Source organism: Mucilaginibacter ginsenosidivorax, assembly GCF_007971525.1.
Lineage (GTDB): Bacteria > Bacteroidota > Bacteroidia > Sphingobacteriales > Sphingobacteriaceae > Mucilaginibacter > Mucilaginibacter ginsenosidivorax.
In genome coordinates this window covers 5,584,848-5,642,518 of sequence record NZ_CP042437.1, presented here as the reverse complement: position 1 = coordinate 5,642,518, position 57,671 = coordinate 5,584,848, and the positions used below count along the sequence as shown (strand labels likewise).

General features: G+C 39.7%; 54 protein-coding genes (2 of these 54 cut by a window edge). 16 read left to right on the top strand and 38 right to left on the bottom strand.

The genetic code is table 11. The features are described 5' to 3' along the window. From FSB76_RS23515 to FSB76_RS23490, 6 genes are all read right to left on the bottom strand, one after another. Positions 1-1,967, bottom strand: partial view of a phage portal family protein gene (locus FSB76_RS23515; RefSeq protein WP_147057734.1) — the 5' portion only. 28 nt of this gene lie to the left of the window's left edge; 1,967 of the gene's 1,995 nt are visible here — the first part of the coding sequence; it begins with the start codon at positions 1,965-1,967; its stop codon lies beyond the left edge, outside the window. Then, entirely contained in the window at positions 1,960-2,352 is a 393-nt protein-coding gene (locus FSB76_RS23510) for a hypothetical protein (RefSeq protein WP_147057732.1), read from the bottom strand. Before FSB76_RS23510 ends, FSB76_RS23515 begins: the two co-directional genes overlap by 8 nt. Before the next feature lie 423 nt (positions 2,353-2,775). Beyond that, positions 2,776-3,330: a hypothetical protein gene (locus tag FSB76_RS23505; RefSeq protein WP_147057730.1), complete on the bottom strand. Its 555-nt coding sequence runs from the start codon at positions 3,328-3,330 to the stop codon at positions 2,776-2,778. 86 nt (positions 3,331-3,416) lie between these two features. Then, on the bottom strand, positions 3,417-4,328 hold the full coding sequence (locus FSB76_RS23500) for a hypothetical protein (RefSeq protein WP_147057728.1): 912 nt from the start codon (positions 4,326-4,328) through the stop codon (positions 3,417-3,419). Positions 4,329-4,408: 80 nt separating this feature from the next. Then, the gene (locus FSB76_RS23495) at positions 4,409-5,080 is read right to left on the bottom strand and encodes a hypothetical protein (protein ID WP_147057725.1); all 672 of its coding nucleotides are present in this window, start codon (positions 5,078-5,080) and stop codon (positions 4,409-4,411) included. Between the two features lie 69 nt (positions 5,081-5,149). Next, positions 5,150-5,758 (bottom strand): XkdF-like putative serine protease domain-containing protein, encoded by a 609-nt coding sequence (locus FSB76_RS23490; protein ID WP_147057723.1) that lies wholly within the window; start codon positions 5,756-5,758, stop codon positions 5,150-5,152. Between the two features lie 45 nt (positions 5,759-5,803). Here FSB76_RS23490 and FSB76_RS23485 point away from each other — a divergent pair, with 45 nt between their 5' ends. After that, the gene (locus tag FSB76_RS23485; protein ID WP_147057721.1) at positions 5,804-6,442 is read left to right on the top strand and encodes an SLATT domain-containing protein; all 639 of its coding nucleotides are present in this window, start codon (positions 5,804-5,806) and stop codon (positions 6,440-6,442) included. Here FSB76_RS23485 and FSB76_RS23480 read toward each other — a convergent pair. Both FSB76_RS23480 and FSB76_RS23475 read right to left on the bottom strand, forming a co-directional pair. After that, on the bottom strand, positions 6,439-9,159 hold the full coding sequence (locus FSB76_RS23480; RefSeq protein WP_147057719.1) for a hypothetical protein: 2,721 nt from the start codon (positions 9,157-9,159) through the stop codon (positions 6,439-6,441). The genes FSB76_RS23485 and FSB76_RS23480 overlap by 4 nt on opposite strands. Before the next feature lie 137 nt (positions 9,160-9,296). Then, on the bottom strand, positions 9,297-12,347 hold the full coding sequence (locus tag FSB76_RS23475) for a DUF5977 domain-containing protein (protein WP_147057717.1): 3,051 nt from the start codon (positions 12,345-12,347) through the stop codon (positions 9,297-9,299). 44 nt (positions 12,348-12,391) lie between these two features. On the opposite strand from FSB76_RS23475, the gene FSB76_RS23470 reads away from it, so the two are divergent. Next, positions 12,392-12,592: a hypothetical protein gene (locus FSB76_RS23470; RefSeq protein WP_147057715.1), complete on the top strand. Its 201-nt coding sequence runs from the start codon at positions 12,392-12,394 to the stop codon at positions 12,590-12,592. Positions 12,593-12,616: 24 nt separating this feature from the next. Here the strand turns inward: FSB76_RS23470 and FSB76_RS23465 are convergent, their stop codons facing one another. From FSB76_RS23465 to FSB76_RS23455, 3 genes are all read right to left on the bottom strand, one after another. After that, positions 12,617-13,237: a hypothetical protein gene (locus FSB76_RS23465; protein ID WP_225976290.1), complete on the bottom strand. Its 621-nt coding sequence runs from the start codon at positions 13,235-13,237 to the stop codon at positions 12,617-12,619. Positions 13,238-13,430: 193 nt separating this feature from the next. Beyond that, positions 13,431-16,154, bottom strand: coding sequence for a hypothetical protein (locus FSB76_RS23460; RefSeq protein WP_147057712.1), 2,724 nt, complete (start codon positions 16,152-16,154; stop codon positions 13,431-13,433). 73 nt (positions 16,155-16,227) lie between these two features. Then, positions 16,228-17,235, bottom strand: coding sequence for a hypothetical protein (locus FSB76_RS23455; RefSeq protein WP_147057710.1), 1,008 nt, complete (start codon positions 17,233-17,235; stop codon positions 16,228-16,230). Between the two features lie 293 nt (positions 17,236-17,528). Here FSB76_RS23455 and FSB76_RS23450 point away from each other — a divergent pair, with 293 nt between their 5' ends. Next, positions 17,529-18,359, top strand: a complete 831-nt coding sequence (locus FSB76_RS23450) for a hypothetical protein (RefSeq protein WP_147057707.1) — start codon at positions 17,529-17,531, stop codon at positions 18,357-18,359. On the opposite strand, the gene FSB76_RS23445 is transcribed toward FSB76_RS23450, so the two are convergent. From FSB76_RS23445 to FSB76_RS23430, 4 genes are all read right to left on the bottom strand, one after another. Beyond that, positions 18,337-18,972, bottom strand: coding sequence for a hypothetical protein (locus tag FSB76_RS23445; RefSeq protein WP_147057706.1), 636 nt, complete (start codon positions 18,970-18,972; stop codon positions 18,337-18,339). The two genes, FSB76_RS23450 and FSB76_RS23445, sit on opposite strands and share 23 nt — an antisense overlap. A gap of 220 nt (positions 18,973-19,192) precedes the next feature. Beyond that, positions 19,193-19,855, bottom strand: a complete 663-nt coding sequence (locus tag FSB76_RS23440; protein ID WP_147057704.1) for a hypothetical protein — start codon at positions 19,853-19,855, stop codon at positions 19,193-19,195. A gap of 396 nt (positions 19,856-20,251) precedes the next feature. Continuing rightward, a complete protein-coding gene (locus FSB76_RS23435) occupies positions 20,252-21,454 on the bottom strand; it encodes a terminase large subunit domain-containing protein (RefSeq protein WP_147057702.1) in 1,203 nt (400 codons plus the stop codon). A gap of 95 nt (positions 21,455-21,549) precedes the next feature. After that, complete coding sequence (locus tag FSB76_RS23430) at positions 21,550-21,873, bottom strand: hypothetical protein (RefSeq protein WP_147057700.1); 324 nt, start codon at positions 21,871-21,873, stop codon at positions 21,550-21,552. A gap of 572 nt (positions 21,874-22,445) precedes the next feature. Here FSB76_RS23430 and FSB76_RS23425 point away from each other — a divergent pair. From FSB76_RS23425 to FSB76_RS23410, 4 genes are all read left to right on the top strand, one after another. After that, a complete protein-coding gene (locus FSB76_RS23425) occupies positions 22,446-22,688 on the top strand; it encodes a hypothetical protein (protein ID WP_147057698.1) in 243 nt (80 codons plus the stop codon). 60 nt (positions 22,689-22,748) lie between these two features. Further along, the gene (locus tag FSB76_RS23420) at positions 22,749-23,525 is read left to right on the top strand and encodes a methyltransferase (RefSeq protein ID WP_147057696.1); all 777 of its coding nucleotides are present in this window, start codon (positions 22,749-22,751) and stop codon (positions 23,523-23,525) included. 74 nt (positions 23,526-23,599) lie between these two features. Continuing rightward, entirely contained in the window at positions 23,600-23,917 is a 318-nt protein-coding gene (locus FSB76_RS23415; RefSeq protein WP_147057693.1) for a hypothetical protein, read from the top strand. A 4-nt stretch (positions 23,918-23,921) separates the two neighbouring features. After that, the gene (locus FSB76_RS23410) at positions 23,922-24,119 is read left to right on the top strand and encodes a hypothetical protein (RefSeq protein WP_147057691.1); all 198 of its coding nucleotides are present in this window, start codon (positions 23,922-23,924) and stop codon (positions 24,117-24,119) included. 83 nt (positions 24,120-24,202) lie between these two features. Here FSB76_RS23410 and FSB76_RS23405 read toward each other — a convergent pair whose 3' ends face one another. The 5 genes from FSB76_RS23405 to FSB76_RS32250 all read right to left on the bottom strand — a co-directional run bounded on the left by FSB76_RS23405 (position 24,203) and on the right by FSB76_RS32250 (position 26,920). Beyond that, positions 24,203-24,427, bottom strand: coding sequence for a hypothetical protein (locus FSB76_RS23405; protein WP_147057689.1), 225 nt, complete (start codon positions 24,425-24,427; stop codon positions 24,203-24,205). After that, entirely contained in the window at positions 24,420-24,695 is a 276-nt protein-coding gene (locus tag FSB76_RS23400; RefSeq protein ID WP_147057687.1) for a hypothetical protein, read from the bottom strand. The genes FSB76_RS23405 and FSB76_RS23400 overlap by 8 nt, the downstream gene beginning before the upstream one ends. Continuing rightward, positions 24,692-25,477, bottom strand: coding sequence for a hypothetical protein (locus FSB76_RS23395; protein WP_147057686.1), 786 nt, complete (start codon positions 25,475-25,477; stop codon positions 24,692-24,694). Before FSB76_RS23395 ends, FSB76_RS23400 begins: the two co-directional genes overlap by 4 nt. 275 nt (positions 25,478-25,752) lie before the next feature. Further along, entirely contained in the window at positions 25,753-26,217 is a 465-nt protein-coding gene (locus tag FSB76_RS23390; RefSeq protein ID WP_147057684.1) for a hypothetical protein, read from the bottom strand. Positions 26,218-26,776: 559 nt separating this feature from the next. Further along, the gene (locus FSB76_RS32250; protein ID WP_158642966.1) at positions 26,777-26,920 is read right to left on the bottom strand and encodes a hypothetical protein; all 144 of its coding nucleotides are present in this window, start codon (positions 26,918-26,920) and stop codon (positions 26,777-26,779) included. Positions 26,921-27,124: 204 nt separating this feature from the next. On the opposite strand from FSB76_RS32250, the gene FSB76_RS32995 reads away from it, so the two are divergent. Beyond that, positions 27,125-27,352: a helix-turn-helix domain-containing protein gene (locus tag FSB76_RS32995; protein WP_147057682.1), complete on the top strand. Its 228-nt coding sequence runs from the start codon at positions 27,125-27,127 to the stop codon at positions 27,350-27,352. 33 nt (positions 27,353-27,385) lie between these two features. Here the strand turns inward: FSB76_RS32995 and FSB76_RS23380 are convergent, their stop codons facing one another. The 3 genes from FSB76_RS23380 to FSB76_RS23370 all read right to left on the bottom strand — a co-directional run bounded on the left by FSB76_RS23380 (position 27,386) and on the right by FSB76_RS23370 (position 29,487). After that, positions 27,386-27,679, bottom strand: coding sequence for a hypothetical protein (locus tag FSB76_RS23380; protein ID WP_147057680.1), 294 nt, complete (start codon positions 27,677-27,679; stop codon positions 27,386-27,388). Between the two features lie 87 nt (positions 27,680-27,766). Further along, positions 27,767-28,036, bottom strand: coding sequence for a hypothetical protein (locus FSB76_RS23375; protein WP_147057678.1), 270 nt, complete (start codon positions 28,034-28,036; stop codon positions 27,767-27,769). A 407-nt stretch (positions 28,037-28,443) separates the two neighbouring features. After that, entirely contained in the window at positions 28,444-29,487 is a 1,044-nt protein-coding gene (locus FSB76_RS23370; RefSeq protein ID WP_147057676.1) for a hypothetical protein, read from the bottom strand. Between the two features lie 1,333 nt (positions 29,488-30,820). Between FSB76_RS23370 and FSB76_RS23365 the strand changes: the two genes are divergently transcribed. The 7 genes from FSB76_RS23365 (at position 30,821) to FSB76_RS23335 (ending at position 37,072) form a co-directional block, all read left to right on the top strand. After that, positions 30,821-31,213 (top strand): hypothetical protein, encoded by a 393-nt coding sequence (locus FSB76_RS23365; RefSeq protein ID WP_147057674.1) that lies wholly within the window; start codon positions 30,821-30,823, stop codon positions 31,211-31,213. Positions 31,214-31,929: 716 nt separating this feature from the next. After that, a complete protein-coding gene (locus FSB76_RS23360) occupies positions 31,930-32,952 on the top strand; it encodes a sensor histidine kinase (protein ID WP_147057672.1) in 1,023 nt (340 codons plus the stop codon). Continuing rightward, positions 32,945-33,724: a LytR/AlgR family response regulator transcription factor gene (locus FSB76_RS23355; protein WP_147057670.1), complete on the top strand. Its 780-nt coding sequence runs from the start codon at positions 32,945-32,947 to the stop codon at positions 33,722-33,724. The genes FSB76_RS23360 and FSB76_RS23355 overlap by 8 nt, the downstream gene beginning before the upstream one ends. 159 nt (positions 33,725-33,883) lie before the next feature. After that, positions 33,884-34,711, top strand: coding sequence for a sterol desaturase family protein (locus FSB76_RS23350; RefSeq protein ID WP_147057668.1), 828 nt, complete (start codon positions 33,884-33,886; stop codon positions 34,709-34,711). A 54-nt stretch (positions 34,712-34,765) separates the two neighbouring features. Continuing rightward, entirely contained in the window at positions 34,766-35,488 is a 723-nt protein-coding gene (locus FSB76_RS23345; protein WP_147057666.1) for a hypothetical protein, read from the top strand. Between the two features lie 75 nt (positions 35,489-35,563). Then, on the top strand, positions 35,564-35,926 hold the full coding sequence (locus FSB76_RS23340) for a hypothetical protein (RefSeq protein ID WP_225976289.1): 363 nt from the start codon (positions 35,564-35,566) through the stop codon (positions 35,924-35,926). A 63-nt stretch (positions 35,927-35,989) separates the two neighbouring features. Further along, a complete protein-coding gene (locus tag FSB76_RS23335) occupies positions 35,990-37,072 on the top strand; it encodes a serine hydrolase domain-containing protein (protein WP_147057662.1) in 1,083 nt (360 codons plus the stop codon). A gap of 141 nt (positions 37,073-37,213) precedes the next feature. Here the strand turns inward: FSB76_RS23335 and FSB76_RS23330 are convergent, their stop codons facing one another. From FSB76_RS23330 to FSB76_RS23275, 12 genes are all read right to left on the bottom strand, one after another. Then, positions 37,214-37,762, bottom strand: a complete 549-nt coding sequence (locus tag FSB76_RS23330; protein WP_147057660.1) for an REP-associated tyrosine transposase — start codon at positions 37,760-37,762, stop codon at positions 37,214-37,216. A 386-nt stretch (positions 37,763-38,148) separates the two neighbouring features. After that, complete coding sequence (locus tag FSB76_RS23325) at positions 38,149-39,393, bottom strand: NAD(P)/FAD-dependent oxidoreductase (protein ID WP_147057658.1); 1,245 nt, start codon at positions 39,391-39,393, stop codon at positions 38,149-38,151. 202 nt (positions 39,394-39,595) lie between these two features. Then, positions 39,596-40,597 (bottom strand): 4-hydroxyproline epimerase, encoded by a 1,002-nt coding sequence (locus tag FSB76_RS23320; protein WP_147057656.1) that lies wholly within the window; start codon positions 40,595-40,597, stop codon positions 39,596-39,598. A 74-nt stretch (positions 40,598-40,671) separates the two neighbouring features. Next, positions 40,672-41,610: a dihydrodipicolinate synthase family protein gene (locus FSB76_RS23315; RefSeq protein WP_147057654.1), complete on the bottom strand. Its 939-nt coding sequence runs from the start codon at positions 41,608-41,610 to the stop codon at positions 40,672-40,674. Between the two features lie 268 nt (positions 41,611-41,878). Then, positions 41,879-44,113 carry a glycoside hydrolase family 2 protein gene (locus FSB76_RS23310; protein ID WP_147057652.1) on the bottom strand — a complete coding sequence of 745 codons (2,235 nt, stop codon included), beginning with the start codon at positions 44,111-44,113 and terminating at the stop codon, positions 41,879-41,881. Between the two features lie 153 nt (positions 44,114-44,266). Further along, entirely contained in the window at positions 44,267-45,610 is a 1,344-nt protein-coding gene (locus FSB76_RS23305) for a deoxyguanosinetriphosphate triphosphohydrolase (RefSeq protein WP_225976552.1), read from the bottom strand. A gap of 180 nt (positions 45,611-45,790) precedes the next feature. Next, positions 45,791-46,393 carry a hypothetical protein gene (locus FSB76_RS23300; protein ID WP_147057648.1) on the bottom strand — a complete coding sequence of 201 codons (603 nt, stop codon included), beginning with the start codon at positions 46,391-46,393 and terminating at the stop codon, positions 45,791-45,793. Positions 46,394-46,534: 141 nt separating this feature from the next. Then, entirely contained in the window at positions 46,535-47,932 is a 1,398-nt protein-coding gene (locus FSB76_RS23295) for an outer membrane beta-barrel protein (protein ID WP_147057646.1), read from the bottom strand. Between the two features lie 619 nt (positions 47,933-48,551). Beyond that, positions 48,552-49,892: a sigma-54-dependent transcriptional regulator gene (locus FSB76_RS23290; protein ID WP_147057644.1), complete on the bottom strand. Its 1,341-nt coding sequence runs from the start codon at positions 49,890-49,892 to the stop codon at positions 48,552-48,554. Further along, positions 49,867-51,039: a M20 family metallo-hydrolase gene (locus tag FSB76_RS23285; RefSeq protein ID WP_147061068.1), complete on the bottom strand. Its 1,173-nt coding sequence runs from the start codon at positions 51,037-51,039 to the stop codon at positions 49,867-49,869. Before FSB76_RS23285 ends, FSB76_RS23290 begins: the two co-directional genes overlap by 26 nt. A gap of 14 nt (positions 51,040-51,053) precedes the next feature. After that, positions 51,054-51,599 carry a GNAT family N-acetyltransferase gene (locus FSB76_RS23280; RefSeq protein ID WP_225976288.1) on the bottom strand — a complete coding sequence of 182 codons (546 nt, stop codon included), beginning with the start codon at positions 51,597-51,599 and terminating at the stop codon, positions 51,054-51,056. 212 nt (positions 51,600-51,811) lie between these two features. Beyond that, on the bottom strand, positions 51,812-51,994 hold the full coding sequence (locus FSB76_RS23275; RefSeq protein WP_147057642.1) for a hypothetical protein: 183 nt from the start codon (positions 51,992-51,994) through the stop codon (positions 51,812-51,814). 611 nt (positions 51,995-52,605) lie between these two features. Here FSB76_RS23275 and FSB76_RS23270 point away from each other — a divergent pair. After that, entirely contained in the window at positions 52,606-54,039 is a 1,434-nt protein-coding gene (locus FSB76_RS23270) for an AAA family ATPase (protein WP_147057639.1), read from the top strand. 154 nt (positions 54,040-54,193) lie between these two features. Here FSB76_RS23270 and FSB76_RS23265 read toward each other — a convergent pair whose 3' ends face one another. The 3 genes in view from FSB76_RS23265 to FSB76_RS23255 are tightly spaced (at most 4 nt apart) and all read right to left on the bottom strand, a layout consistent with a single transcriptional unit that may run on beyond the window. Next, positions 54,194-55,957, bottom strand: coding sequence for an OmpA family protein (locus FSB76_RS23265; RefSeq protein WP_147057638.1), 1,764 nt, complete (start codon positions 55,955-55,957; stop codon positions 54,194-54,196). A 4-nt stretch (positions 55,958-55,961) separates the two neighbouring features. After that, complete coding sequence (locus tag FSB76_RS23260) at positions 55,962-56,948, bottom strand: PorP/SprF family type IX secretion system membrane protein (protein WP_225976287.1); 987 nt, start codon at positions 56,946-56,948, stop codon at positions 55,962-55,964. Further along, positions 56,945-57,671 carry the end of a gliding motility-associated C-terminal domain-containing protein gene (locus tag FSB76_RS23255; protein WP_147057636.1) on the bottom strand. Its footprint extends 1,805 nt past the window's final position, so the window shows 727 of its 2,532 coding nt (coding positions 1,806-2,532); its start codon lies off the right edge, out of view; it ends in the stop codon at positions 56,945-56,947. The genes FSB76_RS23260 and FSB76_RS23255 overlap by 4 nt, the downstream gene beginning before the upstream one ends.

Below are 57,671 nucleotides of genomic sequence, written 5' to 3'. Positions count from 1 at the left end.
GTAATCCTTACTACTGATACAGCATTCCAACGGTGCCTACAGTAAGGGGTAGTTGTATTGGTATTAGGGTTATGATAAAAGCCACCACGGTAAGCAAAAACGTCGTAGCCAAACAATGAACTCATTTGCTGTATGTCTTCTCTGGAATAGTATTTATCGTTAGCTAAAAGTTTGGCACAAAAAGGTCTGTTACGGTCATCCTGTACACCATCATAAGAATATCTAACTTCTACCCTTCTGATATTTTCTAAGGCGGGCTGCATAGCCTTTTCAGTAGGTTTGATGGTAATGCCTTTATCCAAATCTGATTTATTGATAACCCCGGAATCTTCTAAACCCTGAATTACTCTTTTCAAATCTGCTGCTGTTACAGCTATGCCTAAATCTTTGCGGATTGCAGCTTTGATTTGAACAATGGTCATATTCTTGATACCGTTCTTAATTAGGTAATCAGCTATATCTTTTTCATCATCAAACTGTAATTCAATACCTTTCAAATCTGAAAATCTTTCAATATGGTAATCCAGTTTCTTAAATACCCTGAAATCCTGTTTTGCTGAACCTATGTGTTTTACCTTTTCAAAGTCATCATCCGTTAAGTGACCAAATGTTAAAGTTGAATCACTGGTAAACGCAGTCGGTTTAGCCGGGGCTGTTGAACTGGTATTAGCAGGTACAGGTTTAACCGGGGTTGCTTGTACTGGTGAACCTGCAATATCATTATCAGGAATTTGACCTACTGTTGTTGGCTCCTGTGTTGGTACTGGCTTAACTTCATCAATCAACCTATCACCGTTTAACAATGGTGGCAAACCTGCCTCCGCTCTGATTTCGTTTACCGTATAGGTCTTCATTTTCATTACATCAGATAAGGTTGCAGAAAACAATGAACCCTTATCTTTAAATTCTAATTCACCTAAACCTAAATCAGCAAACAGCTTACTTAAACCTGATTCCAATTCATTCCTACGGTTCTTAACAAACAAGTTTTTGAATATCTCATACGCTGTTTCAAGTTCGGTAGCACCGCCTAATTGCCCTTCGGTTTTGATACCAAAAAGCAAAGGTGATACGGCACTGTGAGCGGTCAAAATATCCTGTAAAACGTCCTTTTTAACTTCTATGTAGGCTTTTTCCCACTCAGAAGGCGCAATGTTTTTAACGTCCGGGGCTGTACCGTCTTTGCCTTCAAAACCTATAATCATTTTACCACCGTTGGCACCAGTGTAAGCGTTGGTTATCTTCCTTACTGTTTCACGCTTAACTTCATCATTGGGCATACCGCCAAAAAAGGTTATGATTGATGATACCGAAAACTGGTTTTCAATATTGTTAATCTGGAAATCCCTGATAGCTATATCAGTTTCTAAAGACTTGATAGCACCTGAATAATCCGGGATAGGATAAATGTTATTTACTGATGGTGAATAACTGGTAAAGAAGAAAAGCTTATTGGTACCATCAGCGTTAACGCCCGGTTTCCAATAATCATAGCTTACATTGATGTTTGGCTCCCTAAACCAGTCATTGCTATACCAGAATTTTGAGCGGTCACGGTTACACCTTATTTTGTGGGCGGGTACGTGGTTATACTGAATTGGATTACCCAATTTGTTGTAAACCACTTCAACCGCATAGTAATTGAATATCAGATAGTCATTAACCAATTTACTAACGAACTCCGGGAAGGAATCCTTTGCATTAGGCTTTAAGGTAACAGGGGTATCACCGCCTTTTACGGTCACACCATCGCCTATGATATAATCAATTTTGGAATTGATTATACCTTTGTGAAGTGGCGATTCATTATATAATTTAAGTAAGAAGTTAGGGTACAGGTTATTCAATCCGTAAGGAACGAACCTGTCTGTACTGGTAGAATTGATTACTTCTATGGGTAATTCGGTAACGTGACTATTGAACTTAATTAAATCCCTCTCACTTGCTGCTTCCGTTTTTTTAGTCATTTATTGATTTGTAGGTGTAGAAATCAGAAGTATCTTCTGATTCGTAGATTATTGGCTGTACCAATACGGCAGGGGCTATAATTTTAGCTTTTCCTGTTTCAACCGGGTTGCCTAAAACAGATTCATCAGTAGTTGAAATAGAAGATTGATATACAGCGTAGGTATATAAACCAGTATCCAAATCATTTAAGGTTGAAGTATCTACTTTGAAATGGTCATACCTGTTCAGATTTGAACTAATGTTCAGCGGTAAAATAAACCGGGATTTAGTCCGGTTGAAATCACTGGTAAGCACCAACAAGTAAACCGGGGTAACTATTGTAGTTAATTCGGTTAACGTGAAAATTAAATCTGTCTTTGGGTTGCTCCTATTTATCAATAACATTCCTGCCTGTTTGTACAGGAAATAAGACTTTGAAGGAAATAAAAAAGCCTTTACCCAGTTAAGGATAAAGGCTTCAAAAAGGCGGTTCAACTAACCCTCGTTCGGAAGGCTAAAATGATTTAACACTAAGACCTCCTTTTTTGTGAGAACAATGTCTACCATCCAAGTTTTACCATCGATGATGTATTCTTTTGAATGAGTTCCATCAGTGGTAATCGTCATTAAATGTTTGATTGTTGACACCCCGAATCCTTGATTCAGGAAGTATCTTAATTTTCCGATTTTTCATATATTTTATAAAAATTAGATATCATAATACCCGAAACACCCCTAAAATTTCACTAACTAAAAAATAAATAAAAAAGCCTTTACCCGGTTAAGGATAAAGGCTGCCTAACTAATCAGGTTAATAACTTGTTTAGGTTATACTTTGTCTACAATTGAAGCTATCAAAGTAGGGTCTACAGTTGATGTTAAAGAATCCTGAACACCTGTGAATTTCAAGATGTACCCGTTCATATCCCCGTTTTTTGTACCAGATGATTCTTCGGTATCGGTTAATTCAGTTAATCCGTTTAGCCCGGTTACCACATAAACGCCACTTCTTAGTTTCATCAGGATAGCTACAGGTGCTTGCATTAACGAATCAACGTAAGCTTTTGCAGTTTCAGATATGTTTGATATTGAAATAGTGGTTTCGGTTTGATTCTCAAATGAACCTGTTGCCGAATCTCTTTTTGCTGAACCTTTGAAAGTTACAGATTCTTTAAGTAAGCCTACAGAACTGAATGTTTTACCAGATGCTAAAGCGATATTTGAAATTACTGTTGAACCAGATGCAAAAGCATAAGCTTCTGTTGAACCTGAAATTACACCAAGGTCATTGTACGATACAATCCACATTTTACCAACACCACCTGAAATACCTCTACCGCACTGTTTTGTATAAGCTTGTACGCTTGCGCATAAATTTGCCATATTTATTTTTCTCTTATTTGAGATTAATTAGAGGGCTGCACCATTTTGTGCAACCCCGTTATCAATCATCTTTTATTTTAATCTGCTTATACAGTAGCTACACCAATTTCATTTACATACACTGGTTTTACACCAAGTGCGTAATGGAAGTCCATATAGATGTTTTGGGTCTCGATTGAATATTCCATAGTTGCCTTTTCAGATTCGCCTAAAAGGTCGGTTGCCATTTGGAATGAGCGTAAACGACCTACATAGATTTTACGTGTACCGTTCAAACCATCAACCGGAACCAACTTCATAGAAGTACCAAATAAGTAATGGTCTTCGGTCGGCTTGTAGATGTTTTTGTTAGCCAAGGCTACATTGTATTCGTTGAATACATCAGTACCTAAGAAGATAACCGCATCAGCCTGTTCAGTGATTTTTGAAGGAGTTGCTAAGAATGCAGCTTGCAATTTTTCAATTACAGTTACACCAGAAGCGATAGTACCACCAGTTAAAGGAATGTAAGCACCCGCACCGATTTGTTTAATGAAACCATCGAATTTACCTAAAGTGGTAGAACCTGATTGTGCTACCGTATCACCTTGCCACAAAAGTTTTTCGTTTTCCTGAGCAATCTTAGCTGCTCTGGCTTGCATAATTTCGTTTGCAAACAAAGCTTCGGTATAAGTCTGTCCTTTAGTTAAGTACTGAACCATCCAAGCGTTTTCCAATGGTTTAGGGCAAAGGTTTTGTTCATCCTTTAAAGGATAAACGGTTATGATTGCTTGTGTAAAGTTGGCGTTACCTGATGGTGTACGACCGCAACCTGTAGAATTTTGTAATGCTACATCAGTTGAAAGTAATTGTAATGCGTACTGTCCTTTTACGCCTAATGTTACTGAACCTGCATTTTTAAGGACGGTTGCAGTTTGGTTACCAAATACGGTATCAACCAAAAGTGTTTTTGAAGTTTGGTCTACGTACTGTGGTAATGCTGAAATGTTAAAACCCATTTTTCGTTTTCTCTTATCTCGTTATTTTTATATCCCTGCCGGGATAGCTAAAAGGCTTTGTTGATTACCTTTTATGATTATTATTTTTTAGTCCAAATTGATGCAAGTGCATTCAATTTGTTGGCTTTATCTTCTTTAGCTTCCAATGATTTATCAATCTTAGAAAATTCTGCCGGGGTGTCTGATAGTACTTCAAAAGCACCTTTGATTGCGTTAAACTGTTCGCCTAAAGCTGACATAGCCTGCGCTGATGCTTTACCTTCCAAAGCGGTTTTGATGGTGTTAATCATCGTATCCAGTTCAGTAATTTTCTGTACCAGTGTAGCAATGGCTGCGGTGTTGTCTGGTGGCTGTACTGGTGCCGAGGCATCTTCTTTAGCTTCTTCTGCCGGGGTTTCAGTTGCTTCTTCTTCTGGTGAGCCTTCTTCGGGTTTAGCGTCTTCTGGTTTAGCTTCGGCAACTGGTGCCGCTTCGGCAGGTACTTTGATAACTTTATCGATTTTACCGCCTTTAGTTGAAAATTCAACACCGTTGGCTAAATTGTAAGTATCATCGGCTGCTGCCTGTGAACCCATTGCACTTGATACGCTTACTGCTGTACCCGGTGCTAATTCGCCCTGTACATCAACTAATTCATCAGAATCAACACGTTTTACCGCCTCAAATTCAGCTTCTTCTTCCTTAGTGGAAAAAAGCATAGTGATTGCTTTGGTAGCGTTCTTTATAGCTAATATTGCTTCGTTTTTATTCATTTGTTGGTTATTATATTGGTAATAGGTTTTCCTTAGAAATAATTTGATTACCCTTCGGGAACATTGCTGTTACCCTTTGATTTTATTCACTTTTTCAAGTGCAGCATTAAATTCTTTGATTGCTTTTTGGAGGTCTAAATCTTCGATATCAGATTTACCGTCACTTAACTGATTTGTTGGGAACAAACCGAAAACACCTTCTACCGAGAAACCTTTGATGTTACCTTTCTTGATTTCCTGCCAGATTTCAGGGTTACATACCTTTACGCCTACTATCCAACCACCGTCTAAATTTGGTAATCCTTTGGGGGCGTTGATACCTTTATCTACATCAACTAAGTAAGATTGAAATACAAATGAATCAGCGGGGATTGCTGAATGTTCAATATTGGTTTGGTTGAATAATCCTTTTTGGGCAAATACCTGCGCTATTTTCCTGATGGTATCCTTACTGAAAACAGCGTAATAATTACCGGAAGGGCTTGTACGGAATATGGGTTTATCCGCTTGCATAGCATAGCCCAACAACTCAAATTTTTCATCATTAACAGCAAAGTTCTGAACCTGACTAAAGCTTAGAAAATCGGATTCAGTAGCAGGGGAATTAACTATTGAAATTGCTGATACATAGGAATCTTCAAGTTCATTTATTTTAAGTTCAATTACGGGTAATTTCATATACCCGGTAATAGGAATTAAGCGGGCAAAAAATTATATTTGAATATGCTTAAACCAGTAGATGATTTCGTCACAACTTCGCCTGACCAACTTTCTGATAAAAGTTTAAATTATATGATTGATAGAGCGTTATTCTATCAAAGAAGTACGATTATTGAAAACAAATGTCACTACGAATTAGCACACAAGTATGAAAATTATAACCTGACTATGAACGTCATTGTATCAATTTTATCAACTATAGTTGGCACATCAATTTTCACCACACTTTTAAAAACTAAATCAACGGAAGAAAACTATTCAATTATTATTGTAGTAACTGGTTTCCTCTCAGTAACGGCTGCTGTACTATCAACACTTCAAACTGTTTTAAGATTTGCAGATAAAGCTACCAAACACAAAAAATCAGCAAATGAATTTGAAGTTGTTTTCAATCTAATCCAAACATTTTTAATGAAATATATCTCGCTGCAAAGTACACCAACGGAACAACTCAGAACTAAAGCACTTGAAGAAATGAATAAAATAATGGCGTTATCATCCGCTGCTTCGAAAGATGCGCCAACTATCCCAACTAACATAATTAGAAAGCATTCAATAATGCCAGAACCTTTAGCTAAACCGCAAACTGCTACATCCGGTGTTATACCGCCAGATTTTCCAACACAAAACAACGAAGATTAAATAGTTGATTGTCTATCCAAATAATTAGCCCTATCCTGCTTTGATGTAATATCCTTTTCAACAACAAATGCCCTAACAGGTTCTTGCTTTTTAGGGTCTGGTTGATTAACTACCTGAACCTGCTGAACACCCTTTTGAGCCTGATTCAATACCGTTGAATTAATTTGTGGTGCCGAATAAGAAGGTGCCGAACCTGAACCACCAGTTGAACCCGGTACTTTAACAGCTAAAATACTCTTAACACTTTGGAAACCTGCTGCAACCGCTGTAGCTGCTGCTATAGGTGCCAATATCGGGCCGACATACGGTATACCCACAACCGATTCATAAGCCTTAACGGCTGACAAATATGTACTGATAGTAGCACTGGCTACGGCTAATACCTTACCTGCTACTGTGGCTTTTCCGGCAATATCCGCTGCACCCTGTAAAGCGTCACCAACCACTTGCAAAGTGGCTAATTTGGCATCCTTTTCTTTTTGCGCTAATTCAATCTTAGCATTGGTAGCTTCATCTTCTAAATCGTGGGTTTTGCTTTGATAATCTGCATCTAATTGCGCCAACTTATCATAGTTATACGCTGCTAAATCCCTTTCTTTTTGGTACTGAGCAGTTAAAGTTGCTAATTTGGCGTTGCGGATAGCCTGTTCTTTTTGCGCCTGAACTTCCGGGGAATCCTGTACTTTACCTACTCTTGCCCTGTTTGCATCTGTTACCTTAGTTTCATTTAATTGGGCTGCATCCGCTGCATCTGAGTACTTTTCAGCACTATCTACCCTACCTAATTGAAATGTTTGGGATTGAATGATTTTACCCTTTTCAACCGGGGTAGCATTCTTTAAAGCTGCTTCTGCTGCCTTAGTAATTTCTAACCTTTTTTTATCAAAATCATTTAAAGTTTCAGCATCCGATTTTTCTAAGTAATCCTTAATCTGGTCTGCATATTTTTTATTAATACGTGCTTCTTCAATACCTTGCGCCTCTCTTAGCTGACTGGCATCTTTACCGTATTTAGTAGCTATAGCAATTAAAGCTTTATACTTAAATGAACTGTCTGATAATTCAATTTCCCTTTGGCTTTTAAGACCACCTAAGATTATTTTAGAAGCTGCATCATTCCCGGCTTTAAGCTTATCAAGTTCAGATTTTTTAAGGGCATCCGCTTTTTGTTGTGCTGCTTTTCTAAGCTTTTCTGCTTCATCCTGCCTTTTCTTAATTGCCGTATTTTGGATTACAGTAATCTCAGATAATCCATCTGCCAATTTTTGTTTATAGTCGTCTGCATCCTTATCCAGTACTGAATTTTTAAGCTGCTGATTCTTAATTTCGAGTGCTGTTACGTCTTCGCCAAGGGCTTTACGCACTTTGATAATACGTTCATTAGCTAAGATTTCATTATTAACTCTGGCTATGCGTTCTTCTTCGGCATACTTTGCAGCTTTTTTTGCAGCACCTTCTTTATAGTTATCAACTACATTTAAATCACTGGCAATCTGGCTTACACCGTCTTTGAAATCTTGTACTGCTGCTTTAAAGTCACCAGATAAAGCGTGAATTAATATTTTAACCCCGGCTATAATTTCATCAATTGGAATCTTTAAGAATTTAATAAGGACGTTACCCAAACCAAAAACAACTTCCATAGTTTCCTTAAATAATCCTTTGGTACCGCCTAATGAAGGGAACAGATTATCAATTGATTTTTTTAGAGAATCCCAATTAGATACCAGATAAGCGATTAAACTGATGACTAAGCCAATACCGATAGCTTTTAAAGCTGTACCAAAACCTACCGCTGCAACTGTTGAAGCTTCTTCTGCTACTGTTACTAATTCCTGTGTTGCTGCCTGAGCAACATTAGCTTCACTGGCTGCTACTGATTCTGCCGTACCTGCTGCTAACGTTGCATCATAAGCCGTTTGCGCTGCCGTTAATTCTGCTACCGCTGCTGTTTTTGCAGCCATAGTTTCTAAATAAGCCTGTTCAGCCCCTGTCATTCCGATTGTAGCGTCTAACCCTTCGGCTTTTATAGCTAAAAGGGCTGCTTCTGAATCTAAATTAAGTTGATTAACAGCTTCGTTTGCTGCGGCTAAACGCTCTGATGCTATCTGCTGTTCAGAAATGGCTACTGTTACTGCTTCGGTTGCTGCAACCTGTTCAACCGCACCTTCAACAACTTCTGTAGTTTGTGCTTTGGCTGCTGTTGCGCCTAAACCTAAAACATTGATGAATGACCGCCAACCAGAAGAAATTTCGTGAAGCGAACCTAAAAAATGTGATAAAGCAAGGACTCCCTGAAGCTTTAACATTACTTCTTCGGCTTTTTGACCGTGTAATCCAAATAAAGCCATAGCCCCGGCTGCACCAGTCATACCAACGGCTGCACCTTTAGCAATATTGGCTATACCTGCTAACTTATTAGAAGGGTCATAAGCTTCAATTTGGTCTTTGAAATCCCTTGCAGCTAACTTTAATCGTCCTAATTCTTTAGCACCGTCCCTAAAAGCCTGTGAGTTTCTACCCTGAACCTGTTCAATCTTTTGCAATTCAGCGGTCAAATCACGTATCTGAAACTTATAGGATTTTACACTGGTCGAACCTAAATCCTTTTTACCTACAGCATCAATTTTTTGCCCTAAAGCTGCAATACCCTGATTTGCTTCATCGGTATTTAACCCGACATTTATTAATATTTTTTCTTCTCCGTTATCTGGCATTTTCCTATTTCTTTAAAGGGAAATAGGATGTTTGGGATAGATTCAAACCAGAAAAGGGCTAAAACAGAAAAGGGTCTTCCTTCCAGGAAGATCCTTTTCATGTTTGCCCCTAATTTAAATCAGATTTTAAAGCCGGGTTAAGAAATTGTAGGCGGTAAACCTCTACAGCTTTGAATATCCGCAATCGCACCGCTTACCACGCTATAACCATTTGTACCATCTGAATACCAACCATCGGCAACTAATGAAGTACCTGTTGAATCTTTCACTACAGTACCTATGCGTGGTGTAGGGTCACTGATTTTATAATTTATATAGGTTGTATGACCATCGTTAGCAACCTGACAACTTAAATATTTCGTTGACCCTGATAAATAATAATCATCGTAAGTCATACCAGTTAAAGACGCTGTAGTACCAGAATTGATAATAGTTGATAGCGTATTTGTTTGATACCAATAAGTATCGTTACCATAATAAGCACTGATATTTCTGGTAGCATCGCCCCCAGCATAACTAAAAATGGTTGCACCACTATTTAAAGTACCGGTACTGGTTACAAAATTGGTTTTGCCTGTCATTGAAGTAGCAACTGTTGGATTGTTGGCAAACCCTAAACTAAAGGTGGTAGCCGTATTAACACAGATTCCGTTAGCATTAGCATAGGTTTGCCCGGACGTTGCTGCTTCATTTGCTGCCATTGCGTTTGCATCCGCTACAGATACCAAACTATTGTACTTATGTGCCGAAACTAAATAATATAAAGCTTCACCTGTGTAACCAGATGTAGTACAATCATTCTTTCTGACAAAGGTTGCATAGATATCATTCCAAAAACCATCACTTACTACCGCCGAATCATTGATATAAGCCGTTTGTAATTTAATGGTTGATGGTTGATTTGAATTACTGTATTCAACCGATAAAAGTTTAAAATAGTTGTGACCTAAGACACTGTTGAAATAAACGGGTTTCCTGAAATCAAGATTTTGAATATCAACTTCATTCAGGTAAGCAGTAGTTTCAATAATCCGGGTGTTACTATCCTGCAATTCCGCAAACTGGTCTGCATAATATCTATCGTATAAAGTCTTTTTACCTGAACCAAAGTTATTTAAGATACCACCAGAGGTATAGAAAACTTCCAGAGGCTGACCAAAGGTTAAATCAACAAATTCATTGTTTGAACTTAAAGTATATTCGTTTGCTTCGGCATATTGATTAAAAGTATAGCCTGAAACGTGCGCTGAATCTATTGAACTGAAATAATAGGTTTGGGTTGCTGCACTTAACTGAATTTTACCTATTTCATAAGAGGGGCAATTGACTAAACCGTTATAAAATAAAATACGAGGTACAGTTACCTTTGCTTTTTTGGTGTTATCAGTATTCAATTCCCACAACCAAGGCACATTACGGCCATTGTAAGAAGCTACCGGGGTTGAACCAAATATCAATTCAATTGATTTATCAGAACCGTTTGTGGTACCTGTAATTGTTAAATTACCGTAGGTATCGCCGTACTTATCAATATAATATTTGCTGTAGAAATCGGAATCCTGTTTAAACTTGAAGGTATACAAATTGAAAATATCAGATACCGGGGTTTGGGTAAAGCTTGCGTTATCTATCTTGTTAGTCCAGTCTAAAGCAGTATTTATGATATTGGCTGCTGTAAAATTGCTATAATAGTCGTTGTACGGGGTAAAAATGATATTGTGGGCATCTTCCGGGTCAGGATATACATAAAGATTAAACATCTGTATAACGCTTTTCAGGAAATCAGCCTGTTTAATTTTTTGGCTATTCTGTCCAACCAATACCGCTGTATCACCTAAATTAAGTGTTACCGTTGAAGATGCTACAGCACTACCTATTTTCAAATCCGCATTGATAACATTAACTGTTACGTTACTATCATTATCGTAATTATCAATAAAGATTAGCAAAGCCAGTTGCCCACCTGCATCAAATTGATGGGTAAACGATACGGTAAAAGTATCAGGATGAAATTGATAAGTGAAAAGTGGTTTTGAATAGTCCCAAGTATAGTTTTTATTACTTTCCCCTATCGATTCAAATTGCCCGTTAGGGTCGCTTCTGTATTCAAAAACACACCTTACATTGGCTTTATTACCCGCAACCAATGAGGTAACTACATTCGCAGTTGCCGTAATAGTTGTATTTATCTTATTGTTGATGGTAATTTTGGTATCATCGGCTAAAATCGGGTTGATAATTGTTTGGTCACCTGCACCGCTAACAATGGTATCAAATATCACCAAGTTGTTAAACTCATTTCTGGAATGTACCGAATCATAAGAGGTTTGCCCATTGGCGTTGTACTGCTGCGGGTTGATAGTTTTAGCTAACTCAAAGATAACACCCGGTGTTCTGGAATAACTAAAGTCTGAATCCCCGTTTGGCATAATTGCCTTATTAAATTCATCAACAAATTCTGTACTGCCAGTTACCGTATAACGGTAATTACCTGTAACACCTGACTGGTTGAATATGGCATTAAAATATTCTTTTAAATATAGAGCGGGTCGAAAAGAACCGTAATCTATCTTATTATCAAAAGCAGTATCCGGGGTCACTGATGTACCGTAATCTATCAACGGATAAACATAACCCTGACCAGTTGTACCAGTGACGGTAACACCATTTTTTTGATAGACATTGAACCAACTGTTTTTGATGGTTGCCATATCATAAGTATGGTTAAAAGTAGTAAAATCTAAATCAGATAATAGCTTATCCTGAATCTTATTGAAGAAATCCACTAAGTAGCCTTTAATTGAACACTGGTAGGTTATGTTACCCAACTTATCCCGGTAGGCTGATATAAAGTGAAGCTTTCCTACAAAAATTAATGTATTGCCTTCGTAAACCTGACAATCTATGTCTTTTGTAATGTTGAAATTGAAAAGAAAAGATAGGTTAACAGTATCATCAACTACCCTGTTTAAGTTTGATAAGTTACCAAAAACTAAAGCATTATTCTTAGAATTCTTGAAAGTTATTGTTTTAGAAATTGCATCTTTTCGTTTTGAAATATCTGCTATATCTGCAACCTGAAATGTATTAGTTAAGTCTATACCTTCACAATCAAGAGTAGCATAATTCCCGGTAGAACCAGTTATAGAATCTATTAAAAATATTTGATAATTGTTATTTTGGGTCATTCCTTTTTTAAAGGAAATAGGGAAAGTATCGAAGATTACTAATTTTGGATGACCTTAAAAATAATCCTATGGCAAATATGAATAACGCTAAATACGAAAACACTTTTAATGACCTTCGGCATTGTTTTGAAGGATTATTTAAAGATGAAAGATTAACCCCGGAAGAAACTTATTATAGGGATGAACTAATAAAACTTTGCGCTGAAATTACAGAACAGGAATTTAAATTATCAAAATCTGAATAGCTGTTACTTTTCATAAGCAGATTTTTACCTTAAATTTCTTGCCTCCGGTCGGGGTAACACTTTAGGGTCAAAATGTTTTCTGCCAGTTATTGGGGGTTTTGATTCGGTCTTTGAAGATTTCATTCTTGCTTCCGCTAACTGCATTTTTAACAATTCATCTTGTATTATCTGAGTTTTAGTGTACCACAAGAACAATCCGGGAAGAAATAGCGAGAATCCCAAAGTGATGATTATTTCAAAAATAAAAAAATTGTCGTCTAACTTGTTTTGATAATAATATATTATCTTATCTATTGGACTGGTTCGCAATAAGTTTTTGGCTTGAATAATGACTCCTAAAGTTTCTAATATTGAAGAATCCGACGAGATGGTTTTTCTGGTGGCGTATTTTAGATTATAGTCAAATTGAGATAAATATCTTCCTGTATCTTTTGGTAATATTTGTTTAAATCCATCAGTTGATTTTAATAACGTCAATGCATTGGAAATATCTCCACTCGTCAATGCCGATTTTTGTCCACTTTTTAGGTTAAATTTAATTGCTTTATCAATTGTTTTGTCATCATCTGCACAACTTAATGAGTCTTCAAATTTCCTATTGTTCAAAGAATCTAAAATATAAGTATCCTGTTTTCTATCGTACACGTTTAGGTGATTTTCTCTAAAATAAAATGAAAAAACAATCAATGCCAATCCAAACATAAAGCAGAACTTGTAAAGACTGTCGGTAGGGAAGGGTAAATTAAACATAGCGGTAAGGGATTGGTTGATACCGCAATATAAATAAAAAAGCTACTTATTTCAGTAGCTTTAAGTTATTTTCCTTACAGGTTATTATTTAACTTTTAAAAGCACAATTACCCAACAATTCCATTCTTAGCACATTATAGATATAGATTTGCGCAGGGTACTGTAAATGGTGACCGTCACCCAAATTGAAATAGTTTGACAGGTAGTTCATTTGGAAAGGGGCTGATAAACCCGGATAACTTGACTGGTTGCCGGATGCAGCTAAAACAGATGCATATAATGGGTGTCCGCTATCCATTGTATAAGCAGATGTTGATTGCGATTCACCTAAAGTCGCTGTTAAATCTGCGAACGCTTGAAGTAAATCTACAAAACGCAAATTCTGCTGATAACATACCTTCCTGATTAAATCCCGGTGTTGCTCCATCGTATAAAAACCTAATTGTGAGGTAACGGTCATTGCTGATGTGCTACCAGAATTACCAGATACTTTTGTTAAAGTAAAAGGGAAATTAGGGGCTTGCGGGAAATTTTCAAGAACATTTACATTGATAAGTGTCGAAGTAGCCCCGGCTGTTATTGTTACAGGGTAAGTTGTACCACTAATAGTAACATTATATACGTCACCATATACAGGCGTACTACCGCTTGCTATCGTATTCACATTAAATTTTCTCAACCTATTGAAATACGTATAGAACTGCATACCCGGCACATAAAATGAACTGTTGGTATCGCCTAAAATAGCTGCTGCTGAACCTGTAGTCGCAACACCTGCACCGGGGCAAGATGTTAAACACAATTTTACGCCATAGCTTTTAACATTAGCTATAAACGCATTCATATTAGTTTCGGCGGTAGTTAAATCAGGGTCGTGATACATCGGTGACTGCATAATTACCCAATCTGTATTACTAAGGACAAAATCGCTGTAAAATTGATTTTTTAGCAGTACCCAATTGAACCCCGGCTTAGTCCTGTTATGCACAATAAGCGTTTGTCCTGTAAAATAGTAACATCCCCATAGTCTAACTGGTAAAGCTGCTGCTGCTCTGGTAATTTTAAATGTATAAGTATTACCAGTTGATAAACCATTATAAAATAATTCAATTTCACTTGAATAGGTATTATCAGCTTGTATCGTATTTGGCTGCACAAAAGACGTATCAAAAGTATCAACAGCGGGGTCAAATATCTGAGTAGTGCCAAAACCTCTTTTAGTTAAATTACCTTTTAAAATTGTGGATGGATTTACAAAGCTACCACCGTTAACGGAAACAGTTATATTAACAACGCCAGTTTGTCCGGTGGTACCACTTGCACCACCTTCAAATACAAAAACTGCAGTCTGATAACCTGTAATAGATACAGAAGCTGTATTACCAGACGTACTATCCGCTAACAGCTTCATAGGTTCAATATTTGGCATAATAGCCGAAACGGTGTTTGAAACTGTTCCCGTATAAGTCCACGCTGTGGTTAATAAAGCATTTGCCCAAATTGGTTTATTAAAGTTTAGATAATTGTACATCCTGCGTTCAATACCATCATAAGATAAATAACCATAACCTTGTTGATATTTACCTAAACCGAATTCATCAGGAAATGATATGATTTGATGACCACTGTCTAAAATACTATCACCATTGATACCGATTTTAAAAACCTGTTTTTCCGATGTTAAAGCTTCTTTTAAAAATAGTTGTGCCGTACCGTTGGTGTAATTATAAGTTGGTGTTACGGTAACAGCTGTAGTAGTTGGCAGGTTAACCGATTTTATAGTTTTTATTCCATAAGGTTGGTAACTGGTATTTGATGAACCTACCTCTAACTGGAAAGTAGCCCAACTTGCTAAAGCTACGTTACATTTAACAAATGCAGCACCCGTTGGGACTACCTGTTGTTTATTGGTGTCTGATTGTGGTGAACTTGATATAAAAACCTTACCAGAGGTGTAATAACTCATTGAGTTTTTATAACTCACACTGATAGTACTGTTTGCGGTTACCGGGATATAACCAGTTAAATTGAAGGCTGCATTTACTTGTGATGCGCCGCCGCTTGCCAAAGAATATCCTAATAAAACATCAGGGTCTGCGGGGTTAAATAAGTTCGGGCTAACATCGAAAAAAGTTGTTAATTCTGGTGTTATTGAATTAGGCTGAACTGCCAAACTTGTTGCTAATGCTGCTGATATAGAATCAGCCTGATAGCCTGTAAGTATTTTTACAGGTGCAGTCCACGCCGTATACACCGTACTTGCTGTACCGGATTCAAATTGAAATAAATTCCAGTTTGCTAAAAGCACGTTACACCTTACGTATAATGAACCTGTAGGTGCTGTTTGGGTTTTACCAGTATCAGTTGATAAAGATTCTGCAACAAAACCAAATGCACTATTGTACCATTGAATATTACCCTTATAGGTCATCGTGTACGCTGAACCCGCCACCACAGGTATAAAACCAGTAGTATTATAATTAGCATTTACAACAGGTACAGTATTACCCGGCAACAAGGCGTGTCCCAACGAAACGTTGGAATCATTCAAATTGAATAAATTCTTTGATGTAGTGATTGTTGCGTTAACATTACCGGGAATATAACCAATAGCGGCTGTTACTTGTGAGTTAGTGACCCCTGTTAGGAAAATTGTTGAACCAGTTATATCTAATTTTTGTTCAACTGCTGTTTTTGTTAAATTAGCTAAATTGGTAAATGCATTGCCAACAACGGTAGCCGGGATTGATTTAGGTGCTGTTTCACTTGTTATATTGGCTGTTATGCCAGAAAGATAATTAGTAATATCCATTGATTTCTTTTTGAAGGAAATAGGTTTATCACTAATAAAAAAGCCCGGCTATTGCGACCGGACTTAACCTTTTTTAAAAGCTGATTCCGGTATCGTTAATAGTAAAAGTTAACTCCAACCTGATTAAAGATGTTGAATATCGTTTTTGCTGTACCGGGTAATTCAAGTTGGTAACCGTTATAGGGTAAAACATCCCGTTTCTTAATCTGATAAATACCTTGGGGCTTTTGATTAACTCTTTTAACCAAATAGCTTCATTATCTCTAAGGGCATCTGAAATTACCTTAAAAGTTGAAACAGATTGAACATTTATAACTTCTGATTCATCATTAAAAACATTATTGAAATTATCAGTGTAAACCCCTGAATTTAGGGTTAAAGGGTTCTTTGTTAAACTGGTTTTAGTAACATCAATTGTTTCACGGGGATTAAACATCATTAAAGAATCATACCCCCCTAATTGATTAGCAAACATTATTTGAACAGGAACATTTTTACAGCCAGTATCTTTTAAGATATAAGTTCTTAAAACGCTTTTAGTATTGCCTGATAAATCGGTAACACCTACAGTAAAATAGTTGGAGGTACTTATATTATAATTTGAACCAAAGGGAGTATCAAACATATCGCCAAATTCCCCACCTAAATTTAAACCGTATGCAGTATCAATTACATTAGGGCTTATATCTACTCTGGTTGCGCCTGTGGTATGACCTGAGAGGCTATAGCTAACACTACCTATGGGTGAATTATTAAAACCATAAAAGTTATAGCTTAAATATCCGGGGATACCATCATTTAAAAAATATAGATATTCGGTTGATGTACGGTATACGTTACTGATTTGGGGTTTATTGGTTAAAAAATTGGTAGTTGAACCAGTAGCGGTAACTACGAAATTTTTATAATCGTATTGGCTAAAGCTTATTTTATCAATCAAACCGTTAAAAACATAAAACAAACCAGATGTAAGTGTTGAACCATCAACAATACCTGCATCACCGTACAGCTTTTCAGTTACTTTCAGTTTATAGGCTTGTAGGATAGCCGAGGTTGAATCAACTATGTTAGCAGAAGGCAAAAGTTGATAATTTACAACGTTTGAAAGAATACTTGAAAGGTCTGTAAAGCTACTGGTACGATTCGCCGGGGTTGTATAAAGCCTTAAATTAGCTATGATGCTGTTATCATCAGCCTGAACCTGTACCTGAAAAAACTGTATAGCGGTGTTATCAGATGATACCTGAAATATAATCGGATTATTGGCCGGCGTGTGCTTTTGTGGTGTTTTGGTGAATGTAATCATCTATCCTTTTGGATAGGTAATATGATTTGGTAGGGTAATTAGTTATATTTGGAAAAACCTCTATCACTATGAATAAGTACGAAATATATTTTCCTCGCACTAAATACCCTAAAAAATTTACTGAACCGGAAAAAGACATTGTGTCATCTTTCTTGTTTTATATACCGCTTTTTCTCGTAATGAGTTATCTAATTGGAATAATTAAGATGATAGTCTATTATCAATATTTCAATCTTGATATTTTGTCATTAATAGATATCAGCGAAGCTGTGAATATAGCATTGGGTAATTTACTTCGCTCAATTTTTGTAGTAGTTATACTAATTATATCGATAAACCTATTGAAATATCCTATAAAGGTTTATGCTGAAATATTAGCTGCAATGACTTTTATACTGAACAGATATAAAAAGCCAAACTATAATATAATAGTTGGGTCAAGTATTGTATCGCTCTTTTTAGTTTCAATATTTATGTTTTTTGAGGAGTGGCGAAATCATAAAGTTTTTAACCGATTAGATTCTTTAGAGATGTTAGAACAGTTATCTATATGTGTTAGTCTGTTCGTGGCAATTTTTTTTAACTTTTTGACAATAAATTCCTATTTTTCGATACTTAAATATAAAAATCTTTCAACATTCGTTTTAGCTATAATAATACTATCAGAAACAGCACTTTTCTCTGCGATTAAAAACATACAACAATCCATTGAATCACATAATACCGGCACCTCAATCACAATTTTGAACCCTATCTCTAAAGCAGAAGTTCTAATCAAATCAGATTCTTGCTATTTCTATATTGGAAAAACTAAAAATTATATAATTTTCTACAACGATAAAACTCAAATTACAGAAATATATCCCCAATCAGAAGTTAAAAAAGCATCCCTGCATTAAAATTTTTGTCATCAACCCTATCACCGTATTTATTATAGATTTCTGTTTTCAATTTCTGAATAACAAAACCTTTAGCCTTTTCCTTTAAATCCTTTTTAAGCTGTTCCTTTTCTTCATCCCACTTAATTGCCGGGTGAGGTTTAAGACCTTTGTTGAACACCGTATTAACCATCATCCAAGCTAATTTTTCTTGCTGCTTATCTTCGGTTACCTCTTTAAATGGTGAAGCATCACCATAGTATTTAGGATTATCAACCATTCTGATATTCTTTTCCTGAATCCAAGTTAGAAACACCTGCATAGGTGGTTTTCTATCACCGTATGAATAAGGGGTATCGTATAATTTTTCTTTGGCACCATTAACGCCCCGGTACTGATAAAGCAGGTGTTGAGAGCCTTTTATATGTACTTCGTCACCGGCTGATTCCAGAGTAAGGTTTTCAATTTTGCCAGAGTTTACAAAGTTGGGGATTGATTGAATATTCTCATTTATCGAAAGGGTAAAAGCACCGCATACGGATTCAACCACCGATAATTCAGTAGTAAAATCGCTTTTGCTAACGCCTAAAGCATCGAGGGCTTTAGCGTTCGCCTGTGATAGATTCTGAGCCATATACGGGGTTATTTATTGGTTGATGACAACTTGTATCGTTTGTTATTTGATAGCCTTAAAAGTACTTACAATCGATATTATGAACTGATTTTACCATTACGATTTTCTTCTAATGTCACCTGTTCTTTAAGCAGGGTTGCAACCGTTAAAACATTGCAAACATTGTCTTCTAATACCTGCCAAAAGGGTTGTAACGTAAATTCGGATACACTTTTTCCGATTAGCCAATAGTTCCATCGAGATGAAAATTCAGCTTCGATGCTTTGCGATTCCTGAAATATTGGGTCACTACTAACGGAATCACTTTCCAGAACATCAGGTGTTTCTTTAACAACGAAGAACGCTCCAAACGTTGTAAATACTTTTCGGTGTTCCTCTTGACAGAAAAAAAACCGTTGATGACCTCTGGCATTGATAAGTTAAAAATGAATTCAGGGTTATGATTAGGGTCTTTGGCAAACAATGATAACATTACTGGCAGGTTACCTATAGCTGATGACAAAATACCTTCTTCCGTAAAATCCACACTTAGTTTCTGAAATGTAATGAAGTTATCATAACTCAATTCATCAAAAGGTTTGTAGGCTATTTTAGGTTTACCAGTTTTGGGTACGGTGCCGATAAAGGCTAATTTCTCAATCAGTTGGTTAACCTCTAACATCGATAACGCTTCAATATCTTCAATATCGGTATCAGTTAACAGGCTGATGATTTGAACGCTCATATCCAAATCAGATAAGTGTTTGATGGTGTAGATGTCATCATCAACCAATTCACCTTCGGTATCGGCAGCATTAAGCACCGGGCTTAACTTGATATAGTCCTTCAATTTAAGCTGTTCCCAACTTGAAGGCAGTTTGTTTAATAGTTCTTTATAATTCATTTTGTTGTTGTTAGTGAGTAATAGGTTTTATATTGTATTTTCGGATAAGCTTACGCACAATGAATAAAAAGTTCTATTTATTTCTTATTGGGCTCGCTCTACTTGTATTATTCTTATACTCCGCAAGAAAAGGCAAATATGAAGAGTTTCATAAAGCAAAAATTGACGGTAAAGTAGATACCGTATACCGATACAGAGAGTACGTTATGTTATTTGTCGGAAGCGAGGAATACCGAATTATCCCGTTTCTTTATCTACAAATACACCATTGGACAAATTAGCCGTAAAGGGCGATTCTGTTTACAAGAATGCTAATAGTGATACGCTGTCATTGACCCACGAAGGAGATGAAGTATTTCTTTTCACAGTTAAAAAAGGCACTTTTTTTTAGATAGTTTAAGCTGTGTAAAGCCTCCAATTACTTGTTGCTATGGCATCCTTTTTAAATTTGTTGGCAAGGGCTAAAGCCATTATCTGGTCATCCTTAAAGTTCTTAGCTGCTGCATACTTGATATGCCCGGTGCTGCTATAGGTATATTGAAAGTTGTGCATTTCCCCGGCTACCGATAATGGATATTTAATTGAACCCTGTTCCACGTCCTTAATCAACTCAATCATTAGCTGTGGCTTACTGGTTGCAGTAAATTTAAACCCTTGCAGGTTGCTGACAGTCATTACCAATTCTTCTTCTATCGGGTCGCCAATCCCGGTGCTGTCCAAAATCTTCAAGACGTTGGCGGGTAATCTGGCTATCTTATCTTTAATCTGCCAGTACGGTGCCTGAAACCTGTCTAAGTATGACACGTGGTTATCCTTATCAACCCCTATAATTACTGTCCAGTCTCCGTTTTCACCCTTACCTCTGGCAATATCAATACCGTAACAGATAGCCGGGTTTTTTGATAGTTCAGCTATGTTAGCATTGATGTTATCTGTACCAAATGGATTATCAGCATTAGCCATTTCTTCGGCTAAATACTCTTGTGCAAATACCGCTTTTGGTAGTTCTTTGCGTTTCTGTTCAATGTATTCGGCAGACAAATGCGGGTTATCGTAACACGTAAAATGCCAACTCTGATAATTTGGTTCGCCTTCAACACCTTTGGTATATAAGCTATGGAAATAGCCCCGACCACGTGGCGAACTCAAAAAGATTATATCACCATTGTACCGGGCTAATGTTGGTGAAATATGTTCATTATAACTTTCTTCCAGATTTGGATAAAAGGCTGCTTCATCCACCAGTACCAGATTTAAGGTATTACCACGTATTGTATCTGTAGCTATACCTGAATAGAACTGTATTTTACCACCCGTAATCAACTCAATTGAAAGAGATGAACTGTTTTGCCTCTTAACCAGTGATTGCGGTATATGCGTTAACAGTTCATTATAGAAGGTTTTACTTAAATCAAACTTATGACAGAAGTACGCTACCTTTTTACCTTCAACCATATAGCGCAAAGCAATACACTTAGCCAGATATGATTTACCGCTTTGCCTACCGCAACTAAGTACTTTTATCTTTGCTTTGCTATTCCAAACTGATTGTTGCTTCGGGTGAAGCTTAGGAAGGTTTAAGTCAATATTTACGTTCAAAACAGTGTTTTGTTACCTAAATCGTTCCCTATCCCGTAAAAACCGCCTTTAAACTATGTTAAAGGGGCTTTACAGGTTAGTAACGTAGTAGCTGATTAGGATTCAGCGTCTTCATTATCCCCGGTCGGGTCGTTATGAGCATCAACAAAATTGATGTTAACGTTATATTTTATCTCTCCCGATAACGTAGTATCATTATCGTTTTTAGCCAGTGTCGGCATCACATATTTAGCTACCGCTGAAAGTATAGTCCACTGCTTAAACTCTGGCATCATAGCCAAATCATCAGCCAATTCATCTACCTTATCCGCTAATACCTTTTGTATGGCATCCCTGATTTCCTGTGTAGTCTTATTTTTTACCCCCGGTTTCCTGCCTGAATTAATTGGTTTGGGGTCGCCTATCTTAAATTTTGCCATTCGCTATTCTATCGCTATTAATAGATAGGTAATAAGATATATGTGCGAGAAAAAAGATTGAGGTTATTCAGTTTTGCCGGGTTGAGAACAAAAAACACCGACCACAAACTTGTATTTAAATAGTAGAAAAACAGAAAAATAAAATCAACAATACGACAAAAAAAAGCAGAAAAAGTCAACAATCAGTAAAGCAAAAATGAGCACATTTTGACTTAATTATTTGCAAAAATCAAATATTGTCTGTCGTTAGCCAGTGGTAACGAAGGTGCTATAGCTTTTCGACAAAAAAACTTTTGGTCATAATTATTTTATAGGTGACAGTTATTAAATTTATGACATAAGGAATCAAAAAATGAGACAACAAAACAAACCCCAAAAGGACTGGTTAGATATTATAAAAGACGTTACAGCTATAATATTAACGATACTGACAATTATCCTTCTAATTTATAAGCATTAGTGTTTCATCAGCCTATAGCGATATAATCCGGGCTTCTAAAAGTTTTACTTTGTCGTTTACTGACTTTATCATAATATATAGTGTAGGGCAAATCCCCCCTACTTCAACACCAATGAAAAATTTAACAATAACATTTACCACCAACCTAACCGGAAGTTTGATTTTGACTGATGACGACCAGAAAACTATTAGAACAGCAAACTTTGAAGTAAGCTTAAACACAGTTAATAAAAATCGCATTTGGGTACATTTGCAAAACGAAATTTGCCCGGAGGCGTGGGTTGAAATAAAAATATATCAGCCTAACAAACCCCAAGCTGATATTGAAAGATTTCTAAATCTTCAATACTTATAATTTATTTTCAAGCTTTGGGGCGTTCTTTAAAAGTTTGCACTATTTATCTAAAACAGATAAATGGCAAAACTTTCAAAACAAGAAATTAAAGAACACAACATAGCAGTTGAACTACTACAAAAAGATAAATTAACCTTCGAAGAAAAACTAACAGTCTTTGAAAAATGGAATGAATCCGCAACATCCGTTAACAGCGAAGCCGGGGCTTTCTTTACCCCACACGATTTAGCCAGAGATTTTAGCCTGAATATATACGATAAAGCTAAATCAATAGACCTTTGCGCAGGTATTGGGATTTTAGCTTTCGTAGCGTATCATTACCGGGAATGTACAGATATTACCTGCATAGAACTTAACCCTACCTATATTGAAGTAGGAAAAAAGCTGTTACCGGAGGCTAAATGGATTAATGATTCAATCTTTAACTATAAAGAATTTGGTCACTTTGACCAAGCAATCTCAAATCCGCCGTTTGGAAAGATAAAAACGGGTTTAGATAAAGAAGTTCAAAAAGACTTGAAATACAAGGGTGCAGAATTTGACCTTATCGCTATTGAAATAGCATCCAAAATTGCTGATTACGGTTGCTTCATTTTACCCCAACAATCAACCCCTTTTAGGTACTCCGGGGCGCAATTCTTTATGGATTTAAGAGAGCAGTCAAAAGGATACAACCCGCACGGCTTACAAGTACCTAATAAGGTTCAGAAATTCATTGAGGAAACCGGGTTTGATTACCAGTTCAACATCGGCATAGATACCGGTGTGTACCGTGACCACTGGCGGGGTGTATCTCCTATTTGTGAAATTGTTGATTTTGATTTTAAGCCGAAATAAACCACTTACCAACATTCTTAGCCAAGTGTTGATAAAAATACTTTAGTCACATAAAAACATTAGTAAATTTGAGTATGATTAAAGTAAATATTAGCAACTATCGAAGTGTTTTAGAAATACCTCGAATAGATGATAAGCAAATTGTATACACTTTTAAATTTTGGAATGACAGTTGGGGTAATATTAGCTACCTCGATTTAAAAGATAATAAAACCTACAACGGCAGATTTTTTTTAGTTCAAGATGGCAAAACATCGGAAGTGTTAATAAATTTCAACTGCGATGAATGTGCATTTTACAACCCTCAAAATCCTGATGAAGAAAGCCCGGTTCAAGTTTTGGGATTTAACAGCTTTATGGATTCCTATACTAAGCCTTATATTTCAAACTAAAAAAATGAACCAAGAAAAAATTGATAGATTTTATAAGGCTGTTTCCGATATAGAATCTCTGCACAAAAGTGAACTTGCAAGTTCATTAACAGATTATTTTGAACATAGAATCGGTGAAACTGATTTAATAATTTGGAAAGAAAACCCCGGAACCTTAGTAAGGAATCAGGTAATTGCTGCCGCAAACGATTATCTAAAATAAAAAAAGGCTAACGATTAACGGATAACCTTCTTATGAAATTTATTAAAATCCCGGTTTTACTGCTGACCGGGAAACAGCATAACTTATTTTTGGCTTTCCCGTTGATAGTAGCTGTAAATAATTGTTAGCAGTTCACCCTTCCCTGCCGGGCAAGTCCAACACCAAGTACGCTCTGGTACTATCACTGCTGCCAGTTCTTTTATGGTATCCATATCGGCACCAGATGCTACAACTTCTTTGTATTGCATCCATTGTTGCAGCATCGGTAGTACCGTATCAATTTTGCTTAGAATATCTGCTTTAGTCATTTTCGTTCTCCTTTTGGTATTCTTTAATTTTGTTCTGTAGTTTCAATAACTGAAAACACTTTTCGTAATCTTCTTTTTGTTCTAAGAAGCTAATCAACTGTACTATGTAGTTGATGAATATTTGAGCATCCCCCGTTTCCCCGATTTGCTCTAAATACCCCGCATAAATGTTATTTACGGCGGTTTCGTCGGCATCGTATTTTGTAATGATTAATGCCGTCACCTGATTCATTTTATTGAATAGATAGGTGTAAACTTTATCGGTCATTTTATATTCAGTGCCTTAATTCTTTTAAGTAAAATCCTTCTTTGCGCTATGTACTGCTGCTCAGTGAATTTTAAATTTTTAATCTTATCCTGACGGTTCAGGTCATCATCAAACATTACGTCAAACAGTTTATTTTCCTGCATAGTAAGTTTGGTCTTTATCTGCTCTAAGGGCGTTAAGCCTTTGTTTAAATCCATATTTTTAATCTTGTTGAGGATATAATCCCGGTACTCTTTATAGGCATTTGTGGGCTTGCGCTTGTAAAATTTTTCGCCGTTCCAGAGAGCGGTAACAAACTCGATTTCATCAGGGGTTAACCTTTTTTGAATCTCTTGCCACCTGTCGGGGCTGTAATCCCGGTCGGCGTAAAATTCACCGTCTGAAATTGGTATACCCCGGTAATCGGTATTTTCTCCTGATTCATTGTAAGTATCCGTTGGGCTTACATAGTCATCTGAAAAGTAGTTGCTACCGAAGACCAGTTTCGTACCAAATGAATTATTGGGACTATTGGGGTTTGACTTTTTGTGCATAAACTGATACTTAGCGATAACCACCGCCAACGCTTCGATGCTATTAGGATTGCGATTAAAGCGTTCAACCAGTTTTTCCGGGGGATACTTTGAGAGTTCCAACCAGACCTGTAATTCAACTTCTTCGGCTATCTTCGTGTACCTGCTGATGTGTAGTTTACCCTTGTAGTACCCGTCTATCCTTACTTTTAATCTACCTGTGTTGTAGTAATCTGTTATGATTTTGTTTGCTTGTTGTTTGATATCCACCCCGGTTTATTTAATGCGTACAGGTAGGCTATCAAACCACCTTTTAAGGGCTACAGCTAAGAAAGATGCAGCTAAGGGTACTAAGACCAGTTGAATAGTAAAAACTCCTAAGAAGGCTTGTATTGCTATCCAGATACAACCGCCCCACCATCCAAGGCAGAGCGGGCAATTAAATGGTTTTTTTCCGGATAAATTTAGTTTTAGTAAACACCAGATGTAAGCAGGATTGATTAATAAGCCGTTTACCGCTAATCCTATCAATATTGATATTATTATCATTTTTGCCACCCTTCCAACCTCCTGTAACCTATATTTATTTTTCTTGATACTGCTTCTTTAGGCAGATTTATCATATCCTTAAACGTGTAGCCTCTGGCATCTTCGGACGTTGCGACCGGGCAATACTCTAAGGTTACTTCGTAACTATCAATCGGTAGGTTTGATAGATTATATGTAACAGTGGCATCAGCGTAAACGTTGATGTAGCACATTGTTAAATCCAACTTATCAGCCAACTCTTTTAAAGCCTGATACTTTTTTACTTCTAAAAATGAAGTAGAAAATGAATCTACATTTTGATACCTGATTTTAATTTCGCCTAACCAATCAGTTGTTAGTGTGCTACCTGAACAATCCCAAACCGCTTTATCTTTAACCGGGCTAAAATCGGTATGTACTTTAGGGAATATAGAGATATAATATCCTCTGCCTTTTATTTCTTCTAATTCGTAATCGCTCATTATTTCAATTGTTTAATGTCATTCTTTAGTTCTGCTATTTCAGAAATCAGGGTGTAGCAATCTTCACTGATTGCTTTACCGCTCTTATTATTTGTATCTACCATATAGTACCCTTCCGTGGTGCTGATAAAGATTAGATTGTTTAGTTGTAGTACTTGCATTTGTATTCCTTCTTTAATTATAAATACTACAGTAAAAGTTTAAATGCCCCATTTTACTCGTTTTTTTGAAAATAAATTTTTGACATAAAAAATCCCGTAGCGGGGGCTACAGGTCACGAAGGTTTAAGTAAGGTGTTACCATGCCCGGAGGGCATCTTAAAGATTCAGTTAAGGCTTTTTAGGGGCTATTTCCTGCTGTACCATCAGAGCGTCAATATCTGACTTTAGCCGATACTTAGCCGTGATGGAATAGTAGTTGCCATACGTGATTAAATTGCTTACCACGGGAACGTAATACGCCACGAACAGGGCTTTTAACTTCTTATCCGAAATTTGAAAATTTTTCAAAATCTCAGTTTGTGAATAGTAAGAATCCCGGTCAAACATTTGTTCCTATTTTAAGTTACAATAGTGGTGTCACGCTTTGATAGCGGGCTTGCCGATGGTAACTTTTTAGTTGGTGCGGGCGTACCGCTCTTAGCGCAAGCGGTTAAAGTAATTGACGCAAGTGCTATAAGGCTAAGGTTTACTATAGTTTTCATAATTTAATTTTTTCTTTTTTTCCTGCTTTTGTCAATCAAATAAAACTGGTAAAGCACATATAGCATCACACTTATCAGAGCGACGAACACCGTACTATCCTGCCAATTATCAAACCAAATCTTACCTGACATCCTAATTAAAGTTTATCAAATTTAGGCATATATGCCTAAATAAACAAGTCGGCTAATATCAATTTTTGTTCAATGGCAAATCCACGTGACATTAAGGGTATAAAAACGGTCGGTGCCAACATCAGAAAGTACCGAAAGTTACAGAACCTAAGTCAACAAGATTTAGCCAATCTTCTTGATACCGACTTATCCCAAGTGAACAGGATTGAGTTAGGCAAAATTAACACTACCGTTTCAATGCTGTACGCTATAGCCGAAGTCCTAAAGGTCGAACCCTACAAGTTTTTTATAATTGAATAAAACCCGGCACGTTACACCGGGGTATCAATAGGTTTAGTCAATAATCAACCTATCATCGGTATCATATAACAAGATGCTAAAACTGCAATTATCTTTTTCTTCGCCTTCTTTATACACGTTCGAAAAGGTATTAATTGTTCCGTTTTCTGCGGCTGCTTCAAGATAAGCCCTCTTTTCTGCATACGTTCCCGCTTTGGGGAAGTTATCAACCCATTCGTTTATCACATTCACCTTTGCCATATCAGCAAGTCCATATTTGTCAATAATTGAATCGTTATGAAATTTATTCAATTCATCTTCATTCATTTCAGTTACCTTTTTTTCCATAATGTTTTTGTTTTTAGTGTTTTAAACCCGGGCACTTTACACCGGGGGTTGGGTTGTTGTTTAAATGGCGTACGCCATGCTTAAACCTTATTTTGCGCTCATAAGAAAAAGCCGTCCGGTTGAAAACTCAATTATTTTAAATAGAGCACCGACCGCCAAATCTTTATATAAAGGCAACTCTCGATAAGATGATGAGTATGACCACGCATCCAAAGTTGGAATGACTTTTATATCAATGACCTGATTATCTACTTCAACTTTACCTGATACGTATTTATGCTTCGGATTAGTAAATCCAAATTCAACTATTTTAACAATCGTACCTCTTTCCAATACTTCGCTTTTGGTCTTTTTCATAATCTCTTTATTTATAAATACTCTCCTACTTTTTTAAGTGCCCTAAAAAACTAAATTTATTTTTTTGGGGGCTTAACTAAAAATGGGAAGCTTTCGCCTCCCATTCTATAATTCAACCCGTCGTTGAATTTCCTATATATCACCCTCACTAATCACTCTTTCTACATTCAGTTCTTACACTGATTTCCTATAGCAAATATAGTACATTTATACCAATCTGTCAAGTAATATTTTAACTTAATTACCTGATTAACAGATATATAAAAACTAAATTTAGTTTTTTCGATGATATTCAAAATCTATAGCTAAAACTATTTGGTCGTTGTTGTTTTTCAATAATTTGGCACCGTATAAATTCACTGATTTGGTGCTAAGATTATAAGTATCGGCGGTGCTAAAACTATAATTTACGCTGCCAGTTCGGCATCCAAAACGCCTGAAAGTGTCACCGTCCGGGTTGAAGCATCAATTTCAAAGGTCAATATCCAAGTTTCGGTGGTAAAGGTTTCATTACCCTGATAGCCTTCGGCAACCAATTGTTGTAACCTGCGTTCCATTGCAAAAAGCTTCATAAATGGCATAAGTTGGGTAGCCCGCTTATATTTGGTGCTATTCACCATCAGGAAACCTTCCATTGGTTGTACGTCAGTGTTAAGTGCTGTTAAAGCCTTTGAAGGTTCAGGCTTCACGGGTTCAGCCTTCACTATTTCAGATTTAACAGCGGTTTGCGCTTTAAGTCCCGCCAAGAACTGTTTAGCCTTATCAACTGGTTTAGGCTCTGGTTGCAGTACTTGCGCTGCCGGGGCTGCCTCTGGTTTTAAAGCCTCTGGTGCTGATACCTGAACGATTGCCGGGATTGAATCCATAGCGGGCAAAGCAATGTTGTTGGCAATTAAAGCTGCTTCAAGTAATTTAATGTAAGCATCTTTATCATTGTTTTGTACTTCCAGAGGTTGAACCGCTGTCGGCTGAACTGTTGACGGTTGCCAATCATTGGGGCGTTTTACCCAATTGGTTGTTTCAGCGTTACGGCAAGCTGAATCATCAGCCACATATCGTTGAACCCATAACGGACAATCAACGGTATTTAGGTAAAAAAAGTGCTTGTTGACAGTAGCTTCATTCAGGTAATTGAAAGTCTTAACCATTGAATAGTGTTCAGACTTCGCCCCCCTGATGCTTTTACTTGATAGTTTGATAACAGAAGCTTCAACCAGAGTTTTCTTGATGAAGGATAAATCATTCCGGGTTAATGATAAAAACCACCTGTGATTATTCAGGTCAAGATTGTAGCCTGACTTATTGCTGTAGTAATTGCATTGGTGAATGATGTACCGTACCTTATTTAATTTATCTTCCGAATAAGCAGGGAATAATCCTGACAGGTCTAATGATTTTGGGGTGTTGAAAATTACAGGTTGTGTAATATCATTTTTGAAATTTGATTGCATTGATTTATTATTATACCATCCAAACCTTTAATACCGAGTACCAGTCGGTATAGGCAGATGTACCCCAAGGTTTGGTACGAGATACATCTGCACAATAAACAATGAATTGCTTCTTTATTTTAAATACGACCTTATTTCAAAGAAGTCAAAAAAAGAAGCAAAAAAATTAAAAATAATTACTTTTCAATCTCATATCTTCAAAAATAGTCCATTTTTCTTCGGGAGTGTCACAGTTATGTAAGCATTCAAACAGGGAAATAAAAGCCGTGGGCGTTGAAGATTACAACCATCCCCGCAGTATGTACGCCTAATATGTACGGCAGTATATACGTGTATATGTACGGCGGTATGTACGTGTGTATGTACGAGTATATGTACGTGTGTATGTACGCAATAGAGTATTATAGAGTTATAAAGAGAAATAAAGAGTTATATAGAAATATAAAGAGATTTAAATAATTGAAAGAGATATTTAAGTTGAATAATGAAAGTACATAGGTTGCTATTGGGGATTATTTGTTAAACAGTAACACAGAAATATCTAAAACCCTGCGAGGTGTTGAAAAAATCCTTTTAGGTTTTAGTCTTCAACTTGCAAAGCAATATCCTTTTTGATTAGTAATCCCCCGGAGGGCAGAAAGGAATAAATCTTCAACCTGCGTATGCAGTAGCCCTTCTACCGGGTTAAGCCATGCCCGGAGGGCATTTTAAATAATGAATAAGCTTTGGGGTGAAACTCTGTTACAGGTAATTATCCTTCAAGTTGCGTAAGCAGTAATCCTTCAATCTTCTTTAGCCAAGCCCGGAGGGCATTTCATATAAGTGAATAGCTTCTTTAATTGAAAATAATGAAGGAATAAGCTTTCAACCTGCGAAGCAGTCTCTTTTCAACTGTTTTACCTGTACCCGAAGGGCTATATCTCAACTGGAATAAGGGTTTCAATTTTGAAGACTATGCCGGGACGGCATTTTAATTGGGTTTAAAGGTGAAATCTTCGGTCTAATTTATTACACGTACGCTAAAACCTATTTTAAAGCCTTTTAAGGCATTATTAATTTTCGACGATACGTATATCAAAAAGTGTATAATTATGAGTTAGACAGGAGATATTGAAGCCTAAAAGAGGCTTAGACCTTATAAAACATAAAACTAAATTTAGTTTTACGTTTTTTCATCAATTTGTAAGCAGTAGCCCCTTTACCGGGTTAAGCCATGCCGGGACGGCATTTTAAATAAAGGATATTCAGAAACCATTTTACACCCATTTTCAACCCTGAATATTTGTTTTTTAGCTATAAAATCCCGATATTTATCGTTATAAATTGGCTGATTATGGATGCAGAAAGAAAAGAAAAAATTAAGAAATTATTCACCCGAAATATTGTTGGTATCAATTCTGAAAGGGTTCTTAACATCAATGATAATTTGATGTTAAACCAGTGGTTTGAGCAGGAAAAAAAGCAAAATACTATCCGAGACTTAACAAAGGATTTCAACCCTGACGTTCAGGTTATCGTTACCAAAGAGCAGTTAGACATCACCAACCAAATTAAAGCTTTGGCGGGTATGGCATCAACGGTACAGGATATTAAAGAAGATGTTCAGTTCGTTAAAGGTGTTTACACCCGGAAACCAGAACAAAAAGACAAAAAGGCGTTTACCACAAAAGAAGAACGTAGTATTGAACGCAAACGGATACTTCTAAAACAACCAAAAGTTAAATAGTTTAAAACTTGCCCAAAAACGCATATAAGCCTAAGAAATTAGGCTTTTTTATACCTTTTTAGGGAACAAAACAGGGAACAAAATGCTCTAATTTCAACCTCTAAAACTAATATTTTCCCTTTTTATATCATCTCCCCCGCCCTACTGGTTCAGCAAAAGCTAACCAATAAAAAAAGACCATAAATTTTTAAAAAAAAATAAAAGTAATTTTTTTTCCGCATTGGTTACTATTTTTTGAGAACCAGTAAAAAACGGCGTTTTTATCATAAAAAACAGCGTTTTTTGGGTAAAAAAAGGGAACAAAATAGGGAACAAAACGGGCTAAAAAGCGGCTTTTTTAGCGATTTTTTAAAATTAAAAAGTGCTTTTTTGATATCGTTAGGGCACTTTTCATTTTTTTTACATACCTTTCAGTTCCGATTTTACTAACCAATGCTGCATTTGTACTTAAAATATGTGTACCGTAAAGATGTTAAAAAGCTACGATAAGTTAAGTGGACTTTTGTAAAAAGATGGGCCTCACCCTGCCCTCTCCAAAGGAGAGGGTTCTTGAGTTACATAGTTGCCAATGCTTCTATTATTTAGTCTTGCATTTTAAAGTCCTCTCCTTTGGAGAGGATTTAGGTGAGGCAGTTTAGGTGAGGCCTCGCCCCTCAAATTTTCAGCTTCGCCCTGATTTTTTATTGGCTATAGCTATCTTTAATTAGATTTACCTGATGGAGAAAACCGGGAAACAGTTATGGTTTTACTGTTCGCTGCTGATAGCAGTAATGCTCAATAGCGGCAGGTTGCTTGCCCTGCGCGAAAATGGCATTGTGGCACATTACTGGCGCTTTAACGCTGCCGAATTTGGCTACCAATTATTGGCGCAGCTGGGTTTCTGCTACCTCCTGTTTTCGCTCAATTTAGGTCGTGGTCGCTTGGCCAGGTATCGGGATAACAACAAATACCTGAGCTATTTATCGCTCAATTTTCTAATAGCATTTTTTGGCATGGTGCTGATAGGCGGCGTACAAAAGCGGGTATTTAGCTTCAACCCCAACCAAATCAGGGGGGCTTTTTGGCTAGGATATTTAACCCGGTATGCTTTAGCTGCTTTATTAATTGGTATTATTATAAAAATAGTGCTGCTGCTGCGCCAAAACAAACAACAGGCCATTGAAAACGAACAACTTAAAAATGCCTACACAACAGCCGAACTTGAATTATTAAAAGAGCAGCTTAACCCTCACTTTTTATTTAACTCGCTGAGCAGTTTATCGGGCGTGGTGCGCGAAAACCCGGGCCTGGCGCAGCTATATATCAAACACCTGTCGTCGGTTTTCAGGTATACATTAATTAAGCCTGTAAGCAGCCTGGTTACCGTGAATGAAGAATTGACCATGGTAAAATCATTTGCCCAGTTATTAAAAATGAGATTTGAAAATGCCTTTGAGCTAACAATTGACGTGGGCGATGCCTTCATGCAATATAAACTGCCACATTTATCGTTACAGCCTTTGTTGGAGAATGCGGCTAAGCACAACGCGGCAACCCTGAAAACGCCATTGAAGGTAACCATTAAAATGTGTGGCGATGAATTATCGGTAAGCAACAACCTTAACCAAGTAGATGCAGATGGTACCGGCACCGGCCTGGCCAACCTGAACCAGCGCTACAAAATATTGATGCAACGGGAAATAGACATTGAAAAAACTACCAGCTATTTTACAGTTAAGCTCCCTTTGAAACATGAATAAACTACGTGTTGTTATAGTTGAAGACGAACCCGTTACCGCCCGTAACCTTGCACATGTGCTGCAAAACGTTGATCAAAACATCGATGTTACAGCATCCCTGCCTGATGTAAAAGACGCTGTGGAATGGTTTAATGATAATCCGGGCGCTTACGATCTTGTATTTATGGATATTCGCCTTGCTGATGGTGTATCCTTTGATATTTTTAAGCAGGCCGATGTACTGAAACCGGTTATATTTGTAACGGCTTATAACGATTATGCCATTCAGGCTTTTAAAAACAATGGCATTGATTATATTCTTAAACCCTTTGATGAGGCCGAAATAGAACTGGCGCTAAGCAAGTTTAAACGGCTGGTAGTACAAAGGCCCAAAGGCGATGCAAACCAGCCATTTGAACAACTGCTGCAACACGTAAAAATATTGGCAAAACCGTATAAGAAATCATTCCTGGTTCATTTCCGGGATAAGCTGATCCCCGTTGAAACGGTTAAGATAGCCTGGTTTTATACGGCCCATGAAATAGTATACGCCCAAACCACCGACGGGCAACAATACAACATTGAGTTTACTATGGAACAGTTGGAGCAACAGTTGGAGCCCGACCTGTTCTTTCGCGCCAACCGGCAGTTCATCATCAACCGCAAAGCCTTAACCGAGGTTGATTTTTATTTTAACGGACGCCTATCGCTGAAAATGAAGCCCGAACCGCCGGAGAAGATCCTCATTAGCAAAGCAAGAGTGCCTGAGTTTAAAAAATGGGTAGATAGTTAAGATTTTCGATTTCGGATTTAGCAAGCGGAAATAACGAGTGCAGTCACTTCGCCCCCCGGTTTTTCAGCTTCGCCGGGGTTCCTAAAACTTAAGCAGCATTTTCTGGTCAACTTTATATTGTCAATCAAAAACGACAAAATAATTCAACCGACTAAGAAAATGAAACATCAAATTGGCCCATACCGCATATACATATTATTATTCCTGGCGATACTTGTAACCGCCGAGATTATCTGGAGCTGGAAGAAAGATAAAAACGCTTATGACGTTAAAGAAACCTTTGCAAACCTTTATGTTTTTGTTGGCTTCCAGTTTTCTAAATATCTTTTTGCCGGCTACCAGTTAGCCATACTTGGCTTTTTTGCCAAACTGGCGCCGTTTACATTAGCCAGGAACGGCTGGGTTTTCCTGCTCACTTTTATTACGGCCGATTTTATTTATTACTGGTTTCACCGCATCTCTCACCATTGGAAACCGCTTTGGGCTTTCCATCTCATCCATCACTCGGCCATGCACATGAACCTTACGGCGGCTTACCGCCTTAACTGGTTTTCGGCAATTGTTAGTCCGCTGTTTTTTATACCGGCGGCACTGCTGGGAATGCCAACAGATTTTATTGTGATATCCTATGTGCTTAACCTGGCTTATCAATTCTTTTTACATACCGAAATTATTGGCAACCTGGGCGTAATAGAACATGTAATGGATACGCCATCGTCGCACCGGGTGCACCATGGCAGCAATCCTATTTATATTGATAAAAATTTTGGCGGCGTGTTCATTATCTGGGATAAGTTGTTTGGCACTTACCAGGCCGAAACCGAAAAGGTAAACTATGGCCTAACCACGGGCTTTGTAAGCAACAACCCGTTTGTATTGGTAGCCCGCGGGTTTATTGACTTGTTTAAAAACAAAAAATCTCCCGAAACAAACGAAGAGACCGGCACCATCGCTTTAAAGCAAACCTGCCGGCAGGCAATTTCCTGATCAAACAAAAAATAAAACTGAATAACATATACAGAACATTAAAATTTTAATATTATGAAAAGCGTAAAAACAACAATGGTGATATTGCTGATGGCATCAAGCCTTGGTTTAGGTTTAAATTCCTGTAAAAAAGATGGCGTTGCTGCCACCGACGTAACCGTAACTGAAGCAGACGCGGCAGAACTTACTACGGATGCCGTAACACCAACAACAGGCGGGTTTGCATTACAGGTAAACAGTTCGGTAACTATCCATAAAACGGTTGCGTTAAGCTGCGGCGTAAAAAAGGACTCAACCTTAACCAAAACAAGCGCGGCGGGTGCAACACCATCATACAGCTACAACCTCAGCTGGAATTATATGCTCACCTGCGCCGGTATTGTGCCCAGCCAGCTTACCTTCAATTTTACCGGCTCGCACACTTTTGATGGCGCGCGTATGTCATCAAACGGCAATAGCACGGGTAGCTTTGTCCTCACTAATTTACAGCCATCTGCATCAACTTACAGCTTAAGTACTACTTTTACCCATACCGGCACCGAAACCTCAAAAATTGCCCGTAAATACACCTTCACAAGCAATTTAAGCATTACATCGTCAAACATACTGGTTGATAAAACTACCTTGAAAATAGTATCGGGCAGCGCCGCGGTTAAGCTTACAGGCTCGTCGTCGTCCGGTAAGTCTTTCAGTTTTGCCGGTACCATCACCTTCCTTGGCGACAATAAGGCTACCCTACTTTTAAATAGCGGTGCCAGCTATGCTATTCAATGGTAAAGTGTATTTTTAACCAAATTACGAATGATGAAAAAGCAAGGAATTATAAAAGCACTTTGGCTAATAACCGCAATAATGACTTTAACGATACTAATGAGCAAACCGGCTATTGCCCAAACCTCAATGCCCGATTTTAAAAACTCTACCCCGGAGCAAAGAGCACAGTTTCAGACAGAAATGATGAAGAGCAAGCTAAAACTGGATGCTGCCCAGGAGAGCAAGGTGCAGGCCATTAATTTAACTTACGCCCGTAAAATGCAGGCAGTAATCAAGAGCGATGACGGTCGCTTTAGCAAAATGAAACAGGCCAGGAGTTTGCAGGAAGGAAAAGACCAGGAATTAAAAAGCGTGTTCACCCCGGCGCAGTTTAAACAATACAAGGACTTTGAGGATGAGATGAAAGCGAAACTAATGGAAAAGATTAAAGAAAAACAATAACTTTTTAAGGCACTGTACCAGTCACCTGGTTTATAGTGCCTTTTTTAAATTTATGTTGAGATTATGAAAAAGTTAATAACTGTGCTCCTTTTGCTTTGCACTATAGTTACAGCAAAAGCTCAGCATCATTTTGAAAAAGTTGATCAATGGCTTGCCGATAATACCGAAAAAATGGGTGGCCGTACCGTGCTTATGGTTTATAAAGATGGCAAAATCATTTACACTGGCAGCAAGGATGAAATGACCATAAAACAAAGGTTTGCCACAAAAATGATTGCTCGTAAAATGAGCAAAACACCCAACCTTGATGCTTTCACCACTACTACCAAAATTCCGGTTGCCAGTTGCAGCAAATGGTTTAGCGCGGCTTTGGTGATTACTTTTGTTGACGAGGGCAAACTAAAACTGACCGATACCGTAGGTAAATACCTGTCTGTACTCTCCAAAAGCGGCAAGGGGGCTATTACCATAAGCCAATGCCTGTCGCACCTTACCGGCATCCAGGCGCCGCCCATAAAAGAGGCATTACAGGATATGAAAGATATTCACAGCATGGATCAATCTATCCAAAACATTGCGGATATGCCCATTGAGGGAAAGCCCGGTACGCTGTTCAGGTACAGCAACGTAGGCCTGCAAATGGCGGCAGCTGTTATTGAGAAAATTAGTGGTAAAAGTTTCGAAACCCTTTTTGCCGAACGCATTGCCGGCCCATGCGGTATGGTTAATACCGATTTTGGCAAAGGCCCTGTAGCCTTCCCAGCCGGGGGGGCATGGAGCACTCCCACCGATTATCTTAACTTTTTGGTGATGATATTAAACAAAGGTACCGTTAACGGCAAACGTGCGCTAAGCGAAAAAAGCGTTAACGAAATGCAGGTAGACCGGATAACCAAAGACGTAAAAATAGCCTATGCACCTGAAGAAGCCGGCAATGCCGGCTATGGTTTCGGCGAGTGGGTATTGAAAGCGTCCGGCCCGCAAAATCCAACACCGGCAGTAAGTAGCCCAGGTTTATTTGGCAGTTTCCCCTGGGTAAATAACGATAAGCATTATGCCGCATTTTTAATGTGTTTTTACATTAAAAATGACGGCAGGCACGAACGATATTATGCGTTGAAACAATTGGTTGATGAGGCTTTATAATAGGGAGTTCAGCTGAAGGCAGAAACCAGCATATTCACGGGTTAAGACCCCGCGACTGTTAAAGATTTTAAAAACTCTCCCGCGAGGTTAGCGTAGCGTAACTCGTGGGTAAAACTGGTGTAAGCTTCCAGCTTACAAACACTAACAAATCAATTGAATATCCAACAAGCCCTTAATTCCGGCATAATCACGTGCGCTGCTATATAAATAATGTTCGGGCGTATCTACCCAGCCTGCTGCAACCGGGTTAAAATGAATATATTCCAATTTCTGATCAATAATAAGGTTATCGGTCAATTCTATTGGATGATTACCTTGCTGCCAAAACTGGTTGTTTTTATTGTTAGGATTAAAGTTACCTTCCTTGGCAAACATCCAAAGCAACCAGTCTTTACGGCTTTCCTGCGGGTTGTCCTGAATAGCCTTGATGATCGCTTTTGAAGTATGTGTTTTAAAATCCCGCAAGATGTCTTGCATTGGTTTGCCTTTGGTTCCCATAATAAGATGCACATGGTTACTCATAATAACCCATGCGTAAATTTCCAGGCCCTTCTTTTCCATGCAAAACTTAAAACTATCAACAAGTATTTCTTTGTAAGCAATACGGGTAAAAACATCCACCCATCTTACGGTGGTAAAAGTTGCGAAATAAAGTTTTTCCTGGTTGCGAAATTTATGGCTAAGGCTCATGGTGAAAGCAAATTAGCAACTAAAAATATAATTTCAAATTATTTGATTTGATTAGTTCAGCTGAAAGCTGAAACCATGGTAGTCACGGGTTAAAACCCCGCGACAGTAAACGATTTTAAAAAACTCTCCCGCAAGGTTAGCGTAGCGTAACTCGTGGGTAGAATGGTTGAAGCCTTCGGCTTCAGTTCAGCTGAAAGCTGAAATCATGGTAGTCACGAGTTAAAACCCCGCGACAGTAAACGATTTTAAAAAATCTCCCGCGAGGTTAGCGTAGCGTAACTCGTGGGTAGAATGGTTGAAGCCTTTGGCTTCAGTTCAGCTGAAAGCTGAAACCATGGTAGTCACGAGTTAAGACCTCGCGACAGTTACATACTTATAATTTCTTACTAACTTCTATCCGGTGCAAAAGCCTCAATATCAATACTGTTTTTTGTACCCGAAATTACCTCCTGTACCAATAACCCTGTAGCTGCTCCTAAACTCAGGCCCATCATGCCATGCCCGGTTGCTATAACAAGGTTGCCGAATTTATTGCTCCTGCCGATATAGGGCAAGCCATCAGCAGATGACGGCCGGAAACCAAACCAGATATCTTTTTCGGCAGGCACAGCTGGTTTCAAGCCGGGGAAATACTTAGGTACCGATTCAACAATACCCTTCACGCGGTTCATGTTGATGCGGTTGTTGATTTTATCAAGTTCCATAGTGCCTCCGTAGCGCAGGCCGCCATTCATGGGGGTGATGGCTACACGTGCTTCTGCCAGCAATGCCGGAATCTGCATGGATGGAACTTGTTCTTTCACATTAAAAGAATAGCCTTTACCCGGCATCAGTAATATTTTAACTCCCAACAATTTACCTATCGCCGGCGACCAGGAGCCCCCCGCAACAATATATTCATCGGCTTTAAATTCTTCATTGTACGATAAAACCCTCGTTACTTTACCTGCAACAGTTTCTATTTTAGTAACCTCTTTATTCGTAATAAGATTTACCCCGGCGCCTCTGAGGTATTTTACCATCGCCGCCATCAGCTTATTTGGCGATAGGTGTGCATCGCAACGATAGTGTACCGCGCCTAATACGTCAAGCTCCAGGTTGGGCTGCAGCTTAACACAATCAGCCGGGCTAAGCACGGCCATATCCAAACCCAGTTCGCGGCCCTTTTCGGCCAGGTGAGCTTCTTCTTCGCCTGCCTTTTCGGTTTTGTAAAACATCAGGATCCCCTTTTCAACCAGGTCGAAATCAAATTCCGGTTCTTTACTCAAATCTTCATAGAGCTTTTTGCTTAGTAAAGAAAGTTCGGTTAACGGTGTTGCAGACCGCTCTACGTGCCCTGCATTTGCTTTTTGAAGAAACTTTAGTCCCCAGGAAATAAGTTGCGGATTAAACGATGGCTTTACATAAAACGGGCTCTTACTATTAAACATCCATTTTATGCCCTGCGAAACCATACCAGGAGTCGCCAACGGAATAAAGTGACTGGGCACTATCATACCCGCATTGCCGAACGAGCAGCTATCAGTCAGATCGCCTTTATCCAACACGGTAACCTGGTGCCCGGCCTTTTGTAAATAATATGCGGAACTTAAACCTACAATTCCGCCACCTATGATCAGCACTTTTGCCATTTTTTGAAAGCTTAAAGCTAAAGGCCTAAGACCGAAAGCTTACTTTTTAATTAAAACTTGTCATTTCGAAACGAGGTACGAGTGAGAAATCTTATACGAGCGATGGGCCGTGAAGCTTGTCGTATAAGATTTCTCCTCACTCAACGCTCAGGCCTGCCCTTCGTTCGTTCGAAATGACAAGTGGATTATTATTGTTATTTCTTTATATCACCTGGAAACCATGTGCATACGGATCGTCATCATCTATTTTGATGGTATTGTAACCATAAACTTTTGCCCAGCCTTCAACACTCGGAATAATGGCATCCAGTTCGCCAATTTTCACTACATCTTCAACCTTGCCTGTGAATTTACTACCGATAATACTTTCGTGGATAAAAGGCTCGCCAACTTTCAGCTTGCCTTTGGCATACCATTGTGCCATACGTGCAGATGTACCGGTGCCGCATGGCGACCTGTCAATGGCCTTATCGCCATAAAATACGGCGTTACGGGCGGTAGATGTACTATCTAACGTTGCGCCCGCCCAAAGGATATGGGTACATGTATTTATGGTAGGATCCTGCGGGTGAACGAATTTATATTTTTCGTTAATGCGCTTGCGTAATACCTGGCTCCAGGCTATCAGCTGCCCGGCGGTATAATTTTCAAGCCCGGCAAAATTTGGCTGCGGATCAACAATGGCATAGTAATTACCGCCATAAGATACATCGATGGTTAGCATACCCAGATCGGGGCACTCAACTTCCAGGTTGGTAGCGGCAAGATAGGCGGCCACGTTCCTGAGTTTAACCGAAGTGACTTTTTTACCTTCCTGCTTATATTCTATTAAAACAAGGCCGGCCGGCGCTTCCATACGTACTATGCCGGGTATTTTAGGCTGAATAAGCCCCTCTTCAATAGCAATGGTGATGGTACCAATAGTACCATGTCCGCACATGGGCAGGCAGCCACTGGTTTCAATAAATAAAACGGCCACATCATTTGCCGGATCATGAGGCGGAAACAAGATACTTCCCGACATCATATCATGCCCTCTTGGCTCAAACATCAGCCCGGTGCGTATCCAGTCGTACTCTTTTAAAAAGTGCTGGCGCTTCTGGCTCATGTTATCGCCCTTAAGCGTTGGGCCGCCACCTGCCACTACCCTAACGGGGTTACCGCAGGTGTGCGCATCTATACAAAAAAATGTTTTACTACTCATTTGAAAGCATAAAGCTTAAGGCCGAAGGCATAAAGCCGGCCTTAAGCTTTGGTTATAGTTTTATTAAATGATGATTAAGCTTCAACTTCGGTTAGTTTACCCCAGCTGCCAACAGGTAGTTCCGGGCGAACGGCTAATGCATCATTAATGATCTTTAACACTTTGGTGCGTTCTTCGCCAATTAACGGTAAACGTGGCGCGCGCACATTTTCGGTACCAATACCTGTTGCAACTTCGGCCAGTTTAATATACTGAACCAGTTTTGGATGAATATCTAATTCCAATACCGGCAAAAACCAACGGTAAATGGTTAAAGCTTCGGCAATTCTGCCGGCTTTTACCAAACGATAGATAGCTACCGTTTCTTTAGGGAAGGCATCAACCAAACCTGCTACCCAGCCATCGGCACCCATTACAAGGCTTTCCATAGCCAGTGGATCAACACCGGTAAATATGGCGTAGCGGTTGCCAAAACGGTTAAACATTTTGGTAACGTTTGATACATTACGGGTTGATTCTTTTACCGCCTGGATGTTTTTATAAACCGCCAGTTTTTCAAACATATCCAGTGTAACTTCAATTTTATAATCAACAGGATTGTTGTATATCATGATAGGCAGTTCGGTACTTTCGGCAACTGCGCCTATGTAAGCCAAAGTTTCGCGTTCTTCGCTGTTATAGCGCATTGGCGGCAATAGCATTAAACCATCGGCACCTGTATCAAAAGCTCTTTTAGCACAGGCTACAGCTGCTTTAGTGGTTTGCTCAGCAATATTTAATATTACCGGCACCTTACCATCAACATATTCAATAGTGTGTTTTAATAACGCAAACTTTTCATCATCGGTAAGCACACTGGCCTCGCCTAATGAACCGCCTAAAATAAACCCGTCGACACCAGCTTCAAGCTGTGCGGCAAGGTTAACATCAAAAGCATCAAAATCTAATTCGTCGTTATCGGTGAACTTGGTGGTTACCGCAGGGAATACGCCTTTCCAGTCAAAAGTTATCATTGTTTCTTATTTTTATCAAAAGTACGGTGGATTACTAAATTATTGAACTAACAATTTAGCAATCATTAGCCGGATTTTAGCCTCATTCCTCTGTTTTTGTTAAAAAAAGAGGAACAGGCTTGTTATTTGGGTTAAGATACGGTTAGCGGTTGCTGAAACAATAGTATTTTTAATACCTAAATAATTACAGCATATGTGTTTATTTCCCCACAAAAAAGCCCCTGCAATCAGCAAGGGCCTGTTACTAAACCAAGGAGATAAAAATTAATCAGGGCTTTGTTTTACTCAAAAGCGAAATACCGGCATCAATATACTGCCCGCCCACTGTTTGGTGGCAATGTATGGCTATCGTATTTTTGCCTTTCAGGTTTAGCGCTGCTTTACCTTCTTTACTTATTGGCGCTACGGTATAGCCGGATGTGCCACCATCAATTGTTGCAGCTTTAACGCCGTTTATGTATACCTCGCAGGTTTCATCGTGATGAATGTACAGCACCAGATTGTCTTTGTTGATGGCCCTGGTTTCATTAAGGGTAAAATCCTGGCGTATCCATATATCGCTGCTGTTCCAAACCGTTTTAACATTTACACCTGGCGTAAAGCTTGTACCAAACCCGCCGGGGCCCAATTTCCATGCGGCATCATTGTACTGTGTGTTAAACCAGCCGTCTTCCGGTTTGGAGAAGGTATACTTCCAATCGCGGCTGTTGGTTTGCGATGATGGCAGCACATCGCTGATGTACATATGATCGTTAATGATTTTTTTGTTGGATGCGCTGATGTTTGCTACGCCTCCTTTATCTACCTCGCGGTCATAGGTGAGTAAACCATTTAACTCCACTTCAACATCGGTAATTTCGGTGTATACCGCGGCGCTTAATCCTTTATTGGTTTTGTATAGCACGAGGTCGTTGGCGTAGGTATCGTACAAATTGGTATAATCTTTTTTGTTATCAATCATGATATATGTAGGGCCCGATTTCCAGATATGACCCGGAATTATGTACCCGATACCGCCATACTCGCCACAGGCCAAAACCTGGGTTTTACTTTCGGGCACCGCTGGCGGCGGGTAGCTGTGAATATCCATAAAATCGCCAACGCCAAAATGGTTGCCCCCACTGGCCTGGTTAATAAGCCGCGAATCGTCGAGCTTACGTACCATGTTAACTAAACCGGCCGTGTTATGCTGCCCTTGTGCTTCGTTAAAAACTACCCAGGTTACAATGCTCGGCGTGTTCCAATGCGTTTTAATCATCCGGGTTAATTCAGATGCGTAGGCAACTGAATCAATAGGTGGCGTATGTTCTGTATACGAATTTTCAGACGGCATATCCTGCCAAACCATTAAGCCCAGTTTATCGGCCCAGTAGTACCACCGGTACGGCTCAACCTTAATGTGCTTGCGCACCATGTTAAAGCCATAGTTTTTAATCATCTGCAAGTCGTTTTTGATGGCAGCATCAGTAGGCGCGGTATAAATACCATCGGGCCAGAAACCCTGGTCAAGCGGGCCTATCTGGAAAAGGAATTTATTGTTCAGGAACAGTTTTTTGTAACCATCCTCATCGCCTACCGATATCTTCCGCATCCCGAAGTAGCTGGAAACCATATCTACGCTTTTGCCGTCTTTTTGCAGGCTGATATCTAAATTATAAAGGAAAGGCGAATCCGGGGACCATAATTTAGCATTCTTAACCGGCACACTTAATTCCTGGCCGGCTTTGCCGCTGTAAGTTTGTACTACTTTTACACCATCCTTCACTTTAATGGCTACCGTGTATCTTGCTGCTTTTGCTGCTGTGCTTACGGTAAGTTTTACCACTGATTTATCAATATCCGGGGTTATCCTGATATCGTTAATATTTGTTACCGGCACAGGCTCCAGCCACACCGTTTGCCAGATACCGGTAGTAGGCGTATACATAATGCCCTGCGGGTGCAGGCTTTGCTTACCACGTGGTTCGCCGGCATCATCTGTAGCATCAAAAACCCTTACGGTAATTTCCTGCGGACCAGCACCTGTTATTGCAGATGTGATATCGTAGCTAAATGGGTCGTATCCGCCCTTATGCACACCAAAACTTTTGCCGTTTACAAACACTTCCGACTCATAGTCAACCGCGCCAAAGTGCAACAGGACATGCTGACCTTTCCAGGCCGCGGGGACCGTGAATTTGCGACGATACCAAAGCCTGTCGTGGTGTTCCATTACACCCGATAGCGCCGATTCCACCGGGAATGGCACCAGGATAGTTTTGCTGAGCTTGCCTTTTGGTAAAGCATCGCCGGCAGCACCGGGCTGGTACTGCCAAACACCGTTAAGGTTAAGCCATTTTACACGGGCAAACTGCGGGCGCGGGTACTCGGGCAAAACACAGTTCGGGTTTACATCTTTAGCAAACCGGGTCATGAGTACCGCTTTTTTTGGTTGCCATTGTTGGGCAATCAGCAGCGAGGGCATAATCATTGCTGCTAAGCAAAGGATTTTTTTTAAGTTCATAATATTGGCGGAAAGCACACAGGCCTTTAATACCCTGCATGATTAATACTGACGCTAAAATTATACTAAAATGCCAAGTCCGTTTAACCCCTAATTACAATTGATTGTTTTTGGCGAAAAGTTGATACGATTTGTGGGATTTTGTTTATTTCATCAACTCAATGTCGGGAACGAGATTCCCTTGATTTTCCTGAACAGCTCCACCGCGTACAAATCCGTCATCCCCGAAACAAAATCAAGTACAGTTTGAATTTTAGAGTAATCATCCTGGTTTTGGGTTAAAAACTGCCTGGGGATAAGCTCTACCAGTTTTTTATGATACTTGGATGAGTTTTGCAGGTAAGCCGGGATAAATTCTTCCAGTATGCCACCCATAACTTTATAACCGGCAACTTCTATCTGCACAACCGACGAGTAATTGTATATCTTTTTTACCGACAAGGTTTCGATGTTTTTCATGATGGTACGATAGGGTTCGTCTATCATATCTATCAGCGATGTATTGAAATCGCCGGCAAGGATGTTTTGCTGCTGATTGTAAAACAATTTGGAGCATTGCTGTATCAATGTGTTTATTGACCGGGCACGCAAATAGCCAACTTTTGCGTCGTCGTCGTCAATGTCATCAAGGCGCGCCTTCATTTTCGGGTCGTTACATAAAGGCAGCAACAGGGCTTCAATTTCATCATAGGATAATATCTTGAGGCGATGAGCATCTTCTATATCAATAATATTATAGCAGATATCATCGGCAGCCTCTACCAGGTAAACCAGTGGATGGCGCTTATAAATCGGCGGATTGTCCTGTACTTTGTTTAGTCCCAGTTCGTCGGCTATTTTCCTAAAACCGGCCTGTTCCGACTGGAAGAACCCATATTTTTTAGTGTGGATATTCGCTTTATTCCCGCCAACGATAGAAGCGCAGGGATATTTGGCAATAGCGGCTATGGTAGCATAAGTAAGCGCGAAACTTCCGTTCCCTTTGCCCGAGTAAGCATGTGTAAGTATGCGTAAAGCATTGGCGTTACCTTCAAAATTAATCAAATCGGCCCATTGCTCATCGGGCATATTTTTTCGATAGCCTGCACCATCGCCCTCAATAAAATAATGTGATATTGCGGCTTCGCCCGAGTGGCCGAATGCCGGGTTGCCCAGGTCATGCGCAAGGCATGCCGCCGAAATGATGGTGTCGATATCACTCATCAGCGGCAGGCGGGCATCAATCCCCGGATCTTCTTCCTTAAGCCTGTTATAAAAAATGCGGCCTAATGATTTGCCAACACTGGCTACCTCTAAACTATGGGTAAGCCTGTTATGCACAAAAATACTTCCCGGTAAAGGAAATACCTGGGTTTTATTTTGCAGCCTCCTGAAAGGCGACGAAAATATAATACGGTCATAATCCCGCTGAAACTCCGACCGGGCATCAACCTGGCTTGCAACATATTTATCCTCGTATCCCCAGCGCTTGGCCGATAGTAAAGTTTCCCAATTCATCATAAGCGGCAAATACAAATCTTGTTTAGTATTTACCGGCAATATTATCCTATAAATTTCATAAACAGAAAAGAGATAAACATTTTATAGCCATAACTAATTTCAATACCTTATTTAAAAACAAAAGCCCGGTATAAACCGGGACTTTTATCAGTTAATCAGTTAAGGAAATTTGTTTAATTAAATAGCAGCATGTTGGTTATTAAGGTTGTGCTTGTGCCCGAGGTACAGGTGTTTGATTTCATACTGCCTGTTTACCCTATCAAAAATCATCAGATCGGCATCCTGGTGAAAGTTGTTTTGTACGCTGTAACAAAAATCACTATCGGCAGGGAAGCTTTGGATAACATTTTGTAGCGTTAAATTTAAAACAGGCTCCTGTGTATTTACGCTATAAAAATATTTTGCTACGGCTTTCGGTCCTTTTCCTTGCTGCTCTAACCCATCCCTGGTATAAAGCAAAAAGCCGGCGGTATCCAGCACCCGGTAAGCCTGGTTTTGATAAAATCTGAAGTCCTGGTTATCCTGGCGATAGCCAAAAACCTGTTTTTTTGAGAGCTTTATTTTTTTGCCCTGGTAACGTATACTAATGTGGTTGCCACCTAAAAAATCGTTCAGGTGCATACTGTCGCCATTGCTTAAAATGTAGCTTAGTTTACCGGCTTTATAATCCTGCTCTGTTAAGTAAACACCTGTATTATTTGTTTTATCATAGGCATACAGCGTGCTAATTTGCAAACTAATGACCACAAAGGCGATTAGCATTTTAATTGAGTTTTTCATTTTACTTTTAATTTATTGTTGTGGTATACTATTGTTAATAGTAGCTTTTTAAAAAGCCGGGCGGCAAAACCCGGCCTCCAACCTTTACTAAACTTAGCCAAACAATCAAGCGTAAGTTATTGCCGGTTTTATTGCATGTTATTAAAATCTAACCAATAGGGCCGCTATAAACCTTGTTTCGGAGTTTACCAGGTCGGGCTTAAAATCGGCAGGGAGTGTGGTGGTATTATAACCGTCGGGCGAAGTAACGCCACCATGGCCAGCAAAATAAGGCACGTTGGCATGGCGATGAACAACTTCTAACCTGAATGTCAGGTAATCGTTAGGCATCAAATCAACAGTGGTTGAATAATCATAAGCTTTAAACTTATCGCCGGGATTGGCCGAAAACGGATGTGTACCAACAGCGCCTGTGTTAATGGCCGGAATTGGGTTGGCATCGCCCGTAGGATACAATACCAGGTAGCGGCCGGGGTTGTTCATAAAACCGCCCCCAACTGTCCAACCCAGGTGGCCTTTTGCCATCACCATACGGTGGTAAAGCATGGCGCTGGCAAAATATTGCGCAGGGCCTTTAACCGGATCAGATGTAAAACCGTTTACGCCGTCGCCTTTCTCGTCGCCAAGGTCGCCGGTTACTGAGAATGCAGCACTGTTTACAAACGAACCTTTATTGGAGCTTTTGAAATACCTTACTTCAATACTGTTATCGGTATGGAAACGTTTACGGCCTGGTTTATCCTGTGTATCGGCACCGTAGTAGTTGTTTGACAGTATCTGTAACCACTCTTTCGGACGCCATAAAATCTGACCGCCTATACCCGGCCTGCTGTTAAACATACCGTATGATTGCCAGCCGTTTATTAACCATGGCTCAATTTTCAATTTGTCTGATACGAAGATTTGTACTCTTACTCCATTAAAAAACCAGGGGGTATTATCAGATGTGAATGAAGGTTGATATGCCCAGTTTTCGGCGTTGTAGTAAGAGAACAAACCGATGTACGACATGAAGATACCGGCATCAACGTTGATACCATTCAGCACATTAAAGTGGTAACCGGCATTGGCCTCGCTTAAATAACGGTATGCCGTTGACAAATCGAACTGACCGCGCGTAACGCTAAAATCGTTACGGGGCACCACTGTAGACCGGGTACCAAACTGGGTAAGCACGCTGGCGCGGATATTATCGTAATGGAAATCGCCTCCAAACGCTACGGTTGATATTTCAAACTCATGATCGCGGGCAAGCGCGGTTGACCCTACCACGGTATGGTCAATAGGGTTGTTGTTTGATGCGGTGTAATTAAAATCTAACAAAAAACGGCCGGTAAAATATTTGGTATCCAGCAGAGCCTTGTGCCTGCGGTCGTTGCCGTTAAGCCAGGTAAAATCGCCAAAAGCAAATGGCTCGGGTTTAGTTTTTACAGAGTCGGTAACCGCTACGCTGTCTTTTTTAACAACAGCTGTTGGGTTTTGAGCATAGGCCGTAGTAAACAAGGAGCCTACAAAAATTGATAAGAAAAGTTTTTTCATTTTAAATATGGATATTACTTGTGAGCATACCGGGCAAAGCGTTTTTTTAATTTTTATTGCTTTGCCCCTGTTTGCTTGCGTTAACTATGGCACAGATGCCAATTGCTATTCCAGATTTTGGGACTTGGTTTGATTTGAATTGATTATCAGCGATATAATTATTAAGCTTTCATCAATTGAATTTACAGTCCATCAAAAGCTTCTCATTTTGTGAGGGAGGCTTTCTCATCCTGAGTTGTAAAATTTCGCCAGATTTTAAAGCGGGGAATGATGTATATCGCATGACGGCGAAGACTCACCCGGCGAGGCTACGCCCGCCACCCTCTCTTCGGCTTCGCCGGAAAGAGGGGCTTGAAAATTCATCGTTTATTTTTTAATATATTGATATGACCGCTCAAACCCTTCTTCACACCGCATGTAAAGAAAGGGTGCCGCCGTTAGTACACCGGCCGCCGGTTGAGTCATGGCCAGCGTTTAAAGCCAATGTTTGCGTAATATTAAATATGTTATGCGTCGTTGTAAATTTTCGCGAAATTCTGAAGGAGGGATAACACGCTGGAGAAAGACTTAGGAAGTTTTTGAAACTTCCTAAGTCTGAATTTTCAACTCGTCGCGAGTATCAGTTAAGCAGTATCTGGTACTCTTCTATTTTACGGTAAAGGGTAGCCAGGCCAATGCCCAATACCCGGGCGGCTTCGGTTTTATTGCCTTTAACATATTTGAGTATCCTTCGGATGTGATGTTTCTCCACACTGTGCAGATCAAGCGCTACCAGGTCATAGTAGCCGCCGTTATGAAACTCGTTGGGTAATAATTTAGGGGTAAGCACAGGTTCGTCCATCAGGATAATAACCCGCTCAATCACGTTTTTGAGCTCGCGGATATTACCATTCCACTTGTGCTGGTTAAGCAGCTTAAAAAAGTTGGGGTCAACATCGGGCTGTTTCTTTTTAACTTTTGCCGAATATAGTTTTATAAAATGCCGGGCCAGTACTTCAATGTCGCCAACCCGTTCGCGCAGTGGTGGCAAAACAATAGAAAAGCCGGATAAGCGGTAAAACAAATCGAGCCGGAAATGCCCTTCCTCTGATTCCTTCTGCAAATCGCGGTTAGTAGCAGCTACCAGCCGCACATTTACTTTGGTAGTTTTGGCTTCGCCAATTTTTATAAAGGTACCGTTTTCCAGTACCCGTAATAATTTGGCCTGCAAATCGTGGCTCATTTCGCCCAGCTCGTCTAAAAAAATGGTGCCGCCGCTGGCTTCTTCAAACAGGCCTTTTTTATCTTTTACGGCTCCAGTAAATGCCCCTGCCTTGTAACCAAACAATTCGCTCTCCAGCAATTCTTTACTAAAGGCGCTACAGTTTACGGCTACAAAGGGTTTGTCTTTTCTTAAACTTTCGGCATGTATGGCTTCGGCAAATACTTCTTTGCCGGTACCTGTTTCGCCTAAAAGCAAAACGGTGGCATCGGTATGGGCCACTTTTTTTGCCAGGTCAACCGCCTCTAAAATGGCGGCCGACTGGCCTAAAACAACCGGAAAGCCATGCTGGGCCTCGGCCTGTTTTTGCAGTTCGCTAACCTGGTATTGCAGGTTGGCTTTATCAATAGCCTTACTTACCAGCGGGATAATTTTATCATTATCATCGCCCTTGGTCAGGTAATCAAAAGCCCCGTTTTTTATAGCCAGCACCCCATCGCTGATGGTGCCGAAGGCTGTGAGGTTGATAATCTCGATGTATGGTTTTATCTTTTTTATGCGCTCTACCAAATCTACCCCATTGGCATCGGGCAATTTTACATCGCTTAAAACTACCCTTATATCTTCGCGTTCAACAAGCTTAATACCAGCTTTAGCATTGGCTGCCTGCATTACCTGGTACCCTTCAAGTGTCAGGATGCGGGCCATCAGTTCGCTGAGTTTTACCTCATCATCAATTATTAATATGCTTGATTTCATTTTTGTATTTATTAGGATTGTTGATCAGCATCAATGGCAGCGCATCAAGCAGCCTGATGTATAAGCTGATTCCTTTTTTTATCTCTTCCAGGTAAATAAATTCATCAGAAGAGTGTGACCTGGCCGAATCGCCGGGGCCTATTTTTATCGACGGAACCGATAGCCAGGCCTGATCGGATGTAGTAGGCGAACTGTAGGTTTTACAACCAATAGCTATACCCGTTTTTACGATGGGGTGATTAACCGGTATTGAGGATGCACCAAGCGCCCCCGGGCGTACGTTAACCTGGCAGGAAACATTTTTTAAAATAGTATCCAGGATTTGCCGCTGCGAAAAGGTATCGTCGTTACGGATATCTACCGTAAACTCGCAACGGGCAGGTACAATATTGTGCTGCATGCCTGCCTTAATTGTAGTAACAGTCATTTTAACCGGCGGTAAACTTTTTAATTGCTGCGGAAACTGGTAGGTACTAAACCACTCCAGGTCTTTCAAACATTTATGAATGGCATTATCGCCCTCGTCCCTGGCCGCGTGGCCAGACCGGCCGTTGCTCACGCAATCTATAACCAAGTTGCCTTTTTCTGCCACGGCCATCTGCAACAGTGTTGGCTCGCCAACTATCGCAAGCTCCAGTTTGCCCAATTGAGGGAGCAGGGATTTAATGCCGTTTTCGCCGGAGTTTTCCTCTTCGGCGGTAACGGCAAGGCAAAGGTTAAAGCCCAGGCCCTGGTAGCTGTAAAAATGCAAAAAAGTGGCAATTAACGATACCAGGCAGCCGCCTGCATCGTTACTGCCCAGGCCGTAAAGCTTACCATCAATTATTTCCGGGCAAAACGGATCTTTGGTATAACCCTCGTTTGGCATAACCGTATCCAGATGAGAGTTAAGCAATATTGTCGGTTTGTTTTCATCATAGAATTTGTTAAAACACCATAAATTATTCCCCTTACGCTTTACTTTTACCGAGTAGCCAAACAAATACTGGTGCACAATATCGGCTACATCGCTTTCTTCCCCGCTAAATGAAGGCGTCCTGATCAAATGCTGCAGCAGGGCTACAGATTCGCTAAAAAAATGAGGATTTAAGGGCAAACTCTTGGCGGCTTTTGCAAAGCTTAACCGCTGGTTCAAATCTTTTATCATAACCATGTTTTCAATTAGTTTAATTGCGGATCAAACAACATTGCGGTGCAAAGGCAATTGCACCTGTTTTTACTTTGCAGCACATCATAATTCACACAGCTTTTACAGCTATCCCAAAAGCGGGTTTCGCGCGTAACCTCGGTATAGGTTACCGGCACGAAGCCAAGTTTAGTATTCATTTTCATGATTGCCAGTCCCGATGTAATGCTGAAAATTTTGGCAGCGGGGTATTTGCTACGCGATAATTCAAAAATTTGAGTTTTAATTTGCGAGGCTATCCCATTGTTACGGTGTTTGGGCGATACGATAAGACCGCTGTTGGATACAAATTTTTCATCATCCCAGGTTTCGATATAAGAGAAACCCGCCCACTCGCCGTTTTGGGTAATTGCAACTATGGCCTTGCCCGCGTCTATCTTTTCTATTACCGAGGCCGCCGATCGTTTTGAGATCCCTGAGCCCCTTGCTATCGCAGAACTTTCCATCTCGCGAATGATCTGATCCGCAAAAACCATATCGGCCGGAATGGCCGTCCTTACAATAATTCGTTCATCTTCCATTGCATTTGTTAGTTTATTTCAGTTACCGGCGCTAAATGGTCAATAACTGTATATACCCCAATGCCAAAAGAATGCCCTTAATGCCAACAACCGCACGATAACCGGTTTTACCTGTGTAAATGAATAAATTATATTAAAAAGAAAATATTGGTGAATAAAAAAAGCCTATCAAAATGAAAGGCTTTTATTTTCAATTTAAGTGGTTTTAACAATTAATGCACCGGATGATGATCTTGCTGGTTTGCCGGAATTGGTTCCAGGTAACCTTCGTTGTTAACCGCCAGGTTACTGGTAGTTGCTACAGGTACATTTTTTTTTGCTTTTGGGCCGGCCATTGGTATTACAATTACTGCAATAAAGGCTGCTACTTCCAGTACGATATAAAATGATGTCATGACTTAATTTTTTAGTGTATTATCAATTACAGCCTGAATTACTATTGGCATGCCAAAAAACGCTTAAAATGCTTAATAGCAGCTAAAAACACTTTAAACCGACTAATTTGATTGAGCAGGCACATTTAGGCATTTAAAAAACCTATCATTTTGAAAGGGTGGTAATATCAAAATGAAAAACAACATAGATTGGGGCGGGCAATATATTTGTAGCAGGCATATGATTAAAACAGGTATAAAAACTACAACTCTTTTTATTATTTCTCTTTTTAAAAGAATAAAACCCTTACCGCAATATTAATCTGAGGCAACGGATAATTATTTCTTTTATAAAAAAAAACAAAAAACTATATATCAATTAATTATACAAAAATTACCTTTATATAATCAGCCATAACATACCTTAAAAACACACTTATGGCTGATTATAATAAATTATAATTAGCCATAAGTACAACAAAAATCATGGTTGTGGCTGGTTATCTATTTTTATAATCAGCCACAAGTGTGTATATTTGTATAGTTGTGGCTGATTATCTATTTTTATAACCAGCCACAATTATACAAATCACTTTATTAACAGTTCTTTAGCCTAACAGGAGAGGAATAATATGAAGGAAATTATCGGGAGAGTAACAGAAAAGCAATTGCTGGAGCAAACCTTAAAAGCCGATGAGGCTGAATTAATTGCCATGTATGGTCGCAGGCGTGTAGGCAAAACATACCTCATCCGCAAAACATTTCAAAAGCAACTGATCTTCGAATTTTCGGGGATACATAACGCGCCGTTAAAAGAGCAACTCACCAATTTCAGGAATACGATAGCTCCGCTGTTAAAACTGTCCATTCCGCTTCCTGTTCCGCTTAATTGGACTGAGGCTTTTTTAATACTTAAAAATTATGCTGAACCGCTGCTGAAGAAAAACAAATGTGTTATTTTTTTGGATGAGTTTCCGTGGTTAAGTTCACCAAAATCGGGTTTCTTATCTGCATTTGAGTTTTTTTGGAACTCATGGGGAACAAAGCAAAACAACCTTATTGTAACCATTTGTGGTTCTGCGGCATCATGGATGATACAAAAAGTGGTAAATAACAAAGGCGGATTGCATAACAGGATCACTAAAAAAATTCGCCTGCTTCCTTTTACACTGGCCGAAACAAGCGATTACCTGAACAATAACAACGTAAATTTAGATCAGTACCAGATTACGCAGCTATATATGGCGTTGGGAGGCATCCCTCAATACCTCAAGGAAATTGCACCCGGCCAAAGCGCCGCCCAAAACATCGATCGTATTTGCTTTACCAAAGATGGCGCGTTGCAGGGTGAATTTAATAACCTATATCAATCGTTATTTTCGGAGGCCGATAAGCATGTAGCCATTGTAAAGGCCCTTGCTGCCAAGCCAGCCGGTTTAACGCGCAAGGAAATCATCGCCGCTTGTCACCTATCAACAGGGGGTACTACTACTTTGCTGCTACAGGAACTGACCGAATCGGGCTTCATATCTGCCTACCTGCCTTTTGCAAAAAATACCCGGGACAGTATTTACAAGCTATCTGACGAGTACTCCCGGTTTTATCTTAAATTTATTGAAAACAGCCGCGCTACAGGTACAGGCACCTGGATCAAATTATCGGCCGCACCCTCATGGGGAAGCTGGAGCGGCACAGCCTTTGAAAGCATATGCCTAAAACATACCCGCGAAATTAAAGCCGCGCTTGGCATAGCCGGGGTTTATACAGAAGAATCGGCATGGAGACATGTTCCCGGCAAAAAACAGCCCGGGGCACAAATAGATCTTCTATTTGATCGCCAGGATTTTTGCATCAGCATTTGTGAAATAAAATTTTCGAATACCGTTTTTACTATAGATAAAGCCTACGCGGCCGAGCTGGTGCAAAAATGCGAGGTATTTAAAAGCAACACAAAAACTTCAAAAACACTATTTATTGTAATGGTAACCACCTTTGGCACCCAGGACAATAGTTATAAAACAGGGCTTGTACAAAATGATATTGTATTACAAGATTTGTTCAGATAGGCTAGTCTTAAATCAACAGTACTAAGTCACAAGTCTAAAGTTTTTTTTGACTCGGAACTTAAGACTTTGGGCTAAAGACTATCCGTCAATTTATCGATGAAACGACATTAGGTACCTCTTCAATATCGTTAACACACTTTTACCGTTATTATAATCAATTACTGCCCGAAACCACTTTAATCTCTGTTCTCCTGTTGAGCTGATGATCGGCTTCCGAGCATTTAACCTTATCGGCGCATTGGTTTACCAGGTTGCTTTCGCTATAACCTTTGGCTGCCATGCGGGTTGGGGCAATTCCTTTTTTGACCAGGTAGGTTACTGCAGATTTGGCCCTGCGCTGCGATAGCGCAAGGTTGTATAAATACGATGCCCTTGAATCGCAATAGGATGCCAATGCTATTTTTAGCGCTGGATATTGTTTTAAAATACCGGCCAGACTATCCAGTTCCACAGCTGCATCGGGCCGTATAAATGATTTATCAAGATCATAATAAATAGGCCGGATGTTAAAATCGGGACGGGATGCACCCGAAAGTGGATCGGGTGAACCTGGCGATCCCGGCTTTCCGCTTGCAACAATTAATTGCGGATTACCCGTTATTGGTTTTACAAAAATGGAATCCTTTACGCGGGTAAAGGCATAAATATCATCGCTCCCCTGCCCGTTATCACGATTGGACGAGAGGTAGCCGCTTTGACCATCGCGTGTTATCAGGTTAAAATCGTCGCTGGTGGAGTTGATAGGATACTTAAGGTTTTTTGGGGTATCCCAACTATTTTTTTGGCCATGGGCAGCATAAATCTCGTACCCTCCCATACCGGGCAGTCCTTTGGAAGCATAGTATAAAACACCGTTTTCATCAACAAAGGGAAAGCTTTCTTCTTGTTTGGAGTTGATGGCCTTACCGCAATTTACTGGTTTGCCCCAGCTTCCGTTACTTTGTTTTTCGCAATACCAAATATCTGTTTTACCCTGCCCGCCCTGCATATCCGAACTGAAATAGATCAGACTGCCATCTTTTGACAATGCCGCGTTACCTACAGAATATTGCAGTACATTATTGTAAGGGAAACTTCCCGAAATAACCCACCCGCCATCCTTTTTTACGGCAGTAACCAATTGCAAACGGCGCGTATAAAGCCGGGGACTACTTTTACCGCTATGTTGGTCTATCGGTAAGTTTTTAGCTGCTACTTCGGTAGTGAGGGTTATGTAGGCGGTATCTCCTTTATTATTCAATACCATGGGGCCAACATGGTAAGCATCCTTAAACTCCTTGCTGGTGCCGGGGTCTAAAAACAGCTGTTTTGTTTCTTTTGTATTTAAATCATAGGTGTATAGTTTAAACCAGCCGTTACCGGTGCGGTTATCTCTTTTTCCATCTTCGTTTTCGCGGTCAGATGTGAATATAATGGTTGTCTGGCCACCGTAGGCGGTCCCCCAATCAGATGATGGAGTGTTTACGCCGCCAACATTATTAACCTTATAGGGCGATGGCTGCATCATCCACACCATAGCCGAATCCACATCGGCCAGCTTTAAGGCTAATGCGCCCGCATCATCAGTAAAATACAGCTGGTACTGTTGCCTGGCCTGGTCAAACTTTTGGTTGCGAAACAATACTTCTGCGTAAAAATAATGATCGATTTTGGCGGCTTTGGGATCATTCAGGGCTTTGGCATACCAATCTTCGGCATCCTGGTATTGGTTAATGTAGCGGTAACAGGTAGCAATACGCTCAACAACTTTAACATCGGGCTTATGGCCAACCAGTTTCAGGTAAAATTTCAGGCTTTTAAAATATTCATACTGATCGAAAAGCTTGTCGGCTCGTTGCTTTACAGATAGCTGTTCCTGCGCCAAAGTAACCTTTGCCAGCAAAGCCATCAACAAAACAATCATTATTAACTTTTTCATCTCCCTAAAAATATCTCGGACTAACCACTCTTGGGCTTTTGCCCGGAAAACTTATACTCAACGACAATTCATGCGACCCACTTTGCGAACTTGCAAGCCTGCTTGTTGTAAAATCATATGAATAACCAATCCTGAAGTTTTCGCTTATATAAAATTGCACCATAGCCGCCACGGCGTCTGTTTTATCAAGGCCGCTTTGCAGGTTACTTTTTTTCCACAGGTTTATCCCGGTGCGATATGATGCACCTACCCAAATGGTTTTATTAAATACTATATAATTACTTACATCCAGGTTGGTGGGGCCTTTAAAGTCTTCTTTTATCAGCAACGATGGTTTAATATCCATGGTTTCATTTAGCGGCACCATTGCACCGCCGGTTAAGTAAACTGTGCGGGCCTGCTTATACTGCTGCAAATGATCGACAGTGTTACCCAAACCGGAAAGCAGGTTAAACACGGATGCCCCAACATATACAGTTGGCGAATAATAATAAACCCCGAAACGAAAATCGGGTGTAACGTTACTTTGCGTTCCGGCGGGTATATTGGCATCCCCATCGTCTGTGGCGTTAAACTTAGTACCATCCAGGCGATACTGTATGGCGCCAAAGCCAAGGCCAAAACTCAGGCGTTTGGTATCATCCTCATCAAGCCTTAGCCTATAGGCATAATTTACATAAACCGATGATGTACTTTCGGGGCCAAGCTTGTCAAAAGTAGCTATTAACCCCAGGCCCATATTCTGGTTGGTGCTGTTGGTTAGGCCATCAACAGATACTGTGCCTGTTTTAGGCGCGTCGTTAATGCCCACCCACTGGATACGGCTGCTTAAGTTAAGTGTCCAGTCCTGCTTATAGCCCGCATAGGCCGGGTTTACCGCCAGGCCATTGAACATATACTGGCTAAATTGTATGCTTTGCTGGGCCTGCAATTTTACGGTGAGTAAAACCAGGCCTGCTACCAGGAAATATAGTTTAAAGCCCCGCATCATTTACTCAGTTTTAAAAATACCCAGCCCTTAACCGGGGTAAATTCGCCCGTGTGCTCTTTCCGATTCAATACATAAAAATAAGTGGCCTCGGCCAGTCCGGTGCCGCTCCAATCGTTTTTGTAGTTATCAGAGCGGTAAACCTCATTACCCCAGCGGTTAAAAACTGTAAGTTGCGAACCGGGATAGCTCTCTAACCCAACAATTTTAAAAGTATCGTTTTTGCCATCATTGTTGGGCGTTATTACATTGGGGATCTGCAAATCGGCCGCGATCACCTTCAACACCACCGTATCGGCACAACCGTTGGCGTTGGTAAAAACAAAGTGATATAAACCAACTTTATCCAGCCCGGTTATTATAGTTGTATTGCTTGCAGGGGTGCTGATAGTCGCCGGCAGCGGATCGCCGGCAACTTGGGTGAATACACCGGTACCGGTTGCCGCCATAGTAGCCGGTGCGTACTCAAATATGGTTTGATCGGCGCCTGCATTTGGTCCCGGCGCAATGTTTACGGTGTTGGTTTTAACGTTATTGCAACCCACTCCGGAAGGGGAAGCGTCACATTCGTTATTCGGGTCAGTAGGTATTGCAGCATCCGGGTTGGTGGCATCCGGGTCTGTTACATCTGCCGGCCTTAACACAGCGGCCTCAACCGTAAGATTGCCGCTTGTTGCCAGCGCGATGTTCCCGGTTATGGTAAAGGTGCGTACAGCGCCATTGGCA

Excerpts from the sequence above, each read along its gene's own strand:
- FSB76_RS23510 (WP_147057732.1), bottom strand. The coding sequence starts at position 2,352 with ATGTTATTGATAAATAGGAGCAACCCAAAGACAGATTTAATTTTCACG.
- FSB76_RS23505 (WP_147057730.1), bottom strand. The coding sequence starts at position 3,330 with ATGGCAAATTTATGCGCAAGCGTACAAGCTTATACAAAACAGTGCGGT.
- FSB76_RS23500 (WP_147057728.1), bottom strand. The coding sequence starts at position 4,328 with ATGGGTTTTAACATTTCAGCATTACCACAGTACGTAGACCAAACTTCA.
- FSB76_RS23495 (WP_147057725.1), bottom strand. The coding sequence starts at position 5,080 with ATGAATAAAAACGAAGCAATATTAGCTATAAAGAACGCTACCAAAGCA.
- FSB76_RS23490 (WP_147057723.1), bottom strand. The coding sequence starts at position 5,758 with ATGAAATTACCCGTAATTGAACTTAAAATAAATGAACTTGAAGATTCC.
- FSB76_RS23485 (WP_147057721.1), top strand. The coding sequence starts at position 5,804 with ATGCTTAAACCAGTAGATGATTTCGTCACAACTTCGCCTGACCAACTT.
- FSB76_RS23480 (WP_147057719.1), bottom strand. The coding sequence starts at position 9,159 with ATGCCAGATAACGGAGAAGAAAAAATATTAATAAATGTCGGGTTAAAT.
- FSB76_RS23475 (WP_147057717.1), bottom strand. The coding sequence starts at position 12,347 with ATGACCCAAAATAACAATTATCAAATATTTTTAATAGATTCTATAACT.
- FSB76_RS23460 (WP_147057712.1), bottom strand. The coding sequence starts at position 16,154 with ATGGATATTACTAATTATCTTTCTGGCATAACAGCCAATATAACAAGT.
- FSB76_RS23450 (WP_147057707.1), top strand. The coding sequence starts at position 17,529 with ATGAATAAGTACGAAATATATTTTCCTCGCACTAAATACCCTAAAAAA.
- FSB76_RS23445 (WP_147057706.1), bottom strand. The coding sequence starts at position 18,972 with ATGGCTCAGAATCTATCACAGGCGAACGCTAAAGCCCTCGATGCTTTA.
- FSB76_RS23440 (WP_147057704.1), bottom strand. The coding sequence starts at position 19,855 with ATGAATTATAAAGAACTATTAAACAAACTGCCTTCAAGTTGGGAACAG.
- FSB76_RS23430 (WP_147057700.1), bottom strand. The coding sequence starts at position 21,873 with ATGGCAAAATTTAAGATAGGCGACCCCAAACCAATTAATTCAGGCAGG.
- FSB76_RS23425 (WP_147057698.1), top strand. The coding sequence starts at position 22,446 with ATGAAAAATTTAACAATAACATTTACCACCAACCTAACCGGAAGTTTG.
- FSB76_RS23420 (WP_147057696.1), top strand. The coding sequence starts at position 22,749 with ATGGCAAAACTTTCAAAACAAGAAATTAAAGAACACAACATAGCAGTT.
- FSB76_RS23415 (WP_147057693.1), top strand. The coding sequence starts at position 23,600 with ATGATTAAAGTAAATATTAGCAACTATCGAAGTGTTTTAGAAATACCT.
- FSB76_RS23410 (WP_147057691.1), top strand. The coding sequence starts at position 23,922 with ATGAACCAAGAAAAAATTGATAGATTTTATAAGGCTGTTTCCGATATA.
- FSB76_RS23405 (WP_147057689.1), bottom strand. The coding sequence starts at position 24,427 with ATGACTAAAGCAGATATTCTAAGCAAAATTGATACGGTACTACCGATG.
- FSB76_RS23400 (WP_147057687.1), bottom strand. The coding sequence starts at position 24,695 with ATGACCGATAAAGTTTACACCTATCTATTCAATAAAATGAATCAGGTG.
- FSB76_RS23390 (WP_147057684.1), bottom strand. The coding sequence starts at position 26,217 with ATGAGCGATTACGAATTAGAAGAAATAAAAGGCAGAGGATATTATATC.
- FSB76_RS32250 (WP_158642966.1), bottom strand. The coding sequence starts at position 26,920 with ATGAAAACTATAGTAAACCTTAGCCTTATAGCACTTGCGTCAATTACT.
- FSB76_RS32995 (WP_147057682.1), top strand. The coding sequence starts at position 27,125 with ATGGCAAATCCACGTGACATTAAGGGTATAAAAACGGTCGGTGCCAAC.
- FSB76_RS23380 (WP_147057680.1), bottom strand. The coding sequence starts at position 27,679 with ATGGAAAAAAAGGTAACTGAAATGAATGAAGATGAATTGAATAAATTT.
- FSB76_RS23375 (WP_147057678.1), bottom strand. The coding sequence starts at position 28,036 with ATGAAAAAGACCAAAAGCGAAGTATTGGAAAGAGGTACGATTGTTAAA.
- FSB76_RS23370 (WP_147057676.1), bottom strand. The coding sequence starts at position 29,487 with ATGCAATCAAATTTCAAAAATGATATTACACAACCTGTAATTTTCAAC.
- FSB76_RS23365 (WP_147057674.1), top strand. The coding sequence starts at position 30,821 with ATGGATGCAGAAAGAAAAGAAAAAATTAAGAAATTATTCACCCGAAAT.
- FSB76_RS23360 (WP_147057672.1), top strand. The coding sequence starts at position 31,930 with ATGGAGAAAACCGGGAAACAGTTATGGTTTTACTGTTCGCTGCTGATA.
- FSB76_RS23355 (WP_147057670.1), top strand. The coding sequence starts at position 32,945 with ATGAATAAACTACGTGTTGTTATAGTTGAAGACGAACCCGTTACCGCC.
- FSB76_RS23350 (WP_147057668.1), top strand. The coding sequence starts at position 33,884 with ATGAAACATCAAATTGGCCCATACCGCATATACATATTATTATTCCTG.
- FSB76_RS23345 (WP_147057666.1), top strand. The coding sequence starts at position 34,766 with ATGAAAAGCGTAAAAACAACAATGGTGATATTGCTGATGGCATCAAGC.
- FSB76_RS23340 (WP_225976289.1), top strand. The coding sequence starts at position 35,564 with ATGACTTTAACGATACTAATGAGCAAACCGGCTATTGCCCAAACCTCA.
- FSB76_RS23335 (WP_147057662.1), top strand. The coding sequence starts at position 35,990 with ATGAAAAAGTTAATAACTGTGCTCCTTTTGCTTTGCACTATAGTTACA.
- FSB76_RS23330 (WP_147057660.1), bottom strand. The coding sequence starts at position 37,762 with ATGAGCCTTAGCCATAAATTTCGCAACCAGGAAAAACTTTATTTCGCA.
- FSB76_RS23325 (WP_147057658.1), bottom strand. The coding sequence starts at position 39,393 with ATGGCAAAAGTGCTGATCATAGGTGGCGGAATTGTAGGTTTAAGTTCC.
- FSB76_RS23320 (WP_147057656.1), bottom strand. The coding sequence starts at position 40,597 with ATGAGTAGTAAAACATTTTTTTGTATAGATGCGCACACCTGCGGTAAC.
- FSB76_RS23315 (WP_147057654.1), bottom strand. The coding sequence starts at position 41,610 with ATGATAACTTTTGACTGGAAAGGCGTATTCCCTGCGGTAACCACCAAG.
- FSB76_RS23310 (WP_147057652.1), bottom strand. The coding sequence starts at position 44,113 with ATGAACTTAAAAAAAATCCTTTGCTTAGCAGCAATGATTATGCCCTCG.
- FSB76_RS23305 (WP_225976552.1), bottom strand. The coding sequence starts at position 45,610 with ATGAATTGGGAAACTTTACTATCGGCCAAGCGCTGGGGATACGAGGAT.
- FSB76_RS23300 (WP_147057648.1), bottom strand. The coding sequence starts at position 46,393 with ATGAAAAACTCAATTAAAATGCTAATCGCCTTTGTGGTCATTAGTTTG.
- FSB76_RS23295 (WP_147057646.1), bottom strand. The coding sequence starts at position 47,932 with ATGAAAAAACTTTTCTTATCAATTTTTGTAGGCTCCTTGTTTACTACG.
- FSB76_RS23290 (WP_147057644.1), bottom strand. The coding sequence starts at position 49,892 with ATGAAATCAAGCATATTAATAATTGATGATGAGGTAAAACTCAGCGAA.
- FSB76_RS23285 (WP_147061068.1), bottom strand. The coding sequence starts at position 51,039 with ATGATAAAAGATTTGAACCAGCGGTTAAGCTTTGCAAAAGCCGCCAAG.
- FSB76_RS23280 (WP_225976288.1), bottom strand. The coding sequence starts at position 51,599 with ATGGAAGATGAACGAATTATTGTAAGGACGGCCATTCCGGCCGATATG.
- FSB76_RS23275 (WP_147057642.1), bottom strand. The coding sequence starts at position 51,994 with ATGACATCATTTTATATCGTACTGGAAGTAGCAGCCTTTATTGCAGTA.
- FSB76_RS23270 (WP_147057639.1), top strand. The coding sequence starts at position 52,606 with ATGAAGGAAATTATCGGGAGAGTAACAGAAAAGCAATTGCTGGAGCAA.
- FSB76_RS23265 (WP_147057638.1), bottom strand. The coding sequence starts at position 55,957 with ATGAAAAAGTTAATAATGATTGTTTTGTTGATGGCTTTGCTGGCAAAG.
- FSB76_RS23260 (WP_225976287.1), bottom strand. The coding sequence starts at position 56,948 with ATGATGCGGGGCTTTAAACTATATTTCCTGGTAGCAGGCCTGGTTTTA.